48 protein-coding genes and 1 pseudogene (1 of these 49 running past the window's edge) are annotated in these 56,609 nt (G+C 74.5%); 29 read left to right on the forward strand and 20 right to left on the reverse strand.

The genetic code is table 11. The annotated features are described in order from the left end of the window. The 3 genes from ACWGJO_RS18585 to lanKC all read left to right on the forward strand — a co-directional run. On the forward strand, window positions 1-226 hold a 226-nt coding region (locus ACWGJO_RS18585), incomplete at its 5' end, for a hypothetical protein (RefSeq protein ID WP_452185035.1). A 156-nt stretch (window positions 227-382) separates the two neighbouring features. Next, a complete protein-coding gene (locus ACWGJO_RS18590) occupies window positions 383-1,603 on the forward strand; it encodes an MFS transporter (RefSeq protein ID WP_452185037.1) in 1,221 nt (406 codons plus the stop codon). Window positions 1,604-1,643: 40 nt separating this feature from the next. Next, window positions 1,644-4,202 (forward strand): class III lanthionine synthetase LanKC, encoded by a 2,559-nt coding sequence (gene lanKC, locus ACWGJO_RS18595; protein ID WP_452185038.1) that lies wholly within the window; start codon window positions 1,644-1,646, stop codon window positions 4,200-4,202. A 50-nt stretch (window positions 4,203-4,252) separates the two neighbouring features. On the opposite strand, the gene ACWGJO_RS18600 is transcribed toward lanKC, so the two are convergent. Continuing rightward, window positions 4,253-6,175 (reverse strand): BTAD domain-containing putative transcriptional regulator, encoded by a 1,923-nt coding sequence (locus ACWGJO_RS18600; protein ID WP_452185040.1) that lies wholly within the window; start codon window positions 6,173-6,175, stop codon window positions 4,253-4,255. 701 nt (window positions 6,176-6,876) lie between these two features. On the opposite strand from ACWGJO_RS18600, the pseudogene ctaD reads away from it, so the two are divergent. The 4 genes and pseudogenes from ctaD to ACWGJO_RS18620 form a co-directional block, all read left to right on the forward strand. Next, window positions 6,877-8,547, forward strand: a pseudogene (gene ctaD, locus ACWGJO_RS18605) (aa3-type cytochrome oxidase subunit I); the annotation flags it as partial. Between the two features lie 272 nt (window positions 8,548-8,819). Then, the gene (locus ACWGJO_RS18610; protein ID WP_452185042.1) at window positions 8,820-9,359 is read left to right on the forward strand and encodes a hypothetical protein; all 540 of its coding nucleotides are present in this window, start codon (window positions 8,820-8,822) and stop codon (window positions 9,357-9,359) included. Between the two features lie 218 nt (window positions 9,360-9,577). Continuing rightward, complete coding sequence (locus ACWGJO_RS18615) at window positions 9,578-10,297, forward strand: response regulator transcription factor (RefSeq protein WP_359900914.1); 720 nt, start codon at window positions 9,578-9,580, stop codon at window positions 10,295-10,297. 193 nt (window positions 10,298-10,490) lie between these two features. Further along, window positions 10,491-11,027 (forward strand): pyridoxamine 5'-phosphate oxidase family protein, encoded by a 537-nt coding sequence (locus tag ACWGJO_RS18620; protein ID WP_452185044.1) that lies wholly within the window; start codon window positions 10,491-10,493, stop codon window positions 11,025-11,027. A 21-nt stretch (window positions 11,028-11,048) separates the two neighbouring features. Here ACWGJO_RS18620 and ACWGJO_RS18625 read toward each other — a convergent pair whose 3' ends face one another. Both ACWGJO_RS18625 and ACWGJO_RS18630 read right to left on the reverse strand, forming a co-directional pair. Continuing rightward, window positions 11,049-11,630 (reverse strand): TetR/AcrR family transcriptional regulator, encoded by a 582-nt coding sequence (locus tag ACWGJO_RS18625; protein ID WP_401053874.1) that lies wholly within the window; start codon window positions 11,628-11,630, stop codon window positions 11,049-11,051. Then, window positions 11,627-12,775: a saccharopine dehydrogenase gene (locus tag ACWGJO_RS18630; protein WP_452185046.1), complete on the reverse strand. Its 1,149-nt coding sequence runs from the start codon at window positions 12,773-12,775 to the stop codon at window positions 11,627-11,629. The genes ACWGJO_RS18625 and ACWGJO_RS18630 overlap by 4 nt, the downstream gene beginning before the upstream one ends. A 38-nt stretch (window positions 12,776-12,813) precedes the next feature. Here ACWGJO_RS18630 and ACWGJO_RS18635 point away from each other — a divergent pair, with 38 nt between their 5' ends. After that, entirely contained in the window at window positions 12,814-13,662 is an 849-nt protein-coding gene (locus tag ACWGJO_RS18635) for an alpha/beta fold hydrolase (protein WP_452185048.1), read from the forward strand. Window positions 13,663-13,721: 59 nt separating this feature from the next. Here the strand turns inward: ACWGJO_RS18635 and ACWGJO_RS18640 are convergent, their stop codons facing one another. Beyond that, window positions 13,722-15,419, reverse strand: coding sequence for a sensor histidine kinase (locus ACWGJO_RS18640; RefSeq protein WP_452185115.1), 1,698 nt, complete (start codon window positions 15,417-15,419; stop codon window positions 13,722-13,724). 392 nt (window positions 15,420-15,811) lie between these two features. Here ACWGJO_RS18640 and ACWGJO_RS18645 point away from each other — a divergent pair, with 392 nt between their 5' ends. Both ACWGJO_RS18645 and ACWGJO_RS18650 read left to right on the forward strand, forming a co-directional pair. Next, the gene (locus ACWGJO_RS18645) at window positions 15,812-16,663 is read left to right on the forward strand and encodes a universal stress protein (protein WP_452185049.1); all 852 of its coding nucleotides are present in this window, start codon (window positions 15,812-15,814) and stop codon (window positions 16,661-16,663) included. A 238-nt stretch (window positions 16,664-16,901) separates the two neighbouring features. Beyond that, the gene (locus ACWGJO_RS18650) at window positions 16,902-17,909 is read left to right on the forward strand and encodes an Acg family FMN-binding oxidoreductase (protein ID WP_452185051.1); all 1,008 of its coding nucleotides are present in this window, start codon (window positions 16,902-16,904) and stop codon (window positions 17,907-17,909) included. Window positions 17,910-17,978: 69 nt separating this feature from the next. Here ACWGJO_RS18650 and ACWGJO_RS18655 read toward each other — a convergent pair whose 3' ends face one another. From ACWGJO_RS18655 to ACWGJO_RS18680, 6 genes are all read right to left on the reverse strand, one after another. Beyond that, window positions 17,979-18,500 (reverse strand): copper chaperone PCu(A)C, encoded by a 522-nt coding sequence (locus ACWGJO_RS18655; RefSeq protein ID WP_452185053.1) that lies wholly within the window; start codon window positions 18,498-18,500, stop codon window positions 17,979-17,981. 41 nt (window positions 18,501-18,541) lie between these two features. Next, complete coding sequence (locus ACWGJO_RS18660; protein ID WP_452185055.1) at window positions 18,542-20,779, reverse strand: heavy metal translocating P-type ATPase; 2,238 nt, start codon at window positions 20,777-20,779, stop codon at window positions 18,542-18,544. Beyond that, window positions 20,776-20,937, reverse strand: coding sequence for a hypothetical protein (locus ACWGJO_RS18665; RefSeq protein WP_359900935.1), 162 nt, complete (start codon window positions 20,935-20,937; stop codon window positions 20,776-20,778). Before ACWGJO_RS18665 ends, ACWGJO_RS18660 begins: the two co-directional genes overlap by 4 nt. A 269-nt stretch (window positions 20,938-21,206) precedes the next feature. Beyond that, a complete protein-coding gene (locus tag ACWGJO_RS18670; RefSeq protein ID WP_452185057.1) occupies window positions 21,207-21,608 on the reverse strand; it encodes an NTP pyrophosphohydrolase in 402 nt (133 codons plus the stop codon). Window positions 21,609-21,767: 159 nt separating this feature from the next. Beyond that, the gene (locus tag ACWGJO_RS18675; RefSeq protein ID WP_452185059.1) at window positions 21,768-22,181 is read right to left on the reverse strand and encodes a PPOX class F420-dependent oxidoreductase; all 414 of its coding nucleotides are present in this window, start codon (window positions 22,179-22,181) and stop codon (window positions 21,768-21,770) included. A 56-nt stretch (window positions 22,182-22,237) separates the two neighbouring features. Beyond that, window positions 22,238-23,587: a D-alanyl-D-alanine carboxypeptidase family protein gene (locus tag ACWGJO_RS18680; RefSeq protein ID WP_452185061.1), complete on the reverse strand. Its 1,350-nt coding sequence runs from the start codon at window positions 23,585-23,587 to the stop codon at window positions 22,238-22,240. A 191-nt stretch (window positions 23,588-23,778) separates the two neighbouring features. Between ACWGJO_RS18680 and ACWGJO_RS18685 the strand changes: the two genes are divergently transcribed. Beyond that, complete coding sequence (locus ACWGJO_RS18685; RefSeq protein WP_452185062.1) at window positions 23,779-23,976, forward strand: hypothetical protein; 198 nt, start codon at window positions 23,779-23,781, stop codon at window positions 23,974-23,976. Here ACWGJO_RS18685 and ACWGJO_RS18690 read toward each other — a convergent pair. Next, the gene (locus ACWGJO_RS18690; protein WP_452185064.1) at window positions 23,973-24,161 is read right to left on the reverse strand and encodes a hypothetical protein; all 189 of its coding nucleotides are present in this window, start codon (window positions 24,159-24,161) and stop codon (window positions 23,973-23,975) included. The two genes, ACWGJO_RS18685 and ACWGJO_RS18690, sit on opposite strands and share 4 nt — an antisense overlap. Window positions 24,162-24,396: 235 nt before the next feature. Next, window positions 24,397-25,263: a TetR/AcrR family transcriptional regulator gene (locus ACWGJO_RS18695; RefSeq protein WP_452185065.1), complete on the reverse strand. Its 867-nt coding sequence runs from the start codon at window positions 25,261-25,263 to the stop codon at window positions 24,397-24,399. 81 nt (window positions 25,264-25,344) lie between these two features. On the opposite strand from ACWGJO_RS18695, the gene ACWGJO_RS18700 reads away from it, so the two are divergent. The 3 genes from ACWGJO_RS18700 (at window position 25,345) to ACWGJO_RS18710 (ending at window position 31,153) form a co-directional block, all read left to right on the forward strand. Continuing rightward, a complete protein-coding gene (locus ACWGJO_RS18700) occupies window positions 25,345-26,196 on the forward strand; it encodes a siderophore-interacting protein (RefSeq protein WP_452185067.1) in 852 nt (283 codons plus the stop codon). 338 nt (window positions 26,197-26,534) lie between these two features. Beyond that, window positions 26,535-30,032: a S8 family serine peptidase gene (locus ACWGJO_RS18705; RefSeq protein ID WP_452185069.1), complete on the forward strand. Its 3,498-nt coding sequence runs from the start codon at window positions 26,535-26,537 to the stop codon at window positions 30,030-30,032. Window positions 30,033-30,184: 152 nt separating this feature from the next. After that, on the forward strand, window positions 30,185-31,153 hold the full coding sequence (locus ACWGJO_RS18710) for an alpha/beta fold hydrolase (RefSeq protein ID WP_452185071.1): 969 nt from the start codon (window positions 30,185-30,187) through the stop codon (window positions 31,151-31,153). Window positions 31,154-31,183: 30 nt separating this feature from the next. Here the strand turns inward: ACWGJO_RS18710 and ACWGJO_RS18715 are convergent, their stop codons facing one another. The 3 genes from ACWGJO_RS18715 to ACWGJO_RS18725 all read right to left on the reverse strand — a co-directional run bounded on the left by ACWGJO_RS18715 (window position 31,184) and on the right by ACWGJO_RS18725 (window position 34,334). Then, window positions 31,184-32,608, reverse strand: a complete 1,425-nt coding sequence (locus tag ACWGJO_RS18715) for a vWA domain-containing protein (RefSeq protein ID WP_452185073.1) — start codon at window positions 32,606-32,608, stop codon at window positions 31,184-31,186. Then, complete coding sequence (locus tag ACWGJO_RS18720; protein ID WP_452185075.1) at window positions 32,605-33,477, reverse strand: AAA family ATPase; 873 nt, start codon at window positions 33,475-33,477, stop codon at window positions 32,605-32,607. Before ACWGJO_RS18720 ends, ACWGJO_RS18715 begins: the two co-directional genes overlap by 4 nt. A 188-nt stretch (window positions 33,478-33,665) precedes the next feature. Beyond that, a complete protein-coding gene (locus ACWGJO_RS18725; protein ID WP_380544167.1) occupies window positions 33,666-34,334 on the reverse strand; it encodes a Tat pathway signal sequence domain protein in 669 nt (222 codons plus the stop codon). Window positions 34,335-34,905: 571 nt separating this feature from the next. Here ACWGJO_RS18725 and ACWGJO_RS18730 point away from each other — a divergent pair. The 4 genes from ACWGJO_RS18730 (at window position 34,906) to ACWGJO_RS18745 (ending at window position 38,550) form a co-directional block, all read left to right on the forward strand. Next, window positions 34,906-35,634: a TetR/AcrR family transcriptional regulator gene (locus tag ACWGJO_RS18730; RefSeq protein WP_452185077.1), complete on the forward strand. Its 729-nt coding sequence runs from the start codon at window positions 34,906-34,908 to the stop codon at window positions 35,632-35,634. A 189-nt stretch (window positions 35,635-35,823) separates the two neighbouring features. Further along, entirely contained in the window at window positions 35,824-36,480 is a 657-nt protein-coding gene (locus tag ACWGJO_RS18735; RefSeq protein ID WP_359900974.1) for a DUF6230 family protein, read from the forward strand. 2 nt (window positions 36,481-36,482) lie between these two features. After that, window positions 36,483-37,013, forward strand: a complete 531-nt coding sequence (locus ACWGJO_RS18740; RefSeq protein WP_452185079.1) for a DUF6114 domain-containing protein — start codon at window positions 36,483-36,485, stop codon at window positions 37,011-37,013. Between the two features lie 301 nt (window positions 37,014-37,314). Next, on the forward strand, window positions 37,315-38,550 hold the full coding sequence (locus ACWGJO_RS18745) for a globin domain-containing protein (protein ID WP_452185081.1): 1,236 nt from the start codon (window positions 37,315-37,317) through the stop codon (window positions 38,548-38,550). Between the two features lie 64 nt (window positions 38,551-38,614). On the opposite strand, the gene ACWGJO_RS18750 is transcribed toward ACWGJO_RS18745, so the two are convergent. Further along, on the reverse strand, window positions 38,615-40,018 hold the full coding sequence (locus tag ACWGJO_RS18750; RefSeq protein ID WP_452185083.1) for a selenium-binding protein SBP56-related protein: 1,404 nt from the start codon (window positions 40,016-40,018) through the stop codon (window positions 38,615-38,617). Window positions 40,019-40,127: 109 nt separating this feature from the next. Between ACWGJO_RS18750 and ACWGJO_RS18755 the strand changes: the two genes are divergently transcribed. From ACWGJO_RS18755 to ACWGJO_RS18770, 4 genes are all read left to right on the forward strand, one after another. Further along, window positions 40,128-42,440, forward strand: coding sequence for a tetratricopeptide repeat protein (locus ACWGJO_RS18755; protein ID WP_452185085.1), 2,313 nt, complete (start codon window positions 40,128-40,130; stop codon window positions 42,438-42,440). Window positions 42,441-42,458: 18 nt separating this feature from the next. Further along, window positions 42,459-43,430, forward strand: coding sequence for an alpha/beta hydrolase (locus ACWGJO_RS18760; protein WP_452185090.1), 972 nt, complete (start codon window positions 42,459-42,461; stop codon window positions 43,428-43,430). A gap of 89 nt (window positions 43,431-43,519) precedes the next feature. Continuing rightward, complete coding sequence (locus tag ACWGJO_RS18765; protein WP_359901057.1) at window positions 43,520-44,314, forward strand: spermidine synthase; 795 nt, start codon at window positions 43,520-43,522, stop codon at window positions 44,312-44,314. A 94-nt stretch (window positions 44,315-44,408) separates the two neighbouring features. Next, window positions 44,409-44,957 (forward strand): hypothetical protein, encoded by a 549-nt coding sequence (locus ACWGJO_RS18770; protein ID WP_452185092.1) that lies wholly within the window; start codon window positions 44,409-44,411, stop codon window positions 44,955-44,957. Between the two features lie 27 nt (window positions 44,958-44,984). Here ACWGJO_RS18770 and ACWGJO_RS18775 read toward each other — a convergent pair whose 3' ends face one another. The 4 genes from ACWGJO_RS18775 to ACWGJO_RS18790 all read right to left on the reverse strand — a co-directional run bounded on the left by ACWGJO_RS18775 (window position 44,985) and on the right by ACWGJO_RS18790 (window position 48,021). After that, on the reverse strand, window positions 44,985-45,755 hold the full coding sequence (locus ACWGJO_RS18775) for a hypothetical protein (RefSeq protein WP_452185094.1): 771 nt from the start codon (window positions 45,753-45,755) through the stop codon (window positions 44,985-44,987). Continuing rightward, window positions 45,739-46,968 (reverse strand): hypothetical protein, encoded by a 1,230-nt coding sequence (locus ACWGJO_RS18780; protein WP_452185117.1) that lies wholly within the window; start codon window positions 46,966-46,968, stop codon window positions 45,739-45,741. Before ACWGJO_RS18780 ends, ACWGJO_RS18775 begins: the two co-directional genes overlap by 17 nt. Before the next feature lie 68 nt (window positions 46,969-47,036). Further along, window positions 47,037-47,711 (reverse strand): hypothetical protein, encoded by a 675-nt coding sequence (locus ACWGJO_RS18785; protein ID WP_452185095.1) that lies wholly within the window; start codon window positions 47,709-47,711, stop codon window positions 47,037-47,039. Window positions 47,712-47,796: 85 nt separating this feature from the next. Beyond that, on the reverse strand, window positions 47,797-48,021 hold the full coding sequence (locus tag ACWGJO_RS18790) for a hypothetical protein (RefSeq protein WP_452185097.1): 225 nt from the start codon (window positions 48,019-48,021) through the stop codon (window positions 47,797-47,799). Window positions 48,022-48,256: 235 nt separating this feature from the next. On the opposite strand from ACWGJO_RS18790, the gene ACWGJO_RS18795 reads away from it, so the two are divergent. The 7 genes from ACWGJO_RS18795 to ACWGJO_RS18825 all read left to right on the forward strand — a co-directional run. Further along, window positions 48,257-49,069, forward strand: coding sequence for a class I SAM-dependent methyltransferase (locus ACWGJO_RS18795; RefSeq protein WP_452185098.1), 813 nt, complete (start codon window positions 48,257-48,259; stop codon window positions 49,067-49,069). 203 nt (window positions 49,070-49,272) lie between these two features. Continuing rightward, window positions 49,273-49,938: a DedA family protein gene (locus ACWGJO_RS18800; protein ID WP_452185099.1), complete on the forward strand. Its 666-nt coding sequence runs from the start codon at window positions 49,273-49,275 to the stop codon at window positions 49,936-49,938. Between the two features lie 157 nt (window positions 49,939-50,095). Next, window positions 50,096-50,767 carry an O-methyltransferase gene (locus tag ACWGJO_RS18805; RefSeq protein WP_452185101.1) on the forward strand — a complete coding sequence of 224 codons (672 nt, stop codon included), beginning with the start codon at window positions 50,096-50,098 and terminating at the stop codon, window positions 50,765-50,767. Between the two features lie 160 nt (window positions 50,768-50,927). Next, a complete protein-coding gene (locus ACWGJO_RS18810) occupies window positions 50,928-51,827 on the forward strand; it encodes a Gfo/Idh/MocA family protein (RefSeq protein WP_452185103.1) in 900 nt (299 codons plus the stop codon). A gap of 1,644 nt (window positions 51,828-53,471) precedes the next feature. Beyond that, on the forward strand, window positions 53,472-55,340 hold the full coding sequence (locus tag ACWGJO_RS18815; RefSeq protein WP_452185105.1) for a transglycosylase domain-containing protein: 1,869 nt from the start codon (window positions 53,472-53,474) through the stop codon (window positions 55,338-55,340). A 186-nt stretch (window positions 55,341-55,526) separates the two neighbouring features. Beyond that, on the forward strand, window positions 55,527-55,778 hold the full coding sequence (locus tag ACWGJO_RS18820) for a ribosomal protein L7/L12 (RefSeq protein ID WP_452185107.1): 252 nt from the start codon (window positions 55,527-55,529) through the stop codon (window positions 55,776-55,778). 148 nt (window positions 55,779-55,926) lie between these two features. Beyond that, window positions 55,927-56,609 carry the start of an ATP-binding protein gene (locus ACWGJO_RS18825; RefSeq protein ID WP_452185109.1) on the forward strand. 2,353 nt of this gene lie beyond the right edge of the window, so only the first 683 of its 3,036 coding nucleotides appear in the window; the start codon lies at window positions 55,927-55,929; the stop codon falls past the right edge of the window.

The raw sequence follows: 56,609 nt of genomic DNA on the forward strand, positions 1-56,609 counted from the left end.
GCCGCCCGCCGTCGCCGTCACCACCCCCCATGCGGAAGGGAGTTCGACCATGGCCGAGAACATGGAGCAGCGGAACGTCGGCGAGAGCGGCGAGGAGGGCCCGGAGGTCGAGGCGCACGTGGCCAACATCCTGGACCTCCAGTCGATGAAGGTCCTGAGCGAAGCCTCCGACGGCAACTGCTTCAGCCTGATCAGCTACGTCGCCGGCGCCGAGACCTCCGCCTGACCGGAGTCCGCACGCCGGGCCGGGCACGGGGGCGGACGCACCGCCGCCCCCGGCCGCCGGCCGCCGAAGGCCTCCGGGGCGGTCCCGCCGGGACGGGACCGCCCCGGCCCGATCCGCACCCCCGCGGGTGCCCCCGCCCGACCACGGAGGACGGCCATGGAGCCCACCCCGCTCGCCCGCAACCGGGACTTCCGGCTGCTCTGGGCCGGCGGCCTGCTGGCCTCGCTCGGCTCCCAACTCGCCTCGATCGCCCTGCCGCTGCTGGTCCTGCGGGAGACCGGATCGGCCGCCCGGGCGGGCGCCGTCGGCACCGTCTCGGTCGGCGCGCTGCTGCTCACCATGCTGCCCGGCGGGGTGCTCGCCGACCGGGTCGAGCGGCGCCGGCTGATGCGGATCTGCGACGTCCTCGGCCTGCTCGCGGTCGGCGCTCTGGTCGTCGCCGTGCTGCGCGGGCACACCCCGCTGCCGCTGGTCCTGCTGGTCGCCGCCGCCGGGGCGCTGATCACCGGCGTCCACGGGCCCGCCGCGGGCGGGCTGCTGCGCGCGGTGGTGCCCGCCGGGCAGGCCCGCGAGGCCTCCTCCCGGATGCAGGCGCGCGGCGCGGCCGCCCGGCTGATCGGACCGCTCGGCGGCGGGGCGCTGTTCGCCTGGCACCCGGTGCTGCCGTTCCTCGCCGAGGGCGTCGGACTGCTGCTGTCCACCGTCTGCGTGGCGCTGATGCGGACCCGCTCGCTGCCCGCCGCGAGGAACGGGCCGGTGCTCGGCCGGGCCGAGCTGACCGCCGGACTGGCCTTCATCTGGCAGCGGCCCTATCTGCGCACCCTGCTGCTGATCTTCGGCCTCGGGATGAACTTCGCGTTCAGCGCGCTGATGTTCGCCACCCTGGCCGTCGCCTCCGACGGCGGCCGCTCCGGCGTCGGCGGCGGCACGGTCGTCTCCTGCACCGCGGCCGGCGCCCTGGCCGGCGCGCTGCTGGCTCCCCGGCTCGGCGCCCGGGTCCGGGACGGCAGCCTGGTCGCGCTCGCCTGCTGGGCCTGCGCGCTCACCGCCGGGGTCCTGGTGCTCACCCGGGTGCCGCTGCTGATCGGACTGCTCTGCGCGGCCTGCATGTGCCTGTCCACCGTCGCCAGCATCGGCTTCGTCTCCGGCATGCTGATCGCGGCGCCGCCCGACCGGATCGGCCGGGTGCAGAGCGCGGCCGGCTTCCTGTCCACCCTGGTCCAGCCGTTCGGCCCGCTGGCCGCCGGCACCCTGCTCGGCTCGCTCGGCGGCACCCGGACCTTCGCCCTGCTGGCCCTCGCGATCGCGCTCTGCGCGGCCGCGGTCACCTGGGCGCCGCCGGTCCGGCGCGGACCGCGGCCGCGCCCGGTCGTCTGAACACCGCCCGCTCCCGCAGGACTTCGGAACAGGAGACCCCATGGCCGGCGCCCACGAGACCCAGCTGTACTGCCTCGCCGATCCGATGTACTACGACACCCCCGGACGGCTGCGGGACGGGGCGAACCGCTACCCGCCGGGCCTCGGCGAGCCGCCCGCGGGCTGGCGGCGGGAGCAGCGCGGACTGTGGACGGTGCTGCGGCCCGAGGTCCGGTCGGCCGACTCCCGGCTGCCGGAACAGGGCTGGAAGCTGCACGTGTCGGCGGTGCGGGAGCGCGCCGAGCGGACGCTGGAGGCCGTCGCCCGGATCTGCCTCGACCGCCGGGTCGCGTTCAAGTTCCTGCGCGGCCCGGCGGCGCTGGCGGTGACGAACGGCAAGTTCGCGGGGCGCGGCAGCAGCGGCAAGTTCATCACCGTCTACCCGGCCACGGAGGGCGAGTTCCTCACCCTGGCCGAGGAGTTGGCGCGGGCGCTGGACGGCTTCCCCGGGCCGTACGTGCTCACCGACCTGCGGATCGGCGACGCCCCGGTGTTCGCGCGCTACGGGGCCTTCGTCGAACTGTGGTGCCAGGACGCGGCCGGGCGGGTCGTCCCGGCCCTGCGCGACCCCTCCGGCGCGCTCGTGCCCGACCCTCGCGAGCCGGCCTTCCGGCTGCCCGGGTGGGTCGAGCCGCCGGCCGCGCTGCGCCCGCACCTGGCCGCCCGGGCGGCGGCCCGCGGGCACCTGCCGTACCGGATCGTCGAGGTGCTCCGGTTCTCCAACGCCGGCGGGATCTACCTCGCCGAGCGGCACGGCACGGGGGAGCGGGTGGTGCTGCGCGAGGCCCGCCCGCACACCGGGCTGGACGGCGCCGGGGCGGACGCCCTGACCCGGCTGCGGCGCGAGCAGTGGGCACTGGAGCGGCTGGCCGGGCTGGCGTGCGTGCCGCGGCTGCACGAGGTGCGCACGGTGTGGGAGCACACCTTCCTGGTGCAGGAGCACATCGAGGGCGTCCAGCTGTTCACCGAGGCGATCCGGCGCTACCCGCTGGTCCACCAGGACTGCACACCGGAGCAGCGCGCCCGGTACGCGCGGTGGGTGGGCCGGGTGGTGGCGGGGCTGGAGCAGGCGCTCGCCGCCCTGCACGGGCGGGGCGTGCGGTTCGGGGACCTCCACCCGGCCAACGTGGTGCTCCGGCCGGACGGGTCGGTGGTGCTGGTGGACTTCGAGTACGCGGCCGCGCTGGACGACCGGCGGGTGCCGGTGGCCGGCGCGGCCGGACAGCACGTCCCGCCCGGACTGACCGGCGCCGAGGCCGACCGCTGGCTGCTCTGGGCCACCTGGCTGATGCTGCTGACGCCGGTGCTGGAACTGGCCGACCTCGACCCGGGCAAACTCCCGGCACTGGAGCGGCGGGCGCGCGAGTGGTTCGGACTCGGGACGGAGGAGGGGCCGGTGCGCCCTGGAGCGGTGGCCCTGGTGGAGTCGGCGAGCGAGCGGCGCGGGCGGGAGCTGCTGGCCGGGCCCTCGCTGGACCCGGTGCGCCGGGAGCTGGTCGCGGGCCTGCACGCGGGCGCCACCCCGGACCGGCCGGACCGGCTCTTCCCCGGGGACGTGGCCGGGTTCGCCGACGGCGGTACGGGCGTGTCGCACGGCGCGGCGGGGGTGCTGTACGCACTGCACCGTGCCGGGGCCGACCGGCCGCAGGAGTACGCGGACTGGCTGGTCGCCGCGGTGCGCCGGCGGGCCGACCGCCCGGGAACCGGCGGACTGTACGACGGGCCGCTCGGCATCGCGCTGGTGCTGGCCCGGATCGGCCTGACGGAGGAGGCGGAGGAGCTGCTCGGGCGCACCCGCACCGCCCGCCCGGCCCGGGAGGCGGGCCTGTTCGGCGGCCGGGCCGGCGCGGCGCTCGCCCGGCTGCGGCTGGCGCACGCGCTGGACCGCCCCCGGGAACTGGCCCACGCGCTGGACGACGCACGGGAGTTGGCCGCGGTGCTGCGCGGCGAGCCGGTGCCCGGGCTGGACGAGCCGGCGGCCGCCGGGCTGCTGTACGGGCTGGCGGGGATCGCGCTGCTCCAGCTGCGGCTGTACCGGCGGACCGGCGAGCGGTGGCTGCTCGACTCCGGGCGGACCGCGCTGGAACGGGCCGTGGCCGGGTGCGTCCGGGTGCCCGACGGGTCGGTGCAGGTGCTGGAGGCCGGGCGCCGGCTGGCCTACCTGGACCGGGGCAGCAGCGGGATCGCGCTGGTGGTGCGGGAGTTCCTGGAGCACGCGGAGCTGCCGGGCGGGGAGGCCTTCCTGGCGGACGTGCGCAAGGTCTGCGCGCCCGGGTTCATCCGGGAGCCGGGCCTGTTCCGCGGGCGGGTCGGGCTGACGCTGGCGCTGGACCGGCTGGGCGGGGCGCCCGCGCGGGAGGCCGTGCTCGGGCAGGTGCGCAAGCTCCAGTGGCACCTGGTGGCCCGGCCGGAGGGGCTGCTGGTGCCGGGGATGCGGCTGAGGCGCTTCTCGGCCGATCTGCACACGGGCGCGGCGGGGGTGCTGCTGGCGCTGAGCGGGCTGGAGGAGGGGCCGGAGGAGCCGCGGGCGGACGTGCTGGACCTGCTGACCCTGGGATGAGCGGACCGCGCGGCCGTCAGGTCGGCGCCGGTGCCCCACGGGCGCGGCCGTCACGTCGGCGCCGGCGCCCGCACGGCCTCCACCGCGCGTTCGCGGGCGTGCAGATGGGTGAGCCGCGGCAGGGCGTACAGGGCGGCGTGGGCGGTGACCTCGCCGGTGGGGGAGGTCACCGCCCCGGTGTCGGTGAGCGCCTCCAGGGTGCGCAGGGCGAGCCGCTCGGGCCGGCCGAGGGCGGCAGCGGCCTCGGGGAGGGTGAAGAGCAGGGCGAGCGGCAGGGCGGCGAGCCGGGCCAGGGCGAGCCGTTCCCGGTCGGTGAGGTCGTGCCAGCCGGAGTCCAGCCGGGCGCGGACGGTGACGTCCCCGGCGACCAGTTCGTCCAGGGCGCCCGCCGGGTCCTCCAGCCGGGCCGCGTACTCGGCGAGCGGGAGGTGGCGCAGCACGGCCAGCCGGGTGCCCGCGACCCGGACGGCGAGCGGCAGCAGCCCGCAGGCGGCCACGATCCGGGCGGCTGCGGCGCGGTCGGCGCCGGTCCGGCCGGTGCCGACGATCCGGCCGAGCAGGTCCAGGGCCTCGGTGGGGGCGAGCGGCGGGACGGCGACGCGGCGCACCGAGGCGAGGCCGGCCAGCTGGCTGCGGGAGGTGACCAGCACGGCGCTCGGGCCGAAGCCCGGCAGCAGCTCGCGGACCACGGCCTCGCCCGGGGCGTCGTCCAGGATCAGCAGCAGCCGGCGCCCGGCGAGCGAGGCGCGCCAGAGGGCGGCGGCCCGGGCCGTGTCGCCGGGGCCGGGGCCGGGGCCGGGGGCGTGGTCGGGGGCGTGGTCGCGGCCTTGGGCGGGGGCGAGCCGAACGGCTCCGACGGGTGCGACGGGTGCGGCGCCCGGGCGGCCGGTGAGGACGGCGAGTTCGGCGAGCACCTCGGGCAGGGGGCGGGCGGTGCCGTCCTCGGCGCGCAGCCGGACCAGCACCCGGCCGTCCGGGAAGCGGTCGGCGAGCAGGTGGCCGGCGTGCACGGCGAGCGCGGTCTTGCCGCAGCCGGCCGGGCCGGAGAGCACCGCGACGCGCCCGCCGCCCTCGCCCAACTCGTCGACGAGACAGCGCAGTTCGTCGGTTCTTCCGGTGAAGTCGGCGGTGTCGGCGGGCAGCAGCGCGGCGCCGTTCGGCCCGGCGCCGCGCTCCGGGCGGGCGGCGGTGGGCAGGGAGCGGCCGCGGGCGAGCAGCTCCCGGTAGCGGGCGGTCAGCGCGGGGCTCGGCTCCAGCCCCAACTCCCGGGCGAGCAACTGGCGGTGGGTGTCGTAGACGGCGAGCGCCTCGGCCTGGCGGCCGGACAGGTGCAGGGCGTTCATCCGGGCGGCCTGGAGGCGCTCGCGCAGCGGGTGGCGCTCGGCGAGCTCGGCGAGGTCCTCGGCGACGGCCCCGGGGTTGCCGAGCTCCAACTCGGTCTCCGCCCAGTCCTCGTGGACGCCCAGGCAGCGAGCCTCCAGCCGCTCCGCCTCCGCCTCGACGGCCGGCGAGCGGCGCAGATCGGCGAGCGGCGGGCCCTGCCAGAGGTCGAGCGCCTGGCGCAGCAGCCGGGCGGCGGGGGCGAGGGCTCCGCCGTCGGCGGCGGCCCGGCCGGCCCGGGCCAGGGCGCGGAACCGCAGCAGGTCCAACTCGGGCTCGGCGACCCGCAGCAGGTAGCCGGCGGCCGAGTGCACCAGCCGGTCGGGCCCGTCCCCGCGGCCGAGCAGGGTGCGCAGGGTGCAGACGTAGACCTGGAGGTTCTTCCGGGCGGTGCGCGGCGGCTCCTCGGGCCACACCGCGTCGGTGAGCAGGTCGACCGGGACGGCGGTGTTGGCGCGGCTCAGCAGGACGGCCAGCACCAGCCGCTGCTTCAGCGGCCCGAGGGCCAGCGGGCGGCCGTCGGCCTCCCCGGTGAGCGTGCCGAGGACGGCGAAGCGCAGCCGGGCGGGGGTGGCGGGCTGGGCCAGGGGCATCGGCGTACCTCCGGGGCGTGCGCGTGGGTGCGGGCGCGGACTTGGGCTTGGGCGTTCGCGGCAACGGTGTGGCAGGTGGCAGGTGGCAGGTGGCAGGTGGCAGGTGGCGGGTGGCAGGTGGCGGGGCTGCGGTCGGCGGGGCGGCCGGGGTGCGGATGCGGCGGTGCGGTGTGGGCGCAGGCTACTTGACGGCCGATCGGCGCTGAAGGCCGCGGAATCGGACGGCTCCGCTCCCCCCGGGCCCATGACCGGGGCCCCGCGGCGGGGGGCGACGGTGGGGTCCGTACGGCTGCGCGGTCGCCGTTCCGGCAGGTCGGCCGGGGCGGCGGGGCCCGGTCGGGCCGGGTGGACGGGCGGCCCGCGGGGCGCCGCCGGGCGGGCGTACGGGGCGGTGGGGAAGGGCGCGTTCCGGCGGTTCTCGACCGGGGCTCCGCGCCGCGGTGAGCGCGGCCCGAGTGGGCGGCGATCCGGGCAACGCGGCTGCCCGACGGCCGGTCAGGACGTGCCGGACGGGCGGCCGGGAGGTGTTGGTCGGCCGGCCGGGAGGTCCCGGGTGCGCGGTCGGGAGGTCCCGGTCGGGGCCCGGGAACTCGGGCCCAGCGGCCCCGGGCGGGCGGGCCGAAGGGCCCTGGGGCGCGGAGGGCGCCTGTTCGGATCATGGAGCGCCATCCATTCGCACGACGTTCCGAAGGAGTGCGTCCTTGAGCGCCACCCAGGCACAGGGCGACCCCACCTCACCGCCAACGGCCCTCCCAGCAGGGACGGCCAGGGCCAGGAGGCCCGGTTCGGCCCTGGTCAGACTGCTGACCACCACCGACCACAAGACGATCGGCACCATGTACCTGGTGTCGTCGTTCGCGTTCTTCCTGATCGGCGGCATCCTCGCCCTGGTCATGCGCGCCGAACTCGCCCGGCCCGGAACGCAGATCCTCTCCAACGAGCAGTTCAACCAGGCCTTCACCATGCACGGCTCGGTGATGCTGCTGCTGTTCGCCATGCCGCTGTTCACCGGCTTCGCCAACTGGATCATGCCGCTCCAGATCGGTGCGCCGGACGTCGCCTTCCCGCGCCTGAACATGCTGTCCTACTGGCTGTTCATGTTCGGCTCGCTGATCGCCGCGGCCGGTTTCGCGACCCCGCAGGGCGCCGCCGACTTCGGCTGGTTCCTCTACGCTCCGCTGTCCGACGCGATCCACTCGCCCGGCGTCGGCGCCGACATGTGGATCATGGGCGTGACGCTGTCCGGCTTCGGCAGCATCTTCGGCGCCGTCAACTTCATCACCACCATCATCTGCATGCGCGCTCCGGGCATGACCATGTTCCGGATGTCCATCTTCTGCTGGAACGTGCTGCTCACCTCGGTGCTGGTGCTGCTGGTCTTCCCGGTGCTGGCCGCCGCGCTGCTGGCGCTGGAGTGCGACCGCAAGTTCGGCTCCCACGTCTTCGACCCGGCCAACGGCGGGGCGATGCTCTGGCAACACCTGTTCTGGTTCTTCGGGCATCCGGAGGTGTACATCCTGGCGCTGCCGTTCTTCGGGATCGTCTCCGAGGTCATCCCGGTGTTCAGCCGCAAGCCGATGTTCGGCTACTCCGGCCTGATCGCCGCGACGGTGGCCATCGCGGGCCTGTCGGTGACGGTGTGGGCGCACCACATGTACGTCACCGGGCAGGTGCTGCTGCCGTTCTTCTCCTTCATGACCTTCCTGATCGCCGTCCCGACCGGGGTGAAGTTCTTCAACTGGGTCGGCACCATGTGGCGGGGCTCGCTGAGCTTCGAGACACCGATGCTCTGGACGGTCGGCTTCCTGGTCACCTTCCTGTTCGGCGGCCTGACCGGCGTGCTGCTCGCGGCCCCGCCGATCGACTTCCACGTCTCCGACTCGTACTTCGTGGTCGCCCACTTCCACTACACGCTGTTCGGCACCGTGGTCTACGCGATGTTCGCCGGCTTCCACTTCTGGTGGCCGAAGATGACCGGCAAGAAGCTCGACGAGCGGCTCGGCCGGATCACCTTCTGGACCCTGACGGTCGGCTTCCACGCGACCTTCCTGGTCCAGCACTGGCTGGGCGCCGAGGGCATGCCGCGCCGGTACGCGGACTACCTGGACTCGGACGGCTTCACCACCCTGAACACCTTCTCCACCATCGGCTCGTTCCTGCTCGGCCTGTCGATCCTGCCGTTCCTCTACAACATCTGGAAGACCGCCAAGTACGGCGAGAAGGTCACCGAGGACGACCCGTGGGGCTGGGGCCGCTCGCTGGAGTGGGCCACCTCCTGCCCGCCGCCGCGGCACAACTTCGTCAAGCTGCCGCGGATCCGCTCCGAATCCCCGGCCTTCGACCTCCACCACCCGGACATCGCGGCCATGGACGTCCTGGCGCACAGCGGCAAGCCCGCCACGCACCTGGGCGACGTGGAGCCGACGAAGTACGACCGGCCGCTGAGCCGGGCGGACCGGGCGGCCGCCGCCGTCGCGGTCAAGGCCCGGCCCTCCGAGGCCGCCGCGTCCAGCGATTCACCCTCCTCGGGCGGCTGAGCCCGCCCCTCGAACGCCGTCCCCGCCCGCGTCGCTGCCCCCGGGCGGGCGGGGACGGCCCACTTCTCCCCTTCTCCCCACCCCTTCGTGACCAGGAAGGCCGGGTCGTGAACCACGCCGTTCTCGCCATCGGCACCGCCGCCCTCACCGCGAGCGGCTGTGTCTGGTACCTGCCCGCCATCGCCGACCTCCAGGCCGGCGCCGACCGGCCCCGCTCCACCCGCACGGCCGCCGCGGCCTGCGTGCTGTGGTGGGCCGGGCTCGCGCTCGCGGGCGGGCTGCTGCTCGTCGTGCCGGACTGGCGGCCCGCCGCACAGATCGCGCTCGCCGGACTGGTCGGCGGCACGGCGCTGCGGCTGCGGGCGCTGTGGGACCGCCGCCGGGAGGTGAAGGAGACGGCGGCCCGCTGGGCCGCCCTGGACGTCGGGCCCGCCCCGCGCTCCCACCGGCCGCCGGCCCTGGCCCTGGCCCTGGCCGGGTGGCTGGTGGTCGGCGCGGCCGTCGCCTCGCTCGGGGCGGTCGCCATCCTGGTGTCCGGCGGCGGCGAGGTCGTGCCCCGGGTGGTGCTCGCGGCGGTCAGCGGCGCGGGTGTCGCGCTCGCCTTCCTGCTGATGGGGCTCGGGAACATACGGCGGCAGGGGCGCTGAGGACGCTTGGGCCGGCGCGCCTCCCGAGCGGTCCGGCGGACCCTGAAGAGACCTGAAGAGACCTGAAGAGAACCGCAGGACCGGCCCCGGCCCGGCCCGGGCCGTGTGGCCCGGCCGGAATGGGGCCGTTGGGCCCTGGGCCCGCGGCCGGGTCCGGGGGATGATGCCCTGGGCCCCGCTGGGAGTGTGCGGGGGTGCGACGAAGGTGGAGCCGCGTGATGGCGACCAAGACGGAGGGTGCCGGGGCCCCGGCACCGGTCCGGGTGTTCCTGCTGGACGACCACGAGGTGGTGCGCCGCGGGGTGCACGACCTGCTGGACTGCGAGCCGGACCTGGAGGTGGTCGGGGAGGCGGCGACGGCCGAGCAGGCGCTCGTCCGGGTGCCCGCGCTGCGGCCCGACGTGGCTGTGCTGGACGTCCGGCTGGGCGACGGTGACGGCGTCTCGGTCTGCCGTGAGCTGCGCTCGCGGATGCCCGGGCTGGCCTGCCTGATGCTGACCTCCTTCGACGACGAGGAGGCGCTGCTGGACGCCGTGATGGCGGGCGCCGCCGGGTACGTGCTCAAGCAGATCAGCGGGACCGACCTGGTCGCCGCCGTTCGCACCGTCGCCTCCGGCCGCTCGATGCTCGACCCCGGCGCCGCGACCCGCCTCCTGAACCGCCTGCGCAGCGACGCCGAACCCGCCCAGCCGGTCACCACCGGACCGGGCCTGACCGCGCGCGAGCAGGAGGTCCTCGAACTCATCGGCGAGGGCCTGACCAACCGGCAGATCGGCGAGCGGCTCTACCTCGCGGAGAAGACCGTCAAGAACCATGTGTCGCGGCTGCTCGCCAAGCTCGGCGTCGAGCGGCGGGTGCAGGCCGCCCTGATCGCCACCGAGCTGCGCCAGGCCTCCGCGGCCGCGCAGCCCTCCGTGCTGCGCACCGGCCGGGGCTGAGCCCGGCCGTTCGGCGCGGTTCGCGGCCGTTCGGCACCGGTTGCGGCCGTTCGGTGCCGTTCGGGGCCGAACGGTCCTTCGGTCCCGGGCCTGGGGCCCGGGGCCGACGGCCCGCCGGGCGGGGCTCTCGCCGGGCCCGGCCGGGACCATCGGCCCTCGCGGCCCGGCCCGCGCCCGGGCGAGCATCGCTCGCATGAACCGCGACCACGTCCCGTCCCCCCGGCCCGTCCCGTACGACCCGCCCGGTCCGGCTGCCCTGCCCGTCCCGGCCACCCCGGCCGTCGGGTACGACGGCCCCGTTCCGTTCGACCGGCCCGTTCTGTTCGACCGGCCCGTTTCGTCCGGCCGCTCCGTTCCGCAGGACCGGCCCGACCTGCCGGAACTGCGCGAACTCGACCGGAAGCGGTCGCTGGAGCTGCTGGCCCGGGCCGAGGTCGGCCGGGTGGTCTACACGGTCGACGCCCTCCCGGCCGTCCTGCCGGTGCCGTTCCGGCTGGCCCCGGGCGGTGTACTGCTCTCGGCGCCGGCCGGCTCCGAACTGGCCCGGGCGGTGGACGGCGCGGTGATCGCCTTCGAGGCCGACGAGGTGGACGGCCGGGACGGCTCCGGCTGGTTCGTCACCGTCCTCGGCCGCGCGCAGGTCCGCCCGGCGGCCAGGACGGCCGATCCGGGCGGCACGGTCCGCATCCGCATTCGCCCGGAACTGGTCATCGGCCGGTGCCTGGCCTGAGCCGGCGGCCCCGAGGCGTCCTCATGGCCCCAGCAACGCCAGGGCGGTGCGCAGGAGTTCGGCGTCCGCCGCGGCGTCCGCGGTGCCGGCCAGGCCGGAGCGGAAGAGCGAGGCGCCCTCGATCAGCATGACGAACACCTGGGCGCGGGCGTGCCGTTCCTCCTCCGTCAGGGCCGGTTGGCGTTCGGCGAGGAAGCAGGCGACCAGCTCCCGGTAGCGGTCGTAGAAGGCCCGGACGGTGGCGGCCACCGAGGGGTCGCGGGCGGCCAGCGCCCACAGCTCGGCGAACAGGCGGACCAGGCGCACGTCCTGCTGCTCGGCGAGCAGTTCGCGGAGCAGGGCGTCCTCGTCGCGGCCCGGGTCGAGCAGCGGCGCGAGCCGTTCCACCGAGCGGGCGAGGACGCGCTCCAGCACGGCGGCCACCAGCTCGGCGTGGGTCGGGAAGTAGTGCTGGAGGTGGCCGAGGCGGACGCCCGCGGCGGCGGCCACCGCTCGCATGGACAGTTCGGTGCCGCCCGCGGTGACGAGCAACTCCTCCGCGGTGTCCAGCAGTTGCTCCCGCCGCTGGGCGCCCTTGCCGCTCAGGCCCCGGACGCTGCTCATGCCGCCGCCGCCGTGCCGCGCCGCCCGTCGGCCCCGGTGGCCGTGACGGTGACGGTGACGCCCAGGGCCGCCAGGTCCTCCAGGACCTGCCCGGGGCGCGGGGTCTGCTCGGGGAAGGCCACCCCGGCGGGCGGCGGGGCGCCGTCCGCGCCGAGCGCCCGGCGCAGCGCCAGCAGGGCGCCGACGGCGGTGAGCCGGGCCTGGCCGCCCCGGTCCTCGACGGTGGCGGTGAGGGCGCCTCCGCCGGAGGCGACGTCGGTGCGCACCAGGGCGGTGCCGCCCTCGCCGGGGGAGTGGAGCAGGGCGCGGCGGGCCGGCTCCCAGCGGTCGCCGCGGCCCCAGCGGAAGAAGCCGGCGTGCCGGGCCGCGAGCAGGGCGGTGGTGGAGGAGCGGGAGCTGAAGCCGATCCGGGTGGCGGCGGTGGTGGCGCCCAGCGTGAGCGGGAGGGTGAACTGCTCGGGGGTGTCGATCCCGGCGACCAGGGTCGGGGTGTCGCCGATGCGGACGGTCCGCGGGTGGCTGAGCGGGGCGACGGAGCGGCGTCGGCCGTCCTGGATCACCTCGTAGTCGAGTCCCAGGCGGTCCATGAACTCCACCGAGTCGGCGCCGGCCCGGTCCGCGAGGTCCCAGCGGATGGCGGTCTCGATCCGCTCGGCCCCGCCCAGCCGGTCCGCCAGGGCGGCGGCGACCAGGCTGGTCACCCCGCCCATCCAGGCCGAGGAGAGCAGCACCGGGGCGGTCGGGCGCAGCAGGGCGGCGAGCGTGGCCGCGCGCTGGAGCCGGGCGGTCCAGCGGGTGACGTCCACGTACGGTACGCCCGCGCGGACGGCGGCCCGCAGCACCCGGTCGTCCGGGTCGTTGACCACCCCGACCACGGCCCGTACGGCGGCGGTGAACGGCTTGGGGTCGGCGAGGTCCCAGCGGCGGACGGTGGTGTCGTCCAGTTCGGCGGCGAGGGCGGCGCCGCGCTGCTCGGAACGGCCGGTGAGCAGCAACGGCCAGGTGGGGGAGGCGAGTCGGGCGAGTTCGGCGCCGACGGTGCCGTAGCCGCCGACCAGCAGGACGGGGCCGTCGGGGTTGTGGCTGAGGCGGTCCGAGGGGAAGGTGGGGTGCGGGGGGAGATCTTCGACGGATGTGGGGCTCATGGAGACAAATATAGGTCACCCGACCTAAAATTTTCGTCATGACGTACTCCGATTCCTCCGAACAGACCTTTGACCTGCGTACCTTCGACAGCGGCCACGGCCGCCTCGCCTACCTCGACGCCGGTACGGGCGAACCCCTGGTGCTGCTGCACGGCGGCCTGCTGGACCGCCGGAGCTGGGCCGACCAACTCCCCGCCCTGCTGCCCGAATACCGGGTGATCGCCCCGGACACCCGCGGCCACGGCGCCTCCGACAACGCCGGCCGGCCCTTCCGCCCCGCCGACGACCTGGCGGACCTGCTGCGCCACCTCGGCCTGGGCCCGGTGACCGTGATCGGGCTCTCCATGGGCGGGACGATCGCCCTCGACCTCGCCCTCGAACACCCCGAACTGGTCCGCGCCCTGGTGATCAGCGGCAACGGCACCAGCGAATCCGAGTTCACCGACCCGTGGCTCGGCGAACTCGCCGCCCACCAGACCGCCGCGCTCGCCGAGGGCGACGCCGAAGCCTGGCTCGACTCCTTCACCAGCCTCGCCTCCGGGCCGCACCGCCGCCTGGACGAGGTCGACCCGGAGGTGGTGCGCCGGCTCAAGGAGATGACCCGGAGCACCGTTGCCAAGCACACCCCCGACGAGCCCCAGTACCTGGTGCCGGTGACCGACACCTGGAAGCGGCTCACCGGGATCACCGTCCCGCTGCTGGCGATCAACGGCGGCATCGACTCGGTGGACCACATCAACCTGGCCGAACGGGTCGTGCGCACCGTCGTCGAAGGCCGCGCGGTGATCGTCGAGGGCACCGGGCACTACCCCAACATGGAACGGCCGGAGGAGTTCAACAGCCACCTCCTCGGCTTCCTGCGCACCCTGCCCGCCCTGCGCGGCTGACGGCTGACGGCTGACGGCTGACGGCTGACGGGAGGCGGGTGGCAGGTGGCGGGAGGACCTCAGGACCCGATCGGGGCCTCCCAGACCAGCCGGGTGCCGCCGCCCTCGGCCGGGTCGACGGTGAAGGAGCCGCCGACCCGGTCGGCGCGCTCGGCCAGGTTGCGCAGCCCGCTGCGCCGCCCGCCCTCGGGCACGCCGACGCCGTCGTCCGTCACGCTCAGCGCCACCCGCCCGGCCAGGGCGCGCAGCGTCACCTCGACCCGGGATGCCTTGGCGTGCCGGGCGGCGTTGCTGAGCGCCTCGGCGAGGACCGCGACCACGTGCCCGGCCAGCTCCTGCGGCACGTCGGTGTCCAGCAGGCCCTCCATGCTCAGCCGGGGCGGGAAGCCGAGCGGGCCCTGGGCGTCGGTGACCACCCGGGTGGCGCGGGCGCGCAGGCCGCGGTCGGGCTCGCTGTGGGCGCGCAGACCGAAGATGGTCGAGCGAATGATCTTGATGGTCTCGTCCAGGTCGGCCACCGCCCGGGCCACCCGGTCCGCCGCCGCCCGGCTCTCGATCAGCCGGCCCGCGCTCTGCAGCGTCATCCCGGTCGCGAACAGCCGCTGGATCGCCAGGTCGTGCAGGTCCCGGGCGATCCGGTCGCGGTCCTCCAGCAGGTTCAACTGCTCGGCGTCACGCCGCCGTTCGGCCAGCTCCAGGGCCAGCGCCGCCTGGTCGGCGAAGCCCAGCAGCGGACCGGTCTCCTCCGGCCCGAACGCCGGCTGACCCTGCGCCCGGGCCAGCAGCAGCACGCCCCGCCCGTACCCGGTACCCGTACCCAGCGGCACCGCCACCGCCGCGCCCAGCCCGTCGAAGCGGCCCGCCGGACCGGCCGGGAAGCGGGTGTCGCAGGCCAGCTCGTCACTGGTGGCCGGCGAGCCGGAGGCGTACGCGGCACCCGACAGCGTGCCGTCCACCGGCACCGTCACCCCCAGCCGCGCGGACGGCGTGCCACCCAGCGCGACCTCCACCGTCAACTCCTCGGCCCGCTCCTCCGGACCGGCCAGCGCCACCGAGACGTCCGCCAGCTCGGCGCCCGAGATCTCCCGCGCCCGACGGGCGATCAGCTCGACCACCTCCAGCCGCGGCGCCCCCGACAGCAGACTGCGGGTGATCTCGGTGCTCGCCCGCAGCCAGCGCTGACGCAGCTGCGCCTCCTCGTACAGCCGGGCGTTGTCGATCGCCACACCGGCCGCGACCGCCAGCGTGGAGATCACCGCCTCGTCGTCCTCGTCGAAGTCCAGCCCGCCGCGCTTGTCCGTCAGGTAGAGGTTGCCGAACACCTCGCCGTGCACCCGCACCGGCACCCCCAGGAAGGTGTGCATCGGCGGATGGTTCGACGGGAAGCCCACCGAGGCCGGGTGGTCGGACAGCACCGGGCAGCGCAGCGGCCGCGGCTCGCGGATCAGCTCGCCCAGGATGCCCCGGCCCGACGGCGGCGGGCCGATCTCGGCGATCTCCTCCTCCGTCAGGCCCACCGTCAGGAACTGCGACAGCGTGTGCCCGTCCGGCCCGATCACCCCGAGCGCCCCGTACCGGGCGTCCACCAGATCGGCGGCGGCCTCCACGATCCGGTGCAGCGCCTGCGCCAGGTCCAGCTCCCGCCCGACCGCCAGCACCGCCTCCAACAGGCTGTGCACCCGGTTCTGGGTGCCGCGCGCCGCGTCGATCCGCCACTGGAGCTCCTCCAGCAGCTCGTCCAGGCGCAGCCGTGGCATCCGCGCGCCGCCACCCGCCGCGCTGCCGTCCGCTCCGCCCACCGCTGTCCTCCTCGTCGTGCTGCCCTGACCGGCCCGTCCACCGTCCGGACGCGCCCCGTCCGCCCCGCGGACGGCCGCCCCCACCGCCCGACCCGACTCGGGTGCCGTCCGACCAGCGGGATTGCCGTGTTCACGGTAGTGCCCCGGTGTCGGTGGTGGGGACGGCGGGGTCGGCCGTAGGCTCCCTCGGGCGGGCCTTTCGTCCCGCCGCGCAGGGTCCTGAGGCCTCTGCCGCCGGGCCGCGCGTCGCTGCCAGGGTGGGGGAGGAGCGGACGGGGCGTCAGAGCACACCGCGGCCCGCACCGAACCGCCGAGCGTCGACGACCTGTCGACAGTGTGGAGGAACAGTCATGACGTCAACCGTGCTGGCCGGGGTCGACGGATCGCCGCAGAGCGCCGCGGCCGCCCACTGGGCCGCCGCCGAGGCGGTGCGCCGGGGCGCCTCGCTGCGCCTGGTGCACGCCTGGCCGTGGCTGACCGACGGCGTGTCCTCCTTCGCCGACGCGGACGACCTGCCCGAGGCCGTCCGCCGCACCCTCGCCGAGGCCGCCGCGGACATCCGCGGCCGGCACCCCGACCTGGCCGTGGAGACCGACGCCGTCCTGGACGCACCGGTGGACGGCCTGCTGGCCGCCGCCGCGGAGGCGGAGCTGCTGGTGCTCGGCTCGCGCGGCCGCGGCGGCTTCACCGGCCTGCTGCTGGGCTCGGTCAGCATGTCGGTGGCCGGGCGCAGCACCGTGCCACTGGTCGTGGTGCGCGAGGAGGGCGAGGCCGGCGCGGGCGAGGTGGTGGTCGGCGTCGACGCCCACACCCCCGAGACCGAGGTGCTCGCCTTCGCCTTCCGGGAGGCGGCCCTGCGCGGCGCCCGGGTCCGGGCGGTGCACGGCTGGGAGCTGCCGCCGGTGTTCGGCTACGCGGGCGGCGCCGTCCCGGCGGCCGAGCTCGCCCAGCTGGAGGCGCTGGAGGCCAAGCTGCTCTCGCTCGCCCTGGCCGGTCCGCGCGAGCAGCACCCGGAGGTGGAGGTGGTCGAGGACGTGCAGATCGGCGCCGCCCGCGCCCTGGTCGAGGCCTCCGCCGGCGCCGCGCTGGTCGTGGTCGGCCGGGGCCGCCGCCCGGTCGAGTTCGGGCCCCGGCTCGGCCGGGTCGCGCACGCCGTCCTGCACCACGCCGAGGCCCCCGTCGCGGTCGTTCCGCACGGGTGATGGACGGCCCGTCCGGTGGATCCGCCCCCGTCCCGATCCACCGGACGGGCCCGACCGCCTCCCGCCGGGGCCTCCCGAGCGGGTGGCCCCGGCCCGGCGGCCGCGAGGACGGGGCCCTTGGGCCCTGTCCCCGGACCGGTCGGGGCGCGCACGCTCGAAAGCAGCGGGACCCGCGGGCCCCGTGCAGCCGAACCCCGCAGTTGAAGCCGAAGCCTCGCGGTTGAAGGAGTGGATCGCCATGACGCTCGACCCGGCTCTCACCCAGATGCTCAGTACGGCCGACCTGCGCCTGCTCGCCGCGGCCGGCGGCGCGGCGCCCTCGCTGCACAACAGCCAGCCCTGGCGCTTCGTGCCGACCCCGGACGGGCGCGGGCTCGCCGTGCACGCCGACACCGGGCGTTCCGTACCCCTGGCCGACCCGGTCGGCGCCGCGGTGCACATCGCGGTCGGCGCGGCCGTGTTCAACCTGAGGGTGGCGGCCGGTCGGCTGGACCGGGAACCGCAGGTCCGGCTGCTGCCGGAGGCCGCCGAGCCCGGCCTGCTCGCCGTGCTCGACCTCTCCCGGCCGGCCGTCGAGGAGACGCCCTTCGGCCGCGACCTCTACCCCGCGATCGCCGCCCGGCACTCCAGCCGCGAGCCCTTCACCCAGCGCGACGTCCCCGAGGCGGTGATCGGCGAGCTGATGGCCGCCGCCCGCGAGGAGGGCGTCGCGCTCGCCGCACTGGAGGAGGACGGCGTACGGCGGGTGCAGGCGCTGACCGCCGAGGCCGAGCGCCGCATCGCCGCCGACCCGGACCGCGTCGCCGAGTCCCGCGCCTGGCTGCGGTCCGACGACGGCACCGCCGAGGACGGCATCCCGCAGGCCGCGCTCGGCCCGCAGGACCACGACGCTCGGGTGCCGATGCGCGAGTTCGCCGGCCGCCCGCCGGAGGCGCCCGTGCAGCCCTCCCGGCGGTTCGAGGCGCTGCCCCAGCTGTGCACCCTCACCACCCCCGGCGACGGCCCGCTGGACTGGCTGCGCACCGGGCAGGCGCTGGAGCGGGTCTGGCTGCTGGCCACGGTGCACGGCGTCCGGCTCACCATTTGGCACCAGGCGATCGAGTGGCCGGACATTCGCTGGGCGCTGCGCGACCCGGCCGCCGGGCCGGGCCACGTCCAGCTGGTGCTGCGGGCCGGCTACGGCCCGCCCGGTGCGGCGACCCCGCGGCGGACGGTCGAGGAGACGCTCGGGGAGCGTCCCGCCTGAGTCGAGCGCCCTGCCCCGGGCGGTCGTCTCCCGGAGCGTCTCCCCGGCCCCAGGGGCCTTCGGGGACGGTCAGCGCGGCCGTTCGGCCGCGGGCAGCACCTGGGCGGCGAGCCGCAGCGACGGACTGTGCCGGAAGGTGAGGGTGAACTCCACCCACTGGCCGGCCCGCAGCGGCGGCGGCCCGGCGATCATCAGGTCCGCGTCCTCCGGGGTCATCCGCAGTTCGCCGCGGCCCGGCACCGGCAGCGCCGAGGCCGGCTCCCAGCGGCCCGCCGCGCCCTGGTGCAGGTGCCGCTTCGGCGTGATCCGGCCGCCGAACTCCCAGGAGGCGCCGGTCAGTTCGTCGGGAACATCGCCCGGATTGCGGACCGTGAAGAAGGCCGCCGTGGCGGAGGCCGCTCCCGCCGTCGGCAGCAGCACCCAGCCCGGTTCGGCCGTCACCGGGAGGGCGCGGCCGGCCCCGCCGACCGCCGTCCACCCGGTGAGCAGGACCAGGGCCAGGGCCGCCGCGCCGACCGGCGGGCCGGCCACCGCGAGACGCCCGGCGGCCCTCGCCGCCGCCCTGCTCCTCGCACCTGTCACACCTGTCATACCTGTCACGTCCTTCGCACCCTTCCTGTCCTTCACGCCCCTCACCGCCGTCCTCCCCGGCGCTGTCCCCGCCCCGGCTCCCAGGTGCGCAGCCGCAGGCTGTTGCCCACCACGAGCAGCGAGCTGAGCGACATCGCGACCGCCGCCAGCATCGGGTTGAGCAGCCCGACCGCCGCCAGCGGGATCAGCACCAGGTTGTAGCCGAAGGCCCAGAGCAGATTGGCCCGGATGGTCGCCAGGGTCTGCCGCGCCAGCCGTACGGCGTCCACCACCGCCTCGATGTCGCCGCCCACCAGGGTCAGCCCGGCCGCGCCGATCGCGGCGTCGCTGCCGGAGGCCAGCGCCACTCCGAGGTCCGCCGAGGCCAGGGCCACCGCGTCGTTGACACCGTCGCCGACCACCGCCACCGTCCGTCCGGCGGCGCGCAGTTCGGCCACCACCTCGGCCTTGCGCTCGGGGGAGGCCGAGGCGTGCACCCGCTCGATGCCCAGCTCGGCCGCCACCGCCCGCGCGGCGCCCGGGCCGTCCCCGGTCAGCAGGACGGTCTCCAGGCCCAGCCCGCGCAGCCGGTGGAGCGCCCGCCAGCTGCCCGATCGCAGGGTGTCGCCGACCACCAGGACGGCTGCCGGCCGCCCGTCCAGCTCGACCGCGACGGCCGTACGGCCCTCCTCCGCGGCCTGCGCGGCCGCTTCGGCCAGGGCCGGCGGCAGGACGGAGTCGTCCGGCCGCACCACCCGCACGGCCCGGCCCTCGACCGTCCCGGACACCCCGAGCCCGGTGGTGGCCGCGAAGCCGTCCACGGCCGGCGGCGGCCCGCAGCGCTCCCGGGCCGCCGCCGCGACGGCCCGGCCGATCGGGTGCTCGGAGCGGTGCTCGACCGCGCCGGCCAACCGCAGGGCCTCGTCCTGCGCGAGGCCGTCGGCGGTGGTGACGGCCGCCAGCTCCATCCGTCCGGTGGTCAGTGTCCCGGTCTTGTCCATCACCACCGTGTCCACCCGGCGCAGGCTCTCCAGCACCTCCGGGCCGCGCACCAGCACGCCCAGTTCCGCGCCCCGCCCGGTCGCCGCCAGCAGCGCCGTCGGTGTGGCCAGCCCGAGCGCGCACGGGCAGGCCACCACCAGCACCGCGACCGCCGCCGTCACCGCCGCCTGCGGGGCCGCGCCCGCGCCCAGCCAGAAGCCCAGCACGCTCGCCGCGATCGCCAGCACGCAGGGCACGAACACCCCGGCCACCGCGTCCGCCAGCCGCTGCGCCCGCGCCTTGCCGGCCTGGGCCTGCGCCACCAGCGCGGTGATCCGGGCCAGTTGGGTGTCCGCGCCGACGGCCGTGGCCCGGACCACCAGGGCGCCGCCCACGTTGACCGTCGCACCCGCCACCACGGCGCCCGGGCCGACCTCGACCGGCACGCTCTCCCCGGTCAGCAGGCTCAGATCGAGCGCCGAACCCCCTTCGACCACCACCCCGTCGGTGGCCACCCGCTCGCCCGGCCGCACCACGAACTCCTGCCCGGGCAGGAGCAGTTCGATCGGCACCAGGCGCTCCTCGCCGTCCGCCCCGCGCAGGCACACCTGCTTGGCGCCCAGCTCGGCCAGCGCCCGCAGCGCGGACCCGCTGCGCCGGCGCACCCGGCCCTCCAGCAGCCGCCCGGCCAGCACGAACAGCGGTACGCCGACCGCCGCCTCCAGGTACACGTGCGCGGTGCCGCCGCCGTCGGCGGTCAGCGAGAACGGCATCCGCATGTCCGGATCGCCGGCCCCGCCGAGGAACAGCGCGTACGCAGACCAGCCGAAGGAGGCCACCACACCCAGACTGACCAGGGTGTCCATGGTCGCCGCCGCGTGCCGCAGCCCCCGCAGGGCCCGGCTGTGGAAACCGGCCGACCCCCAGGTCACCACCGGGACGGCGAGCGCGAAGCAGACCCACTGCCAGGCGGTGAACTGCGCCGACGGCACCATCGACAGCACCAGCACCGGGACGGCCAGCAGGGCGGTGACCAGCAGCCGCCACCGCTCGTCCGGCTCCTCGGCCGCCATTCCGACCGGAACCCCCGCGGGCAGCGGCTCGGCGGTGCAGCCCGCCCGCTCGACCGCCGCCACCAGTTCCGCGACCGGGATCCCGGCCGGGTGCAGCACCCGGGCCCGCCCGGTCGCCAGGTTCACCCCGGCCGTCACCCCGTCGATCCGGGCCAGCCGCTTCTCCACCCGGCCCACGCAGGCGGCGCAGGTCATCCCGCCGACTGCCAGATCGGTGGCGACCACGGGCTCGGCGACGGCGCTCACCGCATCCCGCCCATGTCGTGCCCACCCATTCCGGGGGACGCCCCGCCCCCGCCGCTCGGCCGCAGCCCGGGCGCCACCGGCCCCACCTGCCGGCCCACTCCGTAGGCCACCACGAACACCACCACCAGCAGCAGGAGGAACCCCGCCAGCACACTCAACGGCCGGACACCCGGCGACTTCGCACTCACCCCCCAGCAGTCGGACACGACCGCGGAACGGTTCCCGTACGGTCCGAAACAGTGGCGCGAACAATCGGATGACGAGTTGCGGCCCGACCGGGTGGCGTCCGGGACGGCGCCTCCGATGCGCCCGTCCCCGAGGACGTCCCGGCACGCGCCGCTACACCCTCGGCGGCCTCGGCGACGCGTCCTTCGAACTGATCCCGCTGCTGGAGAGCGGCCAGGACGGCGGCCACCCCTGGGAGCAGTCAGCTCCGCACACTGCGCGGCCCGGTCGCCCCGGCGCCCAACGCGCCGACCCGGGAGCGCAGTTCACGGTCGGCGGTGACCACCAGGCAGGTCCGCTCCGGGGCCTCGGTACGGGCCGCGCGGACCAGCTCCACGATCCGGTCGTCCCCGCTGCCGCTCGCCCCGACCACCCGCACCCCGGCCACCCCGTCGACGCCCCGGGCCGCGCCCTCCACCACCAGGACCACCTCCAGCGGGCCGGGCAGCTCCGGCACGCCCCGGGCGGCCACCGCGACCAGCCCGTCCCGCAGCCGCTCGGCGGCGCCCCGCCGGTCCCGCCACCAGCCGTCCGGCACGGAGCCGACCACGTTCGCGCCGTCGACGACCAGCAGGGGGAGCGGCCCGGCCGCGTTCTCGTCCATGGCCGCCAGCCTGCCACGTCGTCGCCCCGCGCCCCGCCGCGGGCACGCGCCGGGCCGCGGCCGCGCTGAACGCCCTGGCGGACGGGCTGGAGGAGCGGTTCGGGCCGGAGTCGGAGTTCGTCGGGCTGCCCAGCGTGCTGGCGGGCCCGCACCCGTAGCTCAGTCCGCGAGCGTGATCCGGATGCCGACGGTGCCGCGCTCGCCGCGCCGCAGCCGGCTGCCGAGCAGGGTGAGCACGCCGAGCAGGCCGTACTTCTGGCGCAGCAGCGTGCGGTACGCGGCGGTGCGCTCGGGGCCGAGGATCTCGGCGGTGGCGGGGTACTGGTCGCCGGTCGGGTTGCCCTTGACGTCGCAGGGGCCGACCAGCACGTCCGCGCGGTTGCGGATCCGCTTGACCTTCCAGGAGTCCGCGACGGTCCAGACGCCGAGCGCCTGCCCGTCACGCACCACCCACACCGGGGTCGGCACGGTGCTGCCGTCCTTCTTGTAGGTGGTGACGAGCAGGTAGCTCCCGGAGGAGAGCCGGACGATCCGGGAGAGCCGGTCCGCGGCGGAGGGGTCGGGCGTGGTCATGGCCGGAAGTCTAGAGGGCGGTGCACCGGAACCCGGCCGGGTACCCTCCTCGCCGGTCAGTCGGATCCGGCGCGGTGGGTTCGGGCGCGGGACCGGGCGCTGCGGACCAGCGTGCGGGCTTGGCGGACCACGCGGCGCCGGCCGCGGCCACCGACGCCGGTGGCGCCCCCGACGGAGGTCGCGCCGCCCCCGCCGTACGCGGGGAGGGGGACGGCCGGGGCGGGCGCGGCTTGGCGGCGGGCGGCGGTGCGGGCGGTGGCCCAGGCGGCGAGCGCGGTGCCGAGGGCCGCGGCGGTCCAGACGGCGGCGGCGAAGCCGGAGTCGGAGCTGCCGGCCACCGGCGGGCGGGACCAGGGCGGGAGCTGGTCGACGGCCTCGGCCTCGGCCCCGGCGGACGGGGAGGGCGAGGGGCCGGCGGGCTCGTCGACCAGTTTGCCGACCGGCTGGACCTTCCCGGCGGCCGCGAAGCCCCAGTCGAGCAGGCTGGCGGCCTCGTCGTACACCTTGCCCTGCGCCTCGGGGTGCATCACCGTCACCAGCAGGGTGCGGCCGTCGCGTTCGGCGGCGCCGGTGAAGGTGGCGCCCGCGTTGGTGGTGTAGCCGTTCTTGACGCCGATCAGGCCGGGGTACTTGCCGAGCAGCCGGTCGGTGTTGGCGATGTCGAAGCTGGTGCGCCGGCCGGTGGTCTTGTCCAGCCCGCCGGGGAAGCTCGCGGTGCGGGTGGAGCAGTAGGAGCGGAAGTCGGTGTTGCGCAGCCCGGCCCGGGCGAAGAGCGTGAGGTCGTAGGCGGAGGAGACCTGGCCGTCCATGTCGTAGCCGTCGGGGGAGACCACATGGGTGTCCCGGGCCTGGAGGGCCCGGGCGCGCTCCTGCATCTCGGTGACGGTCCGCTGGATGCCGCCGTTCATGTGGGAGAGGACGTGGACGGCGTCGTTGCCGGAACTGAGGAAGACGCCCCGCCAGAGGTCCTCGACCCGGTAGGCCAGGTTCTCCTTGACGCCGACCAGGCTGCTGCCGGCGCCGAGGTCGGCGAGTTCGGCCGTGGTGACCTTGTGCTCCAGGCCCCGGTCGAACTTGGGCAGCACGGTGTCCGCGAACAGCATCTTGAGGGTGCTGGCCGGGGGCAACGGCAGGTGGGCGTCACGGGCGGCGAGCACCTCGCCGGTGGCCGCGTCGGCGACCAGCCAGGAGCGGCCGGTCAGTTCGGACGGCAGGGCCGGCGCCCCGGCGAGCGGCTCGACCTGGACGGCCGGGCGGCCGAGCCGTTCCCCGCCGACGGCGGGGACGGAGTCCTGGGCGAGGGCCGCCGGGGCGACGACGGAGAGCACCAGGGCGGCACAGGCGGCGGTGCCGGCCGCGGCCCTGGTGACGTACGGGGACTTCTGCTGCTCACGCTTGGGCTGCACACGGCGAACGTACCCGGGCCGCCGCCGGGCCGCCGGGCCTGCTGCTCCGTCCGGAGTTCTGCGGACGCGTGCGGAGCCCGAGGGGCCGCCCGGAGCCGTGCGGACCCGTGCGGAAGGGACGACTTTGGTGGCGCGGGTCCGCACCGAAAGTCGGACGTCCGGCGACCGGCCGCCTTCCTAGGCTCGGGGGCATGAAGACCCTGCTCGGCTGCCTCGGTTCGGTGTTGATCGTCGGCGGCGCCTCGGGCCTGTTGTCCACCTGGATCGAGGGCTTCCGGCTGTTCGGCTTCGTCCGGGTCCTGGTGCCGGCGGGCCACGAGATCGCCGGGTACGCCACCCTGGTGGTGCTCGGTGTCCTGCTGGCGCTCCCCGCCGCCCGGCACGGTTAGCGCGGCCGGTCCGGCAGTTCGCCGTGCGGCAGTTCCCCGGTCCAGCGGCGGCGCCACCAGGAGACGTGGCAGTTGACCAGGACCTTGCGCAGGTACGCCTCGGGACGGTCGGGGGCGATCCGCTCCCACTTGGGCCAGACCTTGGCCAGTGCGGTCTGCAGCCGGTCCTGTGTCGCGTCCCTCATCGTGCTGTCCCCGCCATGGTGCTCGTGCCGTTCCCGTTCGCTGCGGCGGCCTGGTCGGCCGCGGTGGTGGTCTCATTCTCACGGCTGCTGAACGCGATGGGTGACGGGGCGGGTTGCCTGCCTGCGGAAAGAAGTTATTTGGGCCGGCTCGGAGCGGCGATGCCCCGGGCGGCGGTACCCGAGCCCAGGGACCGCACCGCCCGTAACGGCCCGGTCCTCGGCTCCCCGGACCGCGTCACCGCGGATCCGTCGGGAGGCCCTCCGCCGCGATGCCGTCGAGCAGCACGGTGAGCCCGCTGCGGAAGGCCTCCAGGTGGCCGTCCTCCGGGGCGCCGCCTCCGCTCTGCAGGGCGACGAGCAGGGGGAAGCGTTCCGCGAAGTCCGGGGCGAGTTCGACCAGTCGGGCGGAGCGGCCGGCCCACCAGTCCTCGTCGGTGACGCCGGTCGCGGCGGCCGCGCCGCGCGCGTCGGCGGTGGTGGCGGCCAGGCCGCGGACGAACTGCCAGAGTGCGGCGACCGCCCCGCGCAGCCGTCGGGGAGCCGGCGCGGCCGGTCGCAGCGCGCGCAACAGCGCCTCCATCGCGGCGAGTTCGGCGGGGCCGAGCACCGGGCGGGCCTGCGAGACCTGGAGCACCCAGGGGTGGCGCAGGTAGCAGGCGTACAGGTTCTCGGCCCAGGCGGTGACGGCCCCCCTCCAGTCCTCGGCGGGAAAGGGGTCGTCCGGGAGTCCGTCGGGGAGTCCGGACGGGTATTCGGCGGGGCGCTCACCGGGGAGTTCGGAGGGGTATTCGGCTGGGCGTTCGGCCGGGCGTTCGACCGGGAGCTCGGCGAGCACCCGGTCGTGCATCAGGTCGAGCAGTTCGGCCTTGCCGGGCACGTAGGTGTAGAGCGCCATCGCGGTGCGGCCGAGCCGTTCGCCCACGGCGCGCATCGACAGTGCGGCCATGCCCCCGGCGTCGGCCACCGCGATTCCGGCCGACACGATCGCGTCCACGCTCAGGCCCGGCTTGGGGCCGCTGCGCCCGGTGCGCGGTTCCGCGGGCGCACCCCAGAGCAGGGCGAGCGAGCGATGGGCGTCGCCCTGTCCGGCGTAGACGGTCATCCGACATCTCCTTATGGCGTAAAGTATCGCCCCTGCGGCAACTCTTTATGCCGTAAGGTTACCAATCGAAGGGGTTTCGCGATGACATTGCCCGTCACCTTCGTCGAGGTCGTCGAGGTCCGCCGGATCACGCCGCGCACCGCCCGGATCACCTTCGCCGCCGAGGAACTGCCCGACGCCGTCGGTACCGCCCCCGACCAGCAGCTCAAGCTCTGCTTCCCCCGCCCCGGCCAGCGCGAGCCGGTACTGCCCGCCCGGCAGGACGACCCGACGGGCTGGTACCGGGCCTACCTGGCGATCCCCGAGGAGCGGCGCCCGCTGCTGCGCGGTTTCACCCTGCGCGGCCGGCGCCCCGGCACCCGGCTGGTCGAGATCGACTTCGTGCTGCACGGCGACACCGGGCCGGCCGCCGCCTGGGCGCTGCGGGCCGCGCCGGGGGACCGGCTCGGGATGGTCGGCCCCTCCGCGCTGTACGCCCCGGCGGTCCCGTTCGCCGAGGCCGCAGCGGCGGCCGACTGGGTGCTGCTGGCCGGTGACGAGACCGCGCTGCCGGCGCTCGCGACGCTGGTCGGAGCGCTGCCCGCCGGGGTGCCGGCGGTGGCGTACGTCGAGGTCGCGGACGAGGCCGAGCGGCAGCCGCTGGAGGGGCCGGAGGGCCTCGTCGTGCACTGGCTGCACCGGGACGGCGCCGCCCCGGGCGCCGTGCTGACCGGGGCCGTCCGGTCCGCCGAGCTGCCGCCGGGCCGGCCGTTCGCCTGGCTGGCCGGCGAGGCGGGGGCGGTCCGGGCGCTGCGCCGCCACCTGGTCGAGGAGCGCGGGGTGCCGAAGGCGTCCGTCGACTTCACCGGCTACTGGCGCCACCGGCTGACCCAGGACGACGCGCCGACCGCCGAGGACCTGGCGGACGCTCAGGAGCGGCTGGCCGGGTACTGACCGGGACGGGCCGGACGGGTCGGACGGCGGGTGGGCCGGACGGGCCGGACGGCGGGTGGGCGGCGGTCTCGGCAGGAGCCGGACGCGCCGGTTCGCCGGGCAGGTCGTTTCGCCGGGCGGTGGCGCGGGAAGGGACTCGCCACCGCCCGTCTCGTGATGGAGTCGCTCCGGGGCCGGTAAGGGCCGATCGGCTGAAAGATGATGATTCGGCCCGATTTCCTCCGCGAATTTTACTGATTGATGGTCAACTTTACTTTCTGATGGGGATTTACCCCCTTGTCGTGATCCTCTCAGGTGCGTTGGAATGCGTCAGCTATCCATCTGACGAGAGGATTTATATGATCGGCTGGCGGAAAACCCAGCTGGCGGCGGCCGTCACGGTCACCGCCGCGTCGATGGTCCTGAGCCTCGGGACCATGGCGAGCGCGGCCCCGGCCCCCGACCCGCAGAACGCCCAGGCGGCGTCCGCGGACGGGGCCCCGGTGCCGGTGATCGTGATTCTGAAGGACCAGATCGCGGACGCCCCGGCCGACCACGGCCACCTCGGCGCCCGGCAGCAGAAGACCGCCGACGCGCAGGCGCCGCTGCTGAAGAAGGTCAAGGCGGCCGGCGGCACCGACATCAAGAGCTTCGTGGTCGGCAACGCCTTCTCGGCCACGGTCAGCCCCGCTCTGCGCGCCCAGCTCCAGGCGGACCCGGCCGTCTCCACCGTGGTGGCCGACGCCCAGGTCCAGGTCGCCCCGGCGGCCGCCGGAAAGGCGAAGGCGGCCAAGGACGCGGCCGCCGCCGGCGCCAAGGCGCCCAAGGCCGATGCCGCTCCGCAGGCCGTTTCGGGCAGTAACGGCCAGGGGGCGGAGGAGAACGCGACCAACACGGTCTGCCCCTCCGACCCGAGCAAGCCGCTGCTGGAGCCCGAGGGCCTCTACTCGACCCGGGCCGTCACCGGCAACGGCAAGCCCGGCGTGGAGGACCTGGCCACCGGCAAGGGCGTCAAGGTCGCCTACATCGCCGACGGCCTCGACCCCAACAACCCGGACTTCATCCGGGCCGACGGCTCGCACGCCGTGGTCGACTACCAGGACTTCGCAGGCGACGGCTGGGACGCGCCGACCGGTGCGGCCGAGGCCTTCGGCGACGCCTCGGCGGTCATCGCCCAGGGCCGCCAGGTCTACGACGTCTCCAAGTTCGTGAACTCCTCGCACCCGCTCCCGGCCGGCTGCAACATCCGCATCCGCGGCCTCGCCCCGGACGCCGACCTGGTCGCGCTGAAGGCCGGCGGCGAGATGATGTCCAACTCCTCGATCCTGCAGTCGATCGACTACGCGGTGCGGGTCGCCCACGTCGACGTGCTGAACGAGTCCTTCGGCGGCAACGTCACCCCGGACAGCGGCGCGCACGACACCATCTCGCTCTTCAACGAGCAGGCCGTCAAGGCCGGTGTCACCGTCGCCGTCTCCAGCGGTGACGCCGGCATCAGCGGCACGGTCGGCACCCCGGCCACCGACCCGTCCGTGATCGCGGTCGGCGCCTCCACCGACAACCAGAACTACCAGCAGACCGGTTACGCGGCCTCCCAGTTCTCCAACAGGACCTGGAGCAACAGCCGGATCTCCGCGCTCTCCTCGGGCGGCTTCACCCAGGCCGGCCGGACCGTCGACCTGGTCGCCCCGGGCGAGTCGGACTGGGCGCTGTGCACGCCCGACACCAGCAAGTACACCGACTGCACGGGCTACAACGGCCAGCCCTCGCCGATCCAGCCGTTCGGCGGCACCAGCCAGTCGGCCCCGTTCGTCACCGGCGCCGCGGCCCTGGTCATCCAGGCCTACCGCGACACCCACGGCGGCGACTCGCCCGCCCCGGCGCTGGTGAAGAAGTTCCTCACCGGCACCGCCACCGACCTCGGCGTGCCGGCCGAGGAGCAGGGCGCCGGCCTGCTGAACGTCCGCGCCGCCGTCGAGGCCGCCCGCGGCTACGACGACGGGGACGGCACCGACGGCGCGAAGACCGTCGTGGTCAACACCGGCCAGGTCGACATCGCCGGCGCCCCGGGCTCGACCCACACCGCCGACGTGTCCGTCACCAACACCAGTGACACCACCCAGACGGTGAGCGCCGCGACCCGCAGCTTCGCCCCGCAGTCGGGCAACCAGCAGACCGTCCAGCTGGACCCGTCCTCGAAGGACACCTTCAAGTACGCGACCAACGGCGCGGACTGGGTGCAGAAGCAGGTCAAGTTCACCGTCCCGGCCGGCGCCGACCGCCTCGCGGCCTCGATCGCCTGGCAGGGCGCGCCCAACCCGGTCACCAACGGACCGGTGGTCCGCATGACGCTGCTCGACCCCTCGGGCCGCTTCGAGACCAACACCCGTCCGCAGGGCGGCGCCACCCCGGCGAACTTCGGCCTGGTGGACGTTCCGCACCCGGTGGCCGGCGAGTGGACCGCGATCCTCTACACCCCGGCCGGCAAGGCCGGCTACAGCGGCGCCGTCCAGCTGGGCACCGCCACCCAGCGCGCGGTGCCGGCCGGCACCGTGAGCCCGAACACCACCGACCTGAAGCCGGGCCAGACCAAGACCCTCAAGGTCCAGCTCACCACCCCGGCCACCAGCGGTGACTCCAGCGAGGCCGTCCTGGTCTCCAGCTCCAACGGCAACACCACCAGCGTCCCGGTCGTGCTGCGCAGCCTCGTCCCGGTCAACCAGGGCAAGGGCGCCTTCACCGGCACCATCACCGGTGGAAACGGCCGCAGCGCCTCGCCGACCCAGAGCTTCGCGTACGCCTTCGACGTCCCGAAGGGCCAGAAGGACCTGCGGGTCGGCGTGACCGTCGGCAAGGACCCGAAGCTGCTCATGCAGGGCGCGCTGATCAGCCCGAACGGCACCCCGGTCGACATCGAGGGCAACGGGCAGTTCGACGCCCAGGGCAACCTGGCCGGCACCGGCAACGGCGTCTCGGCCACGGCCGTCAACCCGGCCGCCGGCCGCTGGCGGTTCGTCCTGAACGTGCTCGGCCCGGTCAGCGGCCAGGAGCTCGCCCAGGACTTCACCGGCACCGTCGCGTTCAACCAGAACCAGGCCACCGCGGCCGGTCTGCCGAACGACGCCCGCACCAAGCTGGCGGCCGGCAAGCCGGTCACCGTCCAGGTGAACTACACCAACAACACCGTCGCGACCCAGCGGATCGCGGCCGACGGCCGGCTGGACCGCCGGGTCGACCTGGCGCTGGTGCCGCAGGGCGCCTCGGCGACCGTCAGCCTGCCGCTGAGCCTGAGCTCCGCGGTGCCGTCCTTCCTGGTGCCCCCGGGCACCGACCGGCTCAAGGCCGTGGCGGCGTCCTCGACGCCGGCGCAGATCGAGCTGAGCGCCACCACCGGCTCACCGGACCTGTTCGGCGACCTGAAGAAGGCCCAGGACGGCTCGACCGTCTCGGTGGTCACCGACAACGGCACCGCCGAGCAGCCGGTCGTCCCCGGCACCTGGGGCACCTTCGTCCAGCAGATCGGCCCGTTCGGCAGCGGCTCCGCGCCCGCCGGCACCTCCACCATCACGGCCACCGCGCACACCCAGGCCTTCGACCCGGCGCTGACCTCCAGCACCGGTGACCCGTACGCCGCCTCGGTGAACGCCTCGGCCGCGGCCGCCACCCCGGTGACCGTCGCCCCCGGCGCCACCGGCTCGCTCCAGGTGACGCTGACCCCGACCGGCCCGAAGGGCAGCACCGTCAAGGGCGTGCTGTACCTGGTGTCCGGCCCGACCGGCGTGGCCACCGCCAACAACGTCCTGAACACCACCGGTTCGGTGCTCGCGGCGATCCCGTACAGCTACACCGTGAACTGACGTCACGTCAGCCTCTTCAAGGCCGAGGCCGTCCCGGGGTTCCGGGGCGGCCTCGGCCGCTTCCACCGCCCGGAGCCGGCGGGGTTCCGGGGACGGTCGGCTGGGCAGGGTCGGAAGTGACGGCATGTCTTCACCGGATGGGGAGTGGCGAGTTGAACGACGCGATCAAGCACGGCGAGATCGAGGTGAACGGCGTCCGGCTGCACTACGCGGAACAGGGCGAAGGTCCGCTGGTCCTGCTGCTGCACGGCTTTCCGGAGAGCTGGTACTCCTGGCGCCACCAGTTCGCGCCGCTCGCCGAGGCCGGCTACCGGGTCGTCGCGCCGGACCAGCGCGGATTCGCCCGCAGCGACCGGCCCGAGCGGGTGGACCAGTACACCCTGCTGCACCTGGTCGGCGACGTGACGGCGCTGATCGGCGCGCTCGGCGAGGAACGGGCGGTCGTGGTCGGGCACGACTGGGGCGCGCCGGTGGCCTGGGCCACCGCGGCGCTGCGGCCGGACCTGGTGCGCGCGGTGGCCGGGCTGAGCGTGCCGCCGCTGCCGGTGGGCGGGCCGCCGCCGCTGGAGGCCGCCCGGGCGGCCTTCGGCGAGGGCTACTACCAGGTCTACTTCCAGGAGCCCGGCCGGGCGGACACCGAACTGGCCGCGGACGTCCGGACCAGCCTGCGCCGCATCCTGTCCGCGAAGTCGCCGGACGGCACGCCGCGCGTGTGGATCGTCCCCGAGGGCCAGGGACTGCTGGATAGCCTCCCGGAGCCGGAACACCTGCCGGACTGGCTCACCGAGGCGGACCTCGACGCCTTCGAGGCCGACTACGCCCCGCACGGCGAGAAGGCCTTCACCGGCGGACTCAACTGGTACCGCAACCTCGACCGCAACGCCGAACTGCTGGCCGCCTTCACCGGGGTGACGGTCGACGTGCCCGCACTCTTCGTGGTGGGGGAGCAGGACCTCGTCAACGCGATGGTCCCGCGCGCGGTGCTGGACCACCTGCTGAGCCGGGTGCCCAGGCTGCACGGGCACGTCCGGCTGCCGGAGACCGGGCACTGGACGCAGCAGGAGCGCCCGGCCGAGGTCAACGCGGCGCTGCTGGACTTCCTGGCGCACCTGGACAAGTAGACCCGGCGCCCCCGCACCGTCGGACCGGCGTCAGACCGGCAGCAGGCGGGCGATCAGCTCGCCGAGGCGGCGGGCGTTGCGGCAGGAGTGCATCTCCACCACGCCCGCGTACACGAGGGCGGCGGAGTCGCCGGTCGGCCAGAGCGAGGGCTGCTCGGGGTTGAGCCAGAACACCCGGCGGGCCCGGCCGGCGATCCGGCGCAGCGCGTCCGGGTCGGGGTCGCGCCGGTTGTTCCTGGCGTCGCCGAGGACCAGCACGCAGGTGCGCGGGCCGACGGCGTCCAGGTGCCGCTCGGCGAACTCGCCGAGCGCGGCGCCGTAGTCGCTGTTGCCGTGGTAGCCCGTCACTTTGGCCTCGGCGAGGATCCGCGCGGCCAGGCGGGCCGGGTCGTCGCCGCCGCGCAGCAGACCGGTCACCTCGGCGGTGCGGTTGACGAACGCGAACACCCGGACCTTGCTGAACTGTTCGCTCATCGCCTGCACCAGCAGCATGGTGAAGTCGGCGAAGCCCGCCACCGAGCCGGAGACGTCGCACAGCAGCACCAGCTCCGGGCGGGCCGGGCGGCGCAGCCGGTACGCGGGGCGCAGCGGTACCCCGCCGGTGCTCAGCGAGCGGCGCAGGGTGCGGCGCAGGTCGATCTCGCCGCGGGCGGCGCGGCGGCGCCGGGCGGCCAGCCGGGTGGCCAGCTTGCGGGCCAAGGGGTGGACGGTGCGGCGCAGTTCGGCGAGCTGGTCGCGTCCCGCGTAGAGGAAGTCGACCAGGTCGGCGGTGGGGGCGACGGCGCGTTCGGCGATCCGCTCGGGGCCGCGCAGCTCGGCGACCCGGCGGCGGGCCTCGCCCGCGGCCAGGGCGCGGAAGTCCTGGATGCGGCGGCGGATCTCGTCGGCGAGCACCAGGTCGGAGAGGTCCGGGGCGCTCCGCCGCTCGCGCAGGGCGGCCAGGACGCGGGCGAGCAGCGTCTCGGGGGCGAGCCGGCCGAGCGCCTGCTGGGCGGACCAGCCGTCCGAGCCCGGCGTGCCGCCGGCGCCGTACCGGCCGAAGGCCTCCACCACCTCGCCGGCCAGCCGGGCCTGGGCGGCGCGGTCGTCGTCGGCCAGCGCGGCGGCCAGGCGTTCGCGCAGCTGCTCGCGCAGCGGGTCGGGGCGGCCGAAGCGCGGCGGCTCGGGGTCGTCGGGGACGGGCGGAGGGTCGGCCCGGACGGCCTCCGGGGTGCCGACACCGAGGGGGAAGAACAGGTCGAAGGTGGCGTCGAAGACGCCCCGCTGGCCCTCCGAGCGCAGCAGGGCGGCGGCCACACCGGCCCGCATCTGCTCGCGGTCGGCGAAACCGAGGACCTCCAGCACGGCGGCGGCGTCCACCGTCTCGGCCGGGCCGATCCGCAGGCCGTGCCCGCGCAGGGCGCGGACCAGGCCGGTGAGGCGGGCGGCGGTGTCGGCCCGCGGGGGCGTCGTCACGCGAGGGTGAGCTTCTGGGTGGCCTTGCGGACGTCGTCCTGGTGCTTGAGGATCACCCCGAGGGTCTCCCGGACGACCGTCCCGTCGAGGGTGTCGGCGCCGAGGGCGAGCAGGGTGCGGGCCCAGTCGATGGTCTCGGCGACGGACGGCGCCTTGCGCAGCTCCATCGCGCGCAGCGCGCCGACGACCCGGACCAGCGACTCGGCCAGCGTCCCGTCCAGGCCGGGCACCTTGAGGCGGACGATCCGGCGCTCCAATTCGGCCTCGGGGTAGTCGAGGTGGAGGAAGAGGCAGCGGCGGCGCAGGGCCTCGGAGAGCTCGCGGGTGGCGTTCGAGGTGAGCAGGACGAAGGGGCGGCGGGTGGCGGTGATGGTGCCGAGCTCGGGGACGGTGACCTGGAAGTCGCTGAGCACCTCCAGCAGCAGCGCCTCCACCTCGACGTCGGCCTTGTCCATCTCGTCGATCAGCAGCACCGTCGGCTCCTCGCCGCGGATCGCGGTGAGCAGCGGGCGGGTGAGCAGGAACTCCTCGCCGAAGATGTCGGTGCGGGCCTCCTGCCAGCCCTCGTCGCGGCCGGCGGTGATCCGCAGCAGCTGCTTGGCGTGGTTCCACTCGTAGAGCGCGCGGGCCTCGTCGATGCCCTCGTAGCACTGGAGGCGGACCAGTCGGGCGTGGCCGATCGCGGCCACCGCCTTGGCGAGTTCGGTCTTGCCGACCCCGGCCGGGCCCTCGACCAGCAGCGGCTTGCCGAGCCGGTCGGCGAGGAAGACGGTGGTGGCCACGGCGGTGGAGGCCAGGTAGCCGGTGGCGGCCAGCTGTTCGGCGGCGTCCGCCACCGAGGTGAAGAAACCCGTGCCGTTGTCGCTCATCCGCTCGCCCCGTTCCGGTTCGCCGTCTCCGTGCGGCGCCACCCTACCGGCCGGTCACTTCGCTGTCTCGGGGGTGGGCGTCCGGGGCCGGGGGGGGCGTGCCGGGGGAGCGGTCGGCGCGGCGGCGCACGGCCCGGTGAGGGTGCCGTACGCCGCCGCCGTCGGGATGGGCCGGGAGGGCCCTGGCGTCAGTTGACGAAGAGGGCCGGGCTGCCGGCGACCGAGGTGTCGAGGACCGGGCCGTAGGTGGCGCTGAAGTAGCCGGTCGCGAAGCACAGGCTCGGCCCGGAGGCCAGGGCGAACGGCTGGCCGGTGAAGCCGATGGTGTTGCCGGTGTTGGAGGTGGTGCCGTTGATCCCGGTGGTGTTCTGGTAGTTGCAGCTGATGCTGCCCAGGATGGTGTTGAGCACCACGGTGGTGCCCATCACGCCGGCCGCGCCGGGGGTGAGCTTGACCGGGTTGCCGGGGCCGTCGCTGACGGTGTTGGTGAACGGCAGGCTGGTGACCGTGACGCTCTTGACGCCGGTGACACCGATGACGTTGGAGGTGCAGGAGCCGAAGGTCTGGGTGTTGAGCTGCTCGGTGGCGCTGCCCGGCGCGGCCGGGTTGGAGGTCACCGTCGCCGAGAAGGAGGAGGCGGCACACTTGACGCCGGTCGTCCCGGTGGCGCTGTTGTAGAAGGTCGCGGAGGTGCCGGAGACCAGGTTGGCGGTCAGTACGTCGCCGACGGCGACGGCCGGGCCGGTCGGGCTGCCGGTGGTCAGGACCGCGCCGGCGGCCTGGGCCGGGGCGACGGCCGCGCCGGTGAGGGCGAGTGCGGCGAGGGCGGCGGTGGCGAGGGTGCGGCTGATGCGCATGAGGGTGCCTCTCTCCGTCCGACGGACGGGTGGGGGAATCCCCGCGTGCGGGTGTGGTGGTGTGCACGACGGGGGAGGTGCATGGCGTACCGGAGTGCTTCGTACCGGTGGTTCGGCGCCGGTGGCCCGGTGCCGGGGCAACGTCCCGCGGGCTTCGGCACCGGCCGGCGTGCGGGCGGGCCCGGCGCCACGGGCCCGCCCGCTCGGTACGGCGGTGCGGACGTACGCAAGGGTGGGCGTACGGCGGTGCGGTGGTACGGCATTGCGGTGGCACGGTCCTGCGGTGGTGGTGCGGCGTTGCGGTGGCACGGTCGTGCGTACGGACGGCGGCGTGGAACACCAACGGCACCGCGCCGTTCGGTCGGGGACGTGCGGTGCCGTGGGGCACGTAGACGGCTGCCGCCGTCGCGCCCCGTCTCCGCCGTGGTCCCGTGGCCCGGGCGTTCGTCCGGGCTCCCCGGAGCCCCCGGAGGTCCGGCCGGTGGGGGCCTGCTGGCCCACCGGTTGGAAACCTGTCAGTGTTGTAAACCCGGTGTTCCGTCAATGTCAATACAGGACACAGGAGTTGGTGATGGATCGGAAGAACCTCCGTGGAGCCGACGTGGTCCTGCTGCCGGGCGCCCGGACCGGCCGCGATCCGGCCCGCTCGATCAAGCCCGGGCCGCGCCGGCTGCCCGCCGGCGTGGTCGCCGCGACCCAGCGCGAGCGGCTGCTGGACGGCCTGGTGCGGACCGTCGCCGAGCGCGGCTACCAGCACGCGACGATCAGCGACATCTGCCGCGCGGCGGGCGTGACCAGGCCGGTCTTCTACGAGCTGTTCAGCGGCAAGGAGGACGCCTTCCTGGCCGCGCACCGGCACGGCACCGGTGTGGTGATCCGGCGGATGGCGGCGGCCTTCACGGCCGAATCCGACTGGTGCCGGGGCATCCGGAAGGCGCTCGGCGCGATGCTCCAACTTCTCGCCGGAACACCGGCGTTCGCCACGATGGCGGTGATCGAGGTCGAAGCGGTCGGCCCGGCCGGCCGACGTGAGCGGGCCCAACTGCTGACCAGGTTCCGGGCGTTCTTCGAGGATGTGCCCCAACTGCCGGGCGGGGTCGATTCGAAGGAGATGGTGGACTCGGTGGTGGGCGGCGTCTACAGCGCGATCTACCGGTGGATCGACTCCGGCCGGACCGAGCAACTGATGGAACTGCTGCCGGTGTTGAGCATGTTCTGTCTGTCGCCGTTCCTCGGCCCGGCGGAAGCGGCCGAGAGGATGGGGGTGCGGGACTGGCCGAAGCGGGTCGCCGATTGGTGAAGATCCCTTCGTGCACCCGTATTGACCCGGCCAATACCGGGCAGTAGCTTCCCAGTTACTTACCGCGTGCTGACCGGACCCGCCCCGCTGCCGAGGGGCGGACGGCCCGGTCGCGCCCGGGGAACGCTGTCCGCGCCGGGACAACGTGCCAAGTGCCTGCAGACCCATCCACCCACAGGGAGCACACACATGGCCATGTCCGAGGACGCCGCCACGGCGGCCGAGACCCCGCAGACGCCGAGCGGGCCGAGAAGAGGACGGGTCCGGCTGAAGCGCACCGCCCTGATGGCCGTCCCGGCCGTCGCCGCCGGGGGCGTCCTGATGGCGCTCACCGCCCAGGGCGTGCTCGCCGCCCAGTTCTCCATCTCCGGAATGCCGTTCACCATCACCGCGGACAAGCTGGACGGCGAGGGCTTCGCCCAGTTCGGCGCGCTTGACTCGATGATCCCCGACAGCCCCAACGCCGGCTCCACCGGCGGTCAGGTGCTGGTCGCGGTGTCGGCGATCAAGAAGGCCGAGATCACCAACCTGTGCCAGAGCGTCGACCTCGGCGGCATCAACCTGGTGATCCACGCGGGCGACGGCGGCACCCCCGTCACCGCCTCCGACCTCACCACCGACTCCGACCTGCTCTCCGGCGACGCGGAGTTCAAGAACATCGAGATCGGCGGCGACGCCAGCACCTACACCAAGGCCGGCCCGGTCGGCAAGGGCGGCGCCGGTGTCTTCGGCCAGCAGGCCGACCACGTCACCCTGACCCACCTGAACCAGCACAACTACGCGAGCACCGCCGTCGGGTTCAAGCTGCCCAACCTGCGGCTGAGCTTCAGCTCCACGGGCTGCTGACCATGACGGAGTCCGTACCGGAGCCGGCCGGCACCGGCGAGGGCACCGCGGCACGGGCCGAGGGGGTGGCCGCCGAGGGGACGGCGGCCGCGCCCGCCCAGGCCGCGGCGTCCACCGCCGCCGAGCCGACCGCGCGCCCGACCAAGCGCGACTGGCGGGGCAAGCGACCGTTCTGGGGCGGGCTGCTGGTGACGCTCGGCGGCGCCGAGATCCTGTTCACCCTGAAGGCCCCGCTGCCCGTCATCCTGCACATCGGGATGCAGGGGCTGGCCGGGTACCTGGTGCCGGCGGTGATGATGCTGTGCGGCCTGCTGATCCTGTTCAATCCGGCGCAGCGGCTGTTCTACTCCATCCTCGCCGTGCTGGCCTCGCTGGCCAGCTGGCTCACCTCCAACCTGGGCGGCTTCGTGATCGGGATGCTGCTCGGAGTGGTCGGCGCCTGTCTCACCTTCGGGTGGCTGCCCGAACAGCCGCTGCGCCAGGGCCGGCAGCGGCGGCTGGAGCGCCGGGAGACGCACCGGGCAGGGGTCTGACGACGGCGGTGCCCCGGGTCCTGGTGGTGGGAGAGCACCGGGGCGTGGGGCACCCGCCCGTCGCACCCGTTCCTTCGCGGCCGTCCTGCCGCGCGTGTCCTTCGGCGGCTGTCCTTCCGGGGCCGCCCTTCCGGGGCCGTACCGGCCCATCCGGGCGGTCCGGCCCGTGGTGGCCGAAAACCGTCCCGGTCCACACGTACCAACGCAAGGGGTCGATGGTCCCGGGTTCCTCCGGGGCGATCGGCCCTTCTCGCGCTCGGCGGCCCGGCAGTTGACTGGGCGGGACATGGACAACAGCAGCATGAGCACTGGCACCGCCACCGCCACCGCCGAGTACGACCGTTTGATCGCCCGCCATCACGCGATGCGCCTGCGACGCCAACTCCTCGCCCCGTCCTCCTCGGGCGGCGGCGACTTCGGGTACGGCGCGTACGGCGAGGACGGCGGCTACGACGGCGCCGCCGACCAGCACCTGATCCGGCGCGACCTCGACCTGATCTCCCCGCTCGCGGACCTGATCGACCACCTCTACGCGGTGATGTTCAGCCGTCGCCCGTATCTGCGAGCGCTCTTCCCCGCCTCGATGGAGTTCCAGCAGCTCCACCTGGAACGGATCTTCCACCACCTGATCGACCACCTCGACCGCCCGGCCGAACTGGAGCAGACACTCCGCCAACTCGGCCGCGACCACCGGAAGCTGGGTGTCCGGCCGGTGCACTACGAGGCCTTCGAGGAGGCCCTGTGCGCGGCCGTCCGGCACCGGGCCGGCGAGCGCTGGACCGAGGACCTGGAGGGCGCCTGGGTGCGGATGCTGCGCTTCGCCGTCGGCGCGATGGTGGCCGGCGCCGACTCCGCGCTCACCGAACCCCCGTACTGGCACGCCGTGGTGACCGGCCACGAACGCCGACGCCCCGACCTCGCCGTGCTGCGGGTGCGCACCGGCGAGCCGTACCCGTACCGGGCCGGGCAGTACGGCACCGTCGAGCACCCGGCGCTGCCGCACACCTGGCGGCAGTACTCGATGGGCTGCGCCCCGCGCGCCGACAACGAGCTGGAGTTCCACGTCCGCCGCACCGGCCCCGGCGGGGTCAGCGCCGCCCTGGTCGAGCACATCGCCGTCGGCGACCGGTTGCGCCTCGGCCCGCCGCGCGGCAGCCTGCTGCCCGACGACGACGCCCGCGACCTGCTGCTGGTCGCGGGAGGCACCGGCCTCGCCCCGATGAAGGCGATCATCGAGCAGCAGACCGCCCGCCGGCCGACCGGCCGCCGGGTCCACCTGTTCGTCGGCGCCCGGGAGCGCGCTGACCTCTACGACTGGCAGTCGCTGGCCGAACTCGGCCTGCACAAGCCGTGGTTGACCGTCACCCCGGTCACCGTCGGCGAGCTCGCCGACACCGTCGCCTCGGCCGGCGACTGGCGCGAGCACCTGGCCTGCGTCACCGGGCCGATCGGCATGGTCGGCTCCGTCCGCACCCGGCTGGCGGCGGCCGGGCTGCCGCCCGCCCAGGTGCGGTTCGACCAGGCGCTGTTCCGGTGAAGCCGGCCGGACGGCCGTCGGACCGGCGGCCGCCGACCGGGCGGCCGTCCGCTCCGTCGGCGGGTCAGCGGTAGCAGTAGGAGTCGGAGGAGGCGTCGCCGCCCGCCAGGTGGGTCTGGTGGACGCGCAGGCCCCGGAAGTCGGCGCCGTGCGGGAAGAAGCGCTCGTCGACGCTCAGCCCGCCGGCCTCCGGGTCGGCGTCCAGCTTGACCATCCAGGGCTCGATGCCCTCCGGGTAGAACTGGTCGTCCCAGGCGCCGTAGAGCGAGTTGGTGAGGTACAGCCGCCGGCCGTCCCGGCTGATCTCCACCATCTGCGGCGCCCCGCTCAGCGGACGGCCGGGCTCCGCCGGGTGCGGGGTGCGGGCGGCGATCCCGCCGAGCCGCACCGACCCGGCCAGGCGGGGGTGGAACGGGTCCGAGACGTCGTACTGGAACAGCTCCCCGGTGCCCCACGCCGAGACGTACAGCCAGCGGTCGTCCACCGACAGGTTGATGTCCGTGACCAGCGGCGGCACCGCGCCGAACGGCTGCAGCGCGGGCGGCAGGTCCTCGGCCTTGGCCGGCTCGGCGGGGATCTCGATCACCTTGCGCGCGGTGAACGCCGGCCCGTCCCGGTACCAGAGCCACACCGAGGAGGAGAGGTCCTCGACGTTGGTGACCACGCCGACGAAGCCCCACTCCGCCTGCGGATCGTGCGCCGGGCGCAGCTCCAGCACCATCTGGTACTGGTCGCCGAGGTCCACGCGCTGGAGGTGGCGCCCGGAGTCCAGCTCCCAGAAGTGCAGCGCGTGGCCGTACTTGCGCCCGAGCAGGAGGTCCGGCACCACCCCGTCCTCGACCATCGACGGGGTGCCCCACTCGCTGGTGATGCCCACGTTGGTGCCCAGGTGCCACCAGACGTCGTAGGCGAAGTGCTGCGGACCGCGCTCGGTCTCCCAGGGGCGCAGCACCTCGAAGGTGGTGTGGTCGAGCAGTGCCACCCCGCCCGGCCCGTCCTCGCCGTCGGCGCCGCCGAGGCAGGAGAGGAAGACGCCGTCGGGGCCGCAGTGCAGGGTGTGCGGGCGCGAGTAGCCGGCCTTGGCGGCCAGCTCCTCGGCCTCGATGGTCTTCACCAGGCGCGGGCGGACCGGGTCGGGCCGGGTGTCCAGGACGTGCAGCCGGGAGGAGCGCAGCCCGGGCAGCAGCAGGTAGCGCCGCTCGGGGTTCTCGTGGCAGGCGTGGGCGAGGGCGCTGGAGCAGGCGTTCCAGCCGAAGTGGTGCAACTCGTCGCCGAGCGTGGGCAGTTCGGCGAAGTTCAGAACCTTCCCGTAGCTCGCCGAGTCCGGATCGGTGTCGACGCTCAGCAGTGCGTCCGGCTGCTGCCCCGACCGGTCGAACCCGGCCACGTACGCCAGCTTCTCCGGCGGAGCGGCGATCGCCTCCGAGGCCGAACGGTAGAGCGACGGATCGGTATGCCCGTGCTGCATGCAAACTCCCCAACTCGCCTGGTCTGTCCGGGAAGCGTTCCACAGAACCACCGGCGCACAGGAGGCGCACGAGAAGCGGCCGGGAGGCGCGGGCGGCTACCCTGACCGGGTGCACAACAGCATTCGCGGGGGGAACTTCCACGGCCCGGTCGTCCAGGCGGACACCGCGCACGTGACGGTCACCCCCCGGCCGCCCACCATCGCCGGCCTCCCGCCGCTCACCTCCGCCTTCACCGGGCGGGAGCAGGACCTCTCCGAGCTCCGGGCCCTGCTGACCACGGACGGCCCGTCGACGGTGACGGTCACCGGCCTCGGCGGCATCGGCAAGACGACGCTGGCGATCGCCGTCGGCCGCGCGTTGCTCGACGCCGGCCACTGCTCCACGGCCTTCCTCGTCGACCTCCGAGGCTACGACGAGACCCCGGTCGAGGCCGGGCAGGCCCTCGACACCCTGCTGCGCGCCCTCGGCGTCCCGGCGGAGCACATCCCCGCGGACCCGGAGACCCGGGCCGCCCTCTACCGCGCCCGGCTGGAGCAGCACGGCGGAGGCGTCCTGGTCATCGCCGACAACGTTTCCACCGCCGACCAGGTCCGCCTCCTCCAGCCGCCGTCCACCCGCCACCGCCTCCTGGTCACCTCCCGCGAGACCCTCCCCGGCCTCGGCGCCCGCCTCCACCGCCTCGGCGTCCTCGGTCCCGAGGCGGCCGTCGCCCTCCTCGACACCGTCGTCCGCGCCGCCCGCGCGGACGACGAGCGCGTCACGGCCGACCCGGCAGCCGCCCGTCGCATCGCGGAGCTGTGCAGCCATCTCCCGCTCGCCCTGCGGCTCGCCGCCGCCCAGCTCGTCCTGGACCCGCACCTCCGCTCCGACGAGCTCGCCACGGACCTGGCCGATCACGCCGCCCGGCTCGACCTCCTGGACGACGGAGAGGTCGGCATCCGCATCGTGCTCGACCGCTCCTACCGGAGGCTCACCGAGCCGCAGGCGGAGCTGTTCCGGTTTCTGGCCCTCAACCTCGGCCCCGACATCTCGACCGAGGCCGCCGCCGCACTGGCCGACGGGAAGGTCCGCGAGGTCCGCTCCCGGCTCGCCCGGCTCGTCGGCAGCGCGCTGGTCGAACAGACGGCGGGCGGGCGCTGGTACCTCCACGACCTGGTCCGGGACTACGCCCTGGAACAGGCCGGCCGCCACCGGGCGGCCGGCGGGGCCGCCCTGCAGCGCCTGCTGGTGCACTACGCGCAGACGGCCGTGGCCGCCGACGAGGAGATCGAGGCGCTTCCCGCAAGGCCGGGCCCCGGTCGGTTCCGCGACCGGGGCGAGGCCCTGGCGTGGCTGGAGTGCGAGCGCGCCAACCTGGTCGTGACCGTGCGTCTGGCGGCGGCGATCGGCCTTCCCTCGGTGGCCATGCCGCTGTCCTCGTCGCTGGTCGGCTACCTGGTCCGGTGGTGCCGGAGCGACGACGCCGTCGCGGTGACGACGGCGGCGCTGTCCGCCGCCCTCGCCGTCGGGATCAGGTCCGAGGAGGCGACGGCGTGGCACAACCTCGGCTTCGCACAGGGCCGGGCCCGCCGGTTCGAGGAGGCGATGGAGGCCCTGCTGACCGCCGGCGAGATCTTCCAGGAGGTCGACGACCGGAAAGGGGAGGCCTCGGCCTACGCGAACCTCGCCGAAGTCCTGGCGAGCCTGCACCAGAGGCAGCCGGCCATCGCCGCGACCCGGCACGCCCTCACCCTGGTGCACGGCCGGGACGACCGGCGGGGGGAGGCCCGGCTGTCGTTCAACCTCGGCATCCTGCTCATCGACGCGGAACAGCTGGACGAGGCCGACGAGACGTTCCGCCGGACGGCAACGGTCTTCCGGGACCTCGGTGACCGGAGCCGCGAAGGGATGTCCTGGGGCTGCGTCGCCCAGATCCTCAGCCTCCGGGGTCGTTACGACGAGGCGATCGAGGTCCATCAGCGGGCGCGGATCATCTGCCAGGAGGCCGGTGACCGGTACAACGAAGCGCTGGTGCTGGGCGATCTCGGCGTCACCCTCGTCCGGGCGGGGCGGGCCGGGGAAGCGGTGGAAGCCCACGAGCGGGCCGGCCGCCTGCTGCGGGAGACGGGGAACCCTCAGGGGGAGAGCCTGAGCCTGCGCAACCTCGGTATCGCCCTGCGGCGCGTCGGGAGGGCGGACGAAGCCCTGGCGGCCCACCGGCGGTCCCTGGCCGTCTGTCAGGAACTCGGCGACCGCACCGGTGAGGGCAGCACCTGGAGCGCACTCCGAGCGGTGTTCGAGGACCTCGGCCGGCACGAGGAAGCCGAGGAGGCCCGCCGGCAGGCCGATCGTGCCATCGACGACGCCTGCGCAGCGCTCTCCGAAAGCATTGCGATCATCACATCCCAGCAGGTCGGCGATGCCGGGGACGAGCACGGCTGAGCCAGTACAGTCACCCTCATGGAGTTCCGTGAAGACATCCTGGGTGCCCCCTACGAGGCCGCCGAGCTGACGCTGCGGCCGGACGACGAGGGCGCGGTGTGCGCGACGCTCGTCCGCCGGCCGGTGCCCGGCGCGGAGCGGGCCGTGCTGTACATCCACGGGTACAACGACTACTTCTTCCAGACCAACCTCGCGGACCACTACACCGCGCTCGGCTTCTCCTTCTACGCCCTCGACCTGCGCAAGTACGGCCGCTCGCTGCGCCCCCACCAGTCCCCGAACTTCGTCCGCGACCTCACCGAGTACGACGAGGAGATCGACGAGGCCGTCCGGATCATCCGCGAGGTGGACGGGCACCGGCAGCTGCTGCTGAACGGGCACTCCACCGGCGGGCTGATCGGGGCCCTGTGGGCCGGCCGGCGGGCCGGGCGCGGGGTGGTGGACGGGCTGTTCCTCAACAGTCCGTTCCTGTCGATGCCGGTCGGGCCCGCGGTCCGCACACTCGGCGGGCCCGCCGTGACGGCCGTCGGCCGGCTGGCGCCGACCCGCGTCCTGCCGTCCGCGCTCAACCCGCACTACACCCACAGCCTGCACAAGGACCACCAGGGCGAGTGGGACTTCGACCTCACCCTCAAGCGCCCCGAGAGCTTCCCGCTGTACGCGGGCTGGCTGTCGGCGATCCACCAGGGCCACCGGCGGCTGCACCGGGGACTGGGCATCGACGTGCCGGTGCTGCTGATGGCCTCGACCCGGTCCGTCTCCACCACCACGTGGCACAGCGCGCTGCACCACGCCGACGCCGTGCTGCGCGCCGACGACATCGCCGCGCAGGCGCCGCGGCTCGGCCGGCACGTCACCGTCGTGCGGATCAAGGGCGGCATGCACGACCTGGTGCTGTCCGGTGCGCAGGCCCGCGCCGAGGTGTTCGCCGAACTGGACCGCTGGCTCACCGCCTACCTCGACGTCGAGCCCGTCGGGGAGCACGCGTGACCTTCCCGCAGCACGAGGGCGCCGAGCGTACCGAGGACGACGAGCCGGTACCCGTCGGGCGGCGGACCGACCTGGGCTTCGCCAAGCTCATGCCCGACCTCGACCGGGACGGCGGCTGGCTGCTCACCCTGGACGGCACCCCCCAGTCCTACGTCGACCTCGCCGACCCGACCCACCTGGAGTTCGAGTACACCCGGCGCCTCGGCCACCTCGCCGACGCCCTCGCCCCCGCCGGACAGCCGCTCGACGCGCTGCACCTCGGCGGCGGAGCCCTCACCCTGCCCCGCTACCTGGCCGCCACCCGACCCGGCTCCCGGCAACGGGTGGCGGAGGTGGACGGACCGCTGCTGGAACTGGTCGCCGAACAGCTGCCCTGGCAGGGCCCCGGTGCGGACATCACCGCGACCGTCGGCGACGCCCGGGAGGCCCTCGCCGAAACCCCGGCCGGCTCGCAGGACCTGGTGATCGCCGACGTCTTCCACGGCTCGCGCACCCCCGCCCACCTCACCTCCGTGGAGTTCCTGCGCCTGGCAGCGGCCGCGCTGCGCCCCGGCGGCTGCTACGCGGCGAACCTGGCGGACGGCCCGCCGCTGGCCTTCGCCAAGGCGCAGGCGGCGACGGTGCGGGCGGTGTTCCCGTACGTCTGCCTGGTGGCGGAGGCGCCGGTGCTGCGCGGCCGCCGGTACGGCAACATCCTGCTGGCCGGCTCGACGGCGCCCCTGCCGGTGGCCGAGCTGACCCGGCTGCTCGCCGGCGACATCTTCCCGGCCCGGCTCACCGACGGGGACGACCTGGCGGACCTGGTCGGCCGGACCGCCCCGGTCACCGACGCCGAGGCCACCGACTCCCCACCCCCACCGGACGGCGCGTTCAGCATCGGCTGAGCCCAGGCCCCGCACGCACGGCGGCCGGAAATCCGGTGGGCCTCCTCCTTCCGCCCGGGTAGCGTGCGGGGACGAGCCCGGAGGAGGCGAGGCGATGCGGCCGCTGCTGCTGGTGGACGTCGACGGACCGCTGAACCCGTGCGCGGCGAAGCCCTACCGGCGGCCCGATGGCTACGAGACCCACCGGTTGACGACGCCGCGCTGGGAGGCGGCCGAGCGCCGTCGGCTCACGGCCTGGGGCCTTCCCCACAAGGCGCCGAAGCCCCTGCGGGTCTGGCTCAACCCGGCTCACGGCCCGGCCCTCGCGGCGCTGCCCTTCGATCTGGCGTGGGCGACGACGTGGCAGGAGGAGGCCAACGCCTTCATCGGTCCCTTGCTGGGGCTGCCCGGCCTGCCGTACATCCCCTGGTCCGAGCCGCGGCCCGAGCCGGGCGGCGGGGTGTTCTGGAAGACCCCGCAGATCGTCGCCTGGGCGAAGGGCCGCCCGTTCGCCTGGGTCGACGACCTGATCACGGAGGCCGACCGGGTCTGGGTGGAAGCCCACCACCCAGGCCCGGCACTGCTCCACCACGTCGACCCGAAGGTCGGCCTGACGGCCCAGGACTTCGCCCGGCTGGCGGACTGGTCCAACGCGCTCGGCTGACCGTACGAGCGAGCCGGGCCTTCGAGGTCAGACGGGCGGCATCAGGTCGCTCTCGCTGATGGTGTACGTCAGCGGTGGGTAGACGAAGTCCGTTTCCGTGTTCTCACGGCGCCGCAGTCGGTAGAACTCGTGCCTCTGCTCCTCGTCGGCCGGCACGAGGCGTTCACCCTGGGGGAGGTGCGCCTGTCCGTCGCGAAACCGGACGAGTGTTTTTGACGTTCGAAAGGTTACGCCCAGCCATTGGTTGTCCGCCGTGCGGGCGGGCGGGTCCAGGACGATCTTGTGTCTGAGTCGCCGGTTCGAGTCGACCGAAAACGCGACGATGCCGTGGTGGGTGAGGGGGATCTCGAACTTCTCGCCATCGGGCCCCTTCGATTCGAAGATCAGCTTTCTCGGCGGGCTCGCGTCGGGATGCTGGTAGCAGGAGAAGACGGCGATGAACGACTCGTCGGCCAGATCGAGGGTCTGGTCGGAATGGCTGCCCATGGTCGCGTAGGCGTTGGTGCAGCTCTCGATGAGAGCGTTGTTGAAGCCGACCGAAAGTGCCGCACGTTCTTGAACCTGTCGTGCCAGCCGTTCGTGCACCGCCCGGAAGCGCTGCGCCGGGCTGCTGTAGCGAGTGGTGGTCCGTACGAGGGGCGCATCACCCGCCTCGTCGATCCTGGCGAGCACGGCGCCTCGCCGGCCCTTTCCCACGTCTTCCAGGCGGGCCGACGCGGACAGTTCCGCGAAGAGGTTCTCCTCGGTGGGCAGTGCGCACGAGAGGATCTCGTCCGAGATCCTAGATGCGGGGGGCAAGGTAGTCTCCCGTGTTCATGCTGAAGAGGAATTCGTCGCCGTAGTCCATGAAGGACGAGGTCCTGTTCTCCTCGGCGTACAGCCTGCGCAGCTCGTCCATGCCGGCCGGTGTGGGCGGCTCCAACTCCACCGGTTCTCCGTCCCGTTCGAGGAACGTGCGGCCGTCCTTGTGGACGGCTCCGGTGTTCGAGCAGCGCACCACGTAGCCCAGGCGGGTCGGGAGCAACTCGGCGTCCAGCGACGAGGGCCGGATCTCGTGGGTGTAGAGGCGGTTGGTGGACAGCGGCATGAAGAACACGGAGCCGGGGTGGAGGGTGACGGTGAACTGCGGGGGGAGTGCGACCCCGTCGAGTTCTGCGGTCCGCTCCTTGAGGCGGAAGCGGAGCCTGGTCAGCCCGCTGGCACCCTTCACCCCGAAGTCGAAGGCGTCCTCGGCCAGGGGCTGCAGCTTGTCGAGCCGGTCGTAGAAGGTGCAGAAGGCCATGATGCCGTTGGCGGGCATGTCCTTGGTCTTGTCGGCATGGGCCGAGATCTTCGCCTTGGACTGCTTGCGCTCGGCCGTGGCAAGGGTGTTGTGGTAGATCTGCGCGAGGACGTGATTCAGCGGTGCCTGGTTCCGGAAGACGGCGGCGGCCTCGCGGTTCAGCGCTTCGACGATGAGCGTGTCGGTCGGGCCGAAGCTCTCGGTCGGCCCCGAGAGATTCGTGGAGCACCGGAGCAGGCGGAAATGCAGTTCGTCACCGTTGCGCGTGACGGGCGTCAGATAGATCCCGCTGCGATGGGCCGTGCCGGGCTTGGTGGACTCCGTCAGGGACTGGAACGCGTGCTCCGTACGGATCCGCCCGAAATGATCGTCGCCGAGTCCGAAAAAGCGGCGGTAGTACACGCCGACGCCGTGTACGCCGATGGGGACCCGGCCGAGGTCGACGAGGCTCCAGGGTTCGTCGACGTCCTCGTGGTAGCCGTGCGACAGCTCCCGGATGACGAATACCCGCGCAGCCGTGTGCAGTTGACGGCCGTTGATCCCGGATACGTCGCCACACAGGTAGACCGTCCTCCGGGTGAGGTCGGGCGAGCCGGAAGCAAGCTCCTCCGGCGTGATCGTGGACCCGAAGAAGTCCCTGATCACGTCGTTGTCCTGGACCGTCGAAGGTGCGACCAGGATATTGCCCGCATCCTCGATGCGGGCTTCCGTCGGCTCTGTCGGGTGCATCAAACGGTACCTGTCATTCGCGGATCCTGGTGGATTCTCAAAACCGTGGACATGGCCATGGCCCGCACTCATTCATTCAATTCGGGGTAGTAGCCGCGCTGGTACGTCGACAGCTCGGAGACGGCGAGCTCTGCGTCGCCCCGGCAGATCACGCAGACGCGGCGCCGGTGGCATGCGGGGCAGTTGACCCGCCCACGGGTCTCGTCGGGCAGCCAGCCGCGTCCCCCGCAGTCGTAGCACCAGCCCAGGCCTTCGCACTCGTAGCAGAGCACGAATCCGGCCGTGACGGTCTCGGCCGTGCGCACCGGCTCGGGCCGCCGGAACTCCTCCGGTTCGTACAGGGCCATCGCCGGTGTCTGCCCGCTGAACCACACGGTGGACGTGTGGTCGACCGTACGGATCTCGATGGTGCAGCCGTCGCGGCGGCCGGTGACCACGATGCGGGGCGTTCCCTTGGCGTCCTCCTGCGAGGTCGCGACCGCCCAGCCCGCGCGGTGGAGCAGCGCGGCCGCGCGGGCGGCGGTGTCGGCGGCGCCGGCATTCGCGGGGCGCTTCCCCGTGCTCCCGCCGGCCGAGTACCGGTAGCGGAGCGGTTCGTGCCAGTCGACGACCTGTGGCGTGTCGAGCAGCGGCAGGCGGGGATCGCTGCCGGGGGCCAAGTCGTCGATCAGCTCGACCAGTTGTGACCGCAGGGCCCGGCCCAGCCGGTCCAGCTCTTCCCGCGCGCCCGGTACGGGTCCCACGACGCCCCCTCCTCGCCCGGCCCTGCCGCCGCTGGGCGGCCCGCTCGATCCCCGGGAGTCTATGCGGTGTTCGTAGCGCCGAGCGTCATGGACGGTGGGGGCCGAGCCGGGCGAGGAGGTCGTCGGCGCACTCCTCGGCGAGTTCCTCGGCGTGTTCGGGGAGTTGCGCGCCGGCCCGCAGGTGGCGTCGGACCAGCGAGAGCGGCAGCTCGATCAGGGCGAGCACCACGCGTTCGACGGACCGGGGGTCCTCGGTCGGCGACCCGGCCCCCAGCGGAGGCTGTTCGCCCGGGCCGACGAGGTTGAGCACGGAGGCGGACCGTACCCGGGCCTCGACCCTCCCGTCCCGATCCGGTGCGTCGGTGCGTCGGTGCGTCGGTGCGTCGGTGCGTCGGCGCGTCGGCGCGTCGACGGGAGGGGAAGGACGGACGGGGTGTCAGAATCGGCGGGTTCATGCCCATGACGGGAACGCGGCCGGAACACCGGCCGGAACGCGGCGGGACAACGGCGCAGACGCGACGGGACCAGGTCCGAAGGAGCGAGCGATGAGTGGCGGCGTGCGGCCGGAGCTGGGACAGGTGTCGGAGACGGCGCTGTGGACGCTGTGGCACCGGGCGGTGGAGGCGCGGCGGCCGGACACCGTGCTGCCGGACCCGAAGGCGATCGAGCTGGTGGACCGGATCGACTACCCGTTCGCGACGCGGTTCGGGGAGAACGCCTTGGTGAGCCAGCTCCAGGCGCTGCGGGCGGCCTGCTTCGACCGCGAGGTGTCCGACTTCCTGATCCGTTGCCCGCGCGGTGCCGTGGTCGGGCTCGGGGACGGCCTGGAGACCCAGGCCTGGCGGGTCGACAACGGCCGGGCGAACTGGCTGTCGGTGGACCTGGCGGAGACCGCCGCGCTGCGTCGGCAGCTGCTGCCGCCGGACGAGCGGCACCGGATCGTCGCCCAATCGGTCACCGACCCGGGCTGGATGGACGGGGTGGACCCGGCGAACGGGGTGCTGATCAGCGCCGAGGGGGTGCTGATGTACCTGCGGCCGCAGGAGGTCCGCGACCTGATCGCGGCCTGCGCCGAGCGCTTCCCCGGCGGGGCCATGGTGCTGGACGCGGTGCCGCGCTGGTTCAGCCGGCGGGCCGTCGAGGGCAAGCTGCGGGACCGGTACTACCACGCGCCGCCGATGCCGTTCGGGATGGACGCGGACGAGTGCGGCCTGCTGGCCACCGCGCACCCGGGGGTCGTCGACGTGCGCGAGGTGTATCCGCAGGGCGGACGCCCGCCACTGAGCGCCCTGCTGCCGCTCGCGCGCTGGATCAAGCAGCGCCCGTCCGTGGTCGCACTGCGTTTTGCCGAATCTTGAAGAAACGCTGGTCAACCTGGAACCATGGTGTGAGGGCACTCGTCGTAACGCACGGGTGATCGGCCGGGGGGACAGGCCGCCCGGCACGTTAGGCTCGCTCCGGGGGGAGCGGCCCGGGTGCCGCCATCGGACGAACTGCCGGGACGGGCACGCGGCTCCAAGGGGAGCGCGGCCCGTCCCGTCCTGCCACGGAGGGACTGGCCTTGCACATCGACGCCTGGATCGAGGGGATTCCGCCGACGGCGGTGTACGCCGTGATCGGTCTGATCATCGGGTTCGAGTCGCTGGGCATTCCCCTGCCCGGCGAGATCGCCCTGGTGACGGCGTCCCTGATGGCCGTCAAGGGTGTGGTGAGCCCGTGGGGCGTCGCGATCTGCGCGATCGCCGGCGCGATCATCGGTGACTCGATCGGATACTCGATCGGACGCAAGGGCGGCAAGCCGCTCTTCGAGAAGCTGGGACGCAGGTTCCCCAAGCACTTCGGGCCCTCGCACCTGGCCACCGCCGAGCGCTCGTTCCAGAAGTGGGGCATGTGGGCGGTCTTCTTCGGCCGCTTCATCGCCCTGCTGCGCATCTTCGCCGGTCCGCTCGCGGGCGCGCTGAAGATGCCGTACTGGAAGTTCCTGATCGCCAACGTGCTGGGCGGCATCGTCTGGGCCGGCGGCACCACGCTGCTGGTCTTCAAGGTCGGCAAGGCCATCGAGCCCTGGCTGGCCCGGTTCTCCTGGGCGGGCCTGGGCGCGGCCCTGGTGATCGGTCTGCTGTCGGCCTGGATCATGAAGCGCCGTGCCGCCAAGACACACGCGAAGATCGAGGCGGAGGAGGCGGCCAAGGCCGCCGCCGCGGCGAAGGAGCCGGTCGCCGACTGACCACCCCGCCGGCCGCCCCCGGTCGGCCCCCCGGCAGGGTCCCGGTCGATCGTCCGACCGGCCCCGGACCGGTCGTCCACCACCACCGTCGTGGTGCCCTCGGGCCCTCGGAGTAGCATCGGTCGGGTACTGCCGATCTTGCACTCCGGAGGGCCCGATGTCTTCGCAGCCGACCTGGGACGCCGTGGACGCCTACTTCTCCGAGCGGCTGGTCGGACACGACCCGGTGCTGGAGCAGGCCGCGGCCGCCGCCCGCGCGGCCGGACTGCCGAACATCGCGGTGGCCCCCAACCAGGGCAAGCTGCTGCACCTGCTGGCACTGACCCAGGGCGCGAAGCGGATCCTGGAGGTCGGCACGCTCGGCGGCTACAGCGCCATCTGGCTGGCCCGGGCGCTGCCCGCGGACGGCACCCTGATCACCCTGGAGCTCGACCCCCGGCACGCCGAGGTCGCCCGGGGCAACCTGGCGGCCGCCGGGCTGGCCGGGATCGCCGAGGTGCGGGTGGGCCGGGCCGCGGACTCGCTGGCCGAACTGGTGGAGCAGGGAGCGGACCCCTTCGACCTGGTCTTCATCGACGCCGACAAGCCGAGCAACCCCGAGTACTTCCGCCGGGCGCTCCAACTGACCCGGCCGGGCTCGCTGATCATCGTCGACAACGTGGTGCGCGGCGGCGCGGTCGCCGACCCGGCCGGCACCGACCCGGCGGTGGTCGGCACCCGGGCGCTGCACGACCTGATCGCGGCCGAGCCGAGCGTCACCGCGACCTCGGTGCAGACGGTCGGCAGCAAGGGCTACGACGGCTTCACCCTGGCCCGCGTCCAGGGCTGAGAGCCCGGGGCCGGGACCCGCGCCGCCAGGGTGTACGCGGGCTCACCCGAACCACCGGCGCTCATTCGCGCCCACCGGGGCTCATTCGCGCCCACCTGTACCACTCGCGCCCACTCGTACCACGCGCGCTCGCTCGCGCTGACCGGAGAACGGAGACATCGTGCGGATCGGACTACTGGGAACCGGCCCCTGGGCGGGGCGGGTGCACGCGCCCGTCCTGGCCGAGCACCCCGGGCTGGAGTTCACCGGCGTCTGGGGCCGCCGACCGGAGGCGGCCGAGGCGCTGGGCGCCGCGCACGGCGTGCCCGGGTACGCGGACCTCGACCGGCTGCTGGCCGAGGTGGACGCGGTCTCCATCGCGCTGCCCCCGACCGTGCAGGCGGGTCTCGCGGTACGGGCCGCCGAGGCCGGCTGCCACCTGCTGCTGGACAAGCCGGTCGCGCTGACCGTGCCGGACGCCCGGGCCGTGGCCGAGGCGGTGCGCGAGCACAAGGTCGCCTCGGTGGTCTTCTTCACCGTGCGCTTCGGCGGCGAGCAGATCCCGTGGATCGAGCGGCAGGCGGAGCTCGGCGGCTGGTTCACCGGCCGCTCGGACTGGCTCGGCTCGGTGTTCGCGCCCGGCAGCACCAGCCCGTACGCGGCCTCGCCGTGGCGGGTGGAGAAGGGCGCGCTGTGGGACGTCGGCCCGCACGCGCTGTCCGTGCTGCTGCCGGTCCTGGGCGACGCGACGCAGGTGACGGCGGCGGCCGGCCCGCTGGACACCGTGCACCTGGTGGTGCGGCACGCCGGCGGCGCCTCCAGCACGCTCGCGCTCAGCCTGACCGCGCCGCTCGCGGCGGGCGGGACGGGCATGGAGCTGCGCGGTGAGCACGGCGTGGTGCAGCTGCCCCCGCGCGGCGAGGGCCCGGCCGCGGCCCTGCACCGGGCGCTGGACGCGCTGCGGGCCTCGGCCGCCTCCGGCGAGCCGCACCCCTGCGGGGCGGACTTCGGGCTGCGGGTGGTGGAGATCCTGGTCGGCGCCGAGCGTTCGCTGGCGAGCGGCGGCCCGGTGGAGGTCTGAGCGGTCGACGCGGCGGGGCCGAGGACGGCCGGCGGTCGGCGGGGCGGGCCGGCGGGATGACCGGGGCGCGGAAGTCGCGCGGGCCGGTCCACAGCGCCGGGACGGCGTCGCTGCGGCGGGCCAGTTCGTACGCCAGGGCCTCGTAGTTGACCCGCCAGCCGTGGAAGTGCGCCCAGGCCTCCTCGACCGGGCGTTCACGCGGGAAACCGGCCGCGGTGATCATCGCGACGGCGCCCAGGTACTCGGCGTAGGTCAGCCGGATCGGGACGTCCGGGTCCGGGTCCGTGTCGAAGTCGATCCGCAGCGAGCGGGCGATGTCGCGCAGCGCGGTGAAGCCGGCCCGCAGTACCAGCCGGGCCTCGGGCGGGGCCGAACGCGGGCAGAGCGCCAGGTGCAGGGCGGCGGCGTCCATCACGGCGATCAGTCCGACCACCCAGCTGCGGTTGGGCTGCGGGGAGCGGAAGGAGAGCAGCACCGGGTAGTTGGAGTGGCTCTCGCCGATGTCGGCGGCCAGCCGCTCCCAGTCCCGGTAGAGCTGGGGGAGCGCGGTCTCGGTGTCCACCAGGGACTGGCGGGCCAGCAGCTCGGGGCCCCAGGCGGGCTCGCCGGCCCGGGACTGCAGCAGCGTCACCTCGGTCTCGCGGCGCTGGTAGGCGGCGTAGAGGGTCGGCAGGTAGGAGATCTGGAGGGCGATCACCAGCGGGCCGCTGGCGGCGGCCAGGAAGTCGATCGCGGAGAGGTGCAGCCGGTCGCCGCTGGCGAAGCCGAGGGTGAACAGACTGGACCCGGCCTCGCGCACGGACACCGACCAGCTGAGCTCCGAGGTGCCGTGCAGCAGCAGGGTGTAGGCGGTCAGCATGCAGCTGAGCCACACCCCGAGCATGCCCAGCAGCACCAGCGGCGCCAGCCAGGTGAGGGCCCGGTCCTGCGCGTGGTAGCCGCGGCCCGGTCCGGCGGCCAGCCGCAGCAGCCCGCGCAGCATCCGCCAGAGCCGCATCACCAGCGCCGAGTAGAGCCCGCGCGGAACGACCAGCGTGCGCAGGATGCTGCCGACGACCAGCAGGAGCAGCATCGCGCCGAGGGCGGTCTGGATCATCCTCATGGCGTCATTCTGGCGGTACGCCGGGGCGGCTGCGGACCGGTGCCCGCGCGGGTCGGCCGTCGGCCGTCCGTCCACCTGCCGTCCGCCCGCCGTCCGTGGCCCGGGCGCCCGGGTTCACCGCACCGAGTATGACCATGATCACACCAAGGCGAGGCATACGTACTGATGTTCCCACCGCGTCTATGTGTACGGAGGATCACGCCCACGAGCGAATCGGAGACCGGACTGTGCGTGCCCAGCAAGACAGCGCCGCCGAAGAGGAGAAGCCCGGGCGGCGACGGTGGCGCTTCCCACCGCGTCGGAGGCCGTTACGGGCGTGGCGCCCGCTCCGGGGGCGGCGCCCGTCCCCGGGTCCGCCCCTGAGCCCGTCCCCGGACCCCTCCCCGAGTCCGTCCCCGAGCCCGTCGACGGACCCGTGCCGGTCCCCGGACCAGGGCGCCTCCCCGCGTTCGCCCCTGCGCCGGTTCCTGCGGATCGACTACCCGCGCCGCGGACGGCGCGGAGTCCGCCGCTGGCTCCCCTCCTGGCGGCAGCAGGTGCTGGTGGCCGGGACCGGGGCGGCGGCGCTGACGGGCTGGCTGGCCTGGTTCTACACGAACACCGCCGTCCCGGCGGACCTCAACTCCTTCGCCACCCAGCAGAACAACGTCTACTACTGGGCGGACGGCACCGAGATGGCGCGGATCGGCCCGACCAACCGGCAGGAGGTGCCGCTCACCCAGGTGCCGGAGCCGGTGCAGTGGGCGGTGCTGGCCGCCGAGAACGAGACCTTCTACACCGACCCGGGCATCTCCGTGACCGGCATCGGCCGTGCCGTCGTCCAGATGGTCACCGGCGGCGACACCCAGGGCGGCTCCACCATCACCCAGCAGTACGTCAAGAACATCTACCTGAACCAGCGTCAGGACATGTCCCGCAAACTCAGCGAGATCGCCATCGCGATCAAGCTGGACGACCGGATGAGCAAGCAGGACATCCTGGCCGGCTACCTGAACACCAGCTGGTTCGGGCGCGGCAGTTACGGCATCGAGCGCGCCGCGGCCGCCTACTACGGCAAGGACGTCTCCCAGCTCGACCCGAGCGAAGGCGCCTTCCTGGCCGCCCTGTTGAAGGGTGCCGGACAGTACGACCCGGCGATCAGCGCGGGGAACCGGGAACGGGCCGAGGAGCGCTGGTCCTGGATCCTGGACCGGATGGTTGAGGTGGGCAAGCTGTCCGCCGCCGAGCGCGCCGGATACACGGTGTTCCCCGAGCCCAAGCCGCAGCCGAAGTCGGCGGGACTGAGCGGCCAGATCGGGTACCTGGTGGACACGGCCCGCGCCTACGTGGAGAGCCACAGCGACATCACCCCGGCCCAGTTCGACCTCGGCGGCTACCAGATCCGCACCACCTTCGAGAAGCCGAAGGTCGACGCCCTGGTCGCCGCCGTCCAGCAGGGCACCGCGGGGATCGACCCGGACAACCGGGAGTCCGACAAGCTCCTGAAGGTCGGCGCCGCCTCACTGGCCCCGGACGGCCGGGTCGTCGCGCTCTACGGCGGCCCCGACTACCTGAAGCAGGGCTTCAACAACGCCAACACCACGACGGTGCCGATCGGTTCGGCGTTCACCCCGGTGGTGTACGCCGCCGGGCTCGGCGAGGGAGTGCAGCGCCGGCGCGGCGGCGACCGCACCCCGGTCGCGCCCACCACCACCTACAACGGCGACGACGGGGTGAACGTGATGACCCCGGAAGGGCCGTACTGGGGACGGGACGGGAAGATCGTCAAGACCGCCAACGACGGCAAGCGGAACTGGGGCAGCGTCACTCTGCGGAACGCGGTCGAACAGTCCGTCAACGGGCCGCTGATGCAGCTCGGCATGGACGTCGGCCTGGACAAGGTGCAGAAGACCGCCACCGACCTCGGCCTGCTTCCCAACAGCCTCGGCGAACTCGTCCCGGCCCTCGGCGTCGGCAACTCCACCCCCAGCGCCCTGCGCACCGCCGACGCGTACGCCGCCTTCGCGGCCGGCGGCTCCCACACCGACCCGTACTCGGTGCTCAGGATCTCCCGCAACGGCGTCCAGCTCCCCCTGCGCCTGCCGGCCGCCACCCAGGCACTCACCCCGGCGGTCGCGGGCGAGGTGGACGCGGCACTCAAGGGCTCCGTCCGCGACGGGGCCGCCAAGCCGGCGGCGGAGGCCGGCCCGAACCTGGCCGCCAAACCCGGCACCACCGCGGACCGCACGGCGGGTTGGTTCGTCGGCTACAACGGGCAGCTGTCGACGGCGGTCACCGTGTTCCGCGCGGACCTGAAGGACATGAAGCTCCTCTCCCTCGAAGGCCTGGGCGGCGCCACCCCGGACACCTCCGACGCCACCGTGCCGGCCCGGATCTGGACCGCCTACATGAAGACGGCCGCCGGACAGTAGGCCGTCCGCCGCGGGGACCGTGCTGCACGGTCCCCGCAGCCGACGTCCGGTCGCGGTCCCTCGGGTCGGGCGAATCTCGGTCGACCGGGTGGTGCGGCAGTGTCTATTCTCCGGGCAAGGGCAAGGGCAAGGGCAAGGGCAAGGGCAAGGGCAAGGGCAAGGGCAAGGGCTGGGGGCGGGGGAGTGGTGGCGGCGGACGGGTACTTCGAGTTGGTCTGTGACGAGGGGCCCATCCGCCTGGTGGTGACCGATGCGGGGCCGCGCGTGCTGGAGGTCGCGAAGGCCGTCAGGCGTCGGACCGGGCTCAGCCTGTGGCACGGCAAGGTTCTGCTCGGTCGGCTGCCCGCGGTTGTCCTCGATGACGTGACGTCGGACCTCGCCGAGGCCGTGGCGGCCGAATTGCGAGCCGCCGGAGCCACCGTCGAGGTGCGGTACTGACGAGCTGCGATACCGCCGAGGTGCGGTGCCGGGCGGCGGACCGCAGGGCCGGTGGCCGCTGTTGATCAGTGCCCGGACTAGTGTCAGGGTCGTGCCGAGGTCGGTGGGCGCCACCCGATCGGGCGGCGGGGCGGGCCTCGGTGCGGTCGTGAGCATTGAGGGGCTGAAGCGGATGAAGATGACGTTCGGGCTGCTGGGGCCCCTGACGGTCGATGTGGACGCCGTGCCGCAGGCGCTGCCGCGGGCCACCGTGCTGCGGGGGCTGCTGGGGGCCCTGCTGCTCGCGGAGGGGGAACGGCTGCCCGTGGGGCGGCTGCTGGACCTCGTGTGGGCGGAGCAGTCGGACCGGGTCGGTCGGGGCGCGGTGCACACCGGGATGTCGCGGCTGCGCACCTGGCTCGGGCGGTTCGGGGACGAGGCGGTGGCGCTGGAGTCCGACGGGCAGGGCTACCGACTGGTGACCGGGCCGGACGCGGTGGACCTCGGACGGTTCCGCAGACTCGCCGCCGACGGGGACCCGGCCGGGGCGATCGGCCTGCGGCGCGGCCCGGTGCTGGCCGGGCTGGAACGGGTGAACCGCGAGGACCCGCTGGTCACGACCGTGGAGCACGAAGTGCGCGCCACCACCCTGGCGCTGGCCCGGTCCGCGACGGCCGCCGGAGCGTCCCGGACCGCCGTCCCCGCCCTGACGGCGCTCGCCGAGGAGCACCCGTTCGACGAGCCCCTGCAGGCCGCCCTGCTGGAACTGCTGGCGGCGGACGGTCGGGCGGCCGAGGCGCTGCGCCGCTTCCAGGCGCTGCGCCGGCGGCTGTCCGAGGAGCTCGGGATCGA

It is taken from the genome of Kitasatospora sp. NPDC054795, assembly GCF_053611565.1.

Bases quoted from the DNA above. Each gene is read 5' to 3' on its own strand.
- ACWGJO_RS18590 (WP_452185037.1), top strand. From the start codon at position 383: ATGGAGCCCACCCCGCTCGCCCGCAACCGGGACTTCCGGCTGCTCTGG.
- lanKC (WP_452185038.1), top strand. From the start codon at position 1,644: ATGGCCGGCGCCCACGAGACCCAGCTGTACTGCCTCGCCGATCCGATG.
- ACWGJO_RS18600 (WP_452185040.1), bottom strand. From the start codon at position 6,175: ATGCCCCTGGCCCAGCCCGCCACCCCCGCCCGGCTGCGCTTCGCCGTC.
- ACWGJO_RS18615 (WP_359900914.1), top strand. From the start codon at position 9,578: ATGGCGACCAAGACGGAGGGTGCCGGGGCCCCGGCACCGGTCCGGGTG.
- ACWGJO_RS18620 (WP_452185044.1), top strand. From the start codon at position 10,491: ATGAACCGCGACCACGTCCCGTCCCCCCGGCCCGTCCCGTACGACCCG.
- ACWGJO_RS18625 (WP_401053874.1), bottom strand. From the start codon at position 11,630: ATGAGCAGCGTCCGGGGCCTGAGCGGCAAGGGCGCCCAGCGGCGGGAG.
- ACWGJO_RS18630 (WP_452185046.1), bottom strand. From the start codon at position 12,775: ATGAGCCCCACATCCGTCGAAGATCTCCCCCCGCACCCCACCTTCCCC.
- ACWGJO_RS18635 (WP_452185048.1), top strand. From the start codon at position 12,814: ATGACGTACTCCGATTCCTCCGAACAGACCTTTGACCTGCGTACCTTC.
- ACWGJO_RS18640 (WP_452185115.1), bottom strand. From the start codon at position 15,419: ATGCCACGGCTGCGCCTGGACGAGCTGCTGGAGGAGCTCCAGTGGCGG.
- ACWGJO_RS18645 (WP_452185049.1), top strand. From the start codon at position 15,812: ATGACGTCAACCGTGCTGGCCGGGGTCGACGGATCGCCGCAGAGCGCC.
- ACWGJO_RS18650 (WP_452185051.1), top strand. From the start codon at position 16,902: ATGACGCTCGACCCGGCTCTCACCCAGATGCTCAGTACGGCCGACCTG.
- ACWGJO_RS18655 (WP_452185053.1), bottom strand. From the start codon at position 18,500: ATGACAGGTGTGACAGGTGCGAGGAGCAGGGCGGCGGCGAGGGCCGCC.
- ACWGJO_RS18670 (WP_452185057.1), bottom strand. From the start codon at position 21,608: ATGGACGAGAACGCGGCCGGGCCGCTCCCCCTGCTGGTCGTCGACGGC.
- ACWGJO_RS18675 (WP_452185059.1), bottom strand. From the start codon at position 22,181: ATGACCACGCCCGACCCCTCCGCCGCGGACCGGCTCTCCCGGATCGTC.
- ACWGJO_RS18685 (WP_452185062.1), top strand. From the start codon at position 23,779: ATGAAGACCCTGCTCGGCTGCCTCGGTTCGGTGTTGATCGTCGGCGGC.
- ACWGJO_RS18690 (WP_452185064.1), bottom strand. From the start codon at position 24,161: ATGAGGGACGCGACACAGGACCGGCTGCAGACCGCACTGGCCAAGGTC.
- ACWGJO_RS18695 (WP_452185065.1), bottom strand. From the start codon at position 25,263: ATGACCGTCTACGCCGGACAGGGCGACGCCCATCGCTCGCTCGCCCTG.
- ACWGJO_RS18700 (WP_452185067.1), top strand. From the start codon at position 25,345: ATGACATTGCCCGTCACCTTCGTCGAGGTCGTCGAGGTCCGCCGGATC.
- ACWGJO_RS18705 (WP_452185069.1), top strand. From the start codon at position 26,535: ATGATCGGCTGGCGGAAAACCCAGCTGGCGGCGGCCGTCACGGTCACC.
- ACWGJO_RS18720 (WP_452185075.1), bottom strand. From the start codon at position 33,477: ATGAGCGACAACGGCACGGGTTTCTTCACCTCGGTGGCGGACGCCGCC.
- ACWGJO_RS18725 (WP_380544167.1), bottom strand. From the start codon at position 34,334: ATGCGCATCAGCCGCACCCTCGCCACCGCCGCCCTCGCCGCACTCGCC.
- ACWGJO_RS18730 (WP_452185077.1), top strand. From the start codon at position 34,906: ATGGATCGGAAGAACCTCCGTGGAGCCGACGTGGTCCTGCTGCCGGGC.
- ACWGJO_RS18735 (WP_359900974.1), top strand. From the start codon at position 35,824: ATGGCCATGTCCGAGGACGCCGCCACGGCGGCCGAGACCCCGCAGACG.
- ACWGJO_RS18740 (WP_452185079.1), top strand. From the start codon at position 36,483: ATGACGGAGTCCGTACCGGAGCCGGCCGGCACCGGCGAGGGCACCGCG.
- ACWGJO_RS18745 (WP_452185081.1), top strand. From the start codon at position 37,315: ATGAGCACTGGCACCGCCACCGCCACCGCCGAGTACGACCGTTTGATC.
- ACWGJO_RS18750 (WP_452185083.1), bottom strand. From the start codon at position 40,018: ATGCAGCACGGGCATACCGATCCGTCGCTCTACCGTTCGGCCTCGGAG.
- ACWGJO_RS18760 (WP_452185090.1), top strand. From the start codon at position 42,459: ATGGAGTTCCGTGAAGACATCCTGGGTGCCCCCTACGAGGCCGCCGAG.
- ACWGJO_RS18765 (WP_359901057.1), top strand. From the start codon at position 43,520: ATGCCCGACCTCGACCGGGACGGCGGCTGGCTGCTCACCCTGGACGGC.
- ACWGJO_RS18770 (WP_452185092.1), top strand. From the start codon at position 44,409: ATGCGGCCGCTGCTGCTGGTGGACGTCGACGGACCGCTGAACCCGTGC.
- ACWGJO_RS18780 (WP_452185117.1), bottom strand. From the start codon at position 46,968: ATGCACCCGACAGAGCCGACGGAAGCCCGCATCGAGGATGCGGGCAAT.
- ACWGJO_RS18795 (WP_452185098.1), top strand. From the start codon at position 48,257: ATGAGTGGCGGCGTGCGGCCGGAGCTGGGACAGGTGTCGGAGACGGCG.
- ACWGJO_RS18805 (WP_452185101.1), top strand. From the start codon at position 50,096: ATGTCTTCGCAGCCGACCTGGGACGCCGTGGACGCCTACTTCTCCGAG.